At 70.6% G+C, this 57119-nt stretch carries 56 protein-coding genes (2 of these 56 cut by a window edge); 37 read left to right on the top strand and 19 right to left on the bottom strand.

Annotation, left to right across the window (positions count from 1 at the left end; genetic code table 11):
* A protein-coding gene (locus AB0E90_RS35390; RefSeq protein WP_360415690.1) for an aromatic amino acid ammonia-lyase crosses the window boundary here: on the bottom strand, positions 1-218 show its beginning. The gene continues 1183 nt to the left of window position 1, outside the view; the window shows 218 of its 1401 coding nt (coding positions 1-218); it begins with the start codon at positions 216-218; its stop codon lies off the left edge, out of view.
* A gap of 131 nt (positions 219-349) precedes the next feature.
* On the opposite strand from AB0E90_RS35390, the gene AB0E90_RS35385 reads away from it, so the two are divergent.
* The 5 genes from AB0E90_RS35385 (at position 350) to AB0E90_RS35365 (ending at position 5174) form a co-directional block, all read left to right on the top strand.
* A complete protein-coding gene (locus tag AB0E90_RS35385; RefSeq protein WP_360415688.1) occupies positions 350-1321 on the top strand; it encodes an ATP-binding cassette domain-containing protein in 972 nt (323 codons plus the stop codon).
* Positions 1318-1968 (top strand): ABC transporter permease, encoded by a 651-nt coding sequence (locus tag AB0E90_RS35380; protein ID WP_360415686.1) that lies wholly within the window; start codon positions 1318-1320, stop codon positions 1966-1968. Before AB0E90_RS35385 ends, AB0E90_RS35380 begins: the two co-directional genes overlap by 4 nt.
* Positions 1965-2615: an ABC transporter permease gene (locus AB0E90_RS35375; protein WP_360415684.1), complete on the top strand. Its 651-nt coding sequence runs from the start codon at positions 1965-1967 to the stop codon at positions 2613-2615. The genes AB0E90_RS35380 and AB0E90_RS35375 overlap by 4 nt, the downstream gene beginning before the upstream one ends.
* 11 nt (positions 2616-2626) lie before the next feature.
* Positions 2627-3550 (top strand): ABC transporter substrate-binding protein, encoded by a 924-nt coding sequence (locus AB0E90_RS35370; RefSeq protein ID WP_360415682.1) that lies wholly within the window; start codon positions 2627-2629, stop codon positions 3548-3550.
* Between the two features lie 160 nt (positions 3551-3710).
* Complete coding sequence (locus tag AB0E90_RS35365) at positions 3711-5174, top strand: glycosyl hydrolase (RefSeq protein ID WP_360415680.1); 1464 nt, start codon at positions 3711-3713, stop codon at positions 5172-5174.
* A 5-nt stretch (positions 5175-5179) separates the two neighbouring features.
* Here the strand turns inward: AB0E90_RS35365 and AB0E90_RS35360 are convergent, their stop codons facing one another.
* The 6 genes from AB0E90_RS35360 to AB0E90_RS35335 form a co-directional block, all read right to left on the bottom strand.
* Positions 5180-5653: a hypothetical protein gene (locus AB0E90_RS35360; RefSeq protein WP_360415678.1), complete on the bottom strand. Its 474-nt coding sequence runs from the start codon at positions 5651-5653 to the stop codon at positions 5180-5182.
* Positions 5654-5683: 30 nt separating this feature from the next.
* Complete coding sequence (locus AB0E90_RS35355; RefSeq protein WP_360415676.1) at positions 5684-6673, bottom strand: LLM class flavin-dependent oxidoreductase; 990 nt, start codon at positions 6671-6673, stop codon at positions 5684-5686.
* An 18-nt stretch (positions 6674-6691) separates the two neighbouring features.
* A complete protein-coding gene (locus tag AB0E90_RS35350) occupies positions 6692-7201 on the bottom strand; it encodes a hypothetical protein (protein WP_360415674.1) in 510 nt (169 codons plus the stop codon).
* 363 nt (positions 7202-7564) lie between these two features.
* Positions 7565-8338, bottom strand: coding sequence for a hypothetical protein (locus AB0E90_RS35345; protein ID WP_360415672.1), 774 nt, complete (start codon positions 8336-8338; stop codon positions 7565-7567).
* A gap of 117 nt (positions 8339-8455) precedes the next feature.
* On the bottom strand, positions 8456-8608 hold the full coding sequence (locus AB0E90_RS35340) for a hypothetical protein (protein ID WP_360415670.1): 153 nt from the start codon (positions 8606-8608) through the stop codon (positions 8456-8458).
* A 233-nt stretch (positions 8609-8841) separates the two neighbouring features.
* Entirely contained in the window at positions 8842-11763 is a 2922-nt protein-coding gene (locus AB0E90_RS35335; protein ID WP_360415668.1) for a BTAD domain-containing putative transcriptional regulator, read from the bottom strand.
* 222 nt (positions 11764-11985) lie between these two features.
* Between AB0E90_RS35335 and AB0E90_RS35330 the strand changes: the two genes are divergently transcribed.
* From AB0E90_RS35330 to AB0E90_RS35315, 4 genes are all read left to right on the top strand, one after another.
* Positions 11986-12528: a hypothetical protein gene (locus AB0E90_RS35330; RefSeq protein WP_360415666.1), complete on the top strand. Its 543-nt coding sequence runs from the start codon at positions 11986-11988 to the stop codon at positions 12526-12528.
* Positions 12529-12538: 10 nt separating this feature from the next.
* Entirely contained in the window at positions 12539-13249 is a 711-nt protein-coding gene (locus AB0E90_RS35325; protein ID WP_360415664.1) for a hypothetical protein, read from the top strand.
* Positions 13250-13285: 36 nt separating this feature from the next.
* Positions 13286-13981, top strand: coding sequence for an NUDIX domain-containing protein (locus AB0E90_RS35320; protein ID WP_360415662.1), 696 nt, complete (start codon positions 13286-13288; stop codon positions 13979-13981).
* Between the two features lie 145 nt (positions 13982-14126).
* Complete coding sequence (locus tag AB0E90_RS35315; RefSeq protein WP_360415660.1) at positions 14127-15359, top strand: hypothetical protein; 1233 nt, start codon at positions 14127-14129, stop codon at positions 15357-15359.
* Here the strand turns inward: AB0E90_RS35315 and AB0E90_RS35310 are convergent.
* Genes AB0E90_RS35310 through AB0E90_RS35300 form a run of 3 tightly spaced genes read right to left on the bottom strand, consistent with a single transcriptional unit; the run spans position 15356 to position 20874 of the window.
* Positions 15356-18463, bottom strand: a complete 3108-nt coding sequence (locus AB0E90_RS35310; RefSeq protein WP_360415658.1) for a DUF87 domain-containing protein — start codon at positions 18461-18463, stop codon at positions 15356-15358. The genes AB0E90_RS35315 and AB0E90_RS35310 overlap by 4 nt on opposite strands.
* Positions 18460-19122 (bottom strand): hypothetical protein, encoded by a 663-nt coding sequence (locus AB0E90_RS35305; RefSeq protein WP_360415656.1) that lies wholly within the window; start codon positions 19120-19122, stop codon positions 18460-18462. The genes AB0E90_RS35310 and AB0E90_RS35305 overlap by 4 nt, the downstream gene beginning before the upstream one ends.
* A gap of 21 nt (positions 19123-19143) precedes the next feature.
* Positions 19144-20874 carry a hypothetical protein gene (locus AB0E90_RS35300; protein WP_360415654.1) on the bottom strand — a complete coding sequence of 577 codons (1731 nt, stop codon included), beginning with the start codon at positions 20872-20874 and terminating at the stop codon, positions 19144-19146.
* 375 nt (positions 20875-21249) lie between these two features.
* On the opposite strand from AB0E90_RS35300, the gene AB0E90_RS35295 reads away from it, so the two are divergent.
* Positions 21250-21924 (top strand): HAD family hydrolase, encoded by a 675-nt coding sequence (locus AB0E90_RS35295; protein ID WP_360415652.1) that lies wholly within the window; start codon positions 21250-21252, stop codon positions 21922-21924.
* 47 nt (positions 21925-21971) lie between these two features.
* Here the strand turns inward: AB0E90_RS35295 and AB0E90_RS35290 are convergent, their stop codons facing one another.
* Complete coding sequence (locus AB0E90_RS35290) at positions 21972-22181, bottom strand: dodecin (protein WP_360415650.1); 210 nt, start codon at positions 22179-22181, stop codon at positions 21972-21974.
* Positions 22182-22510: 329 nt separating this feature from the next.
* Here AB0E90_RS35290 and AB0E90_RS35285 point away from each other — a divergent pair, with 329 nt between their 5' ends.
* From AB0E90_RS35285 to AB0E90_RS35255, 7 genes are all read left to right on the top strand, one after another.
* Complete coding sequence (locus AB0E90_RS35285; protein WP_360415648.1) at positions 22511-23014, top strand: GAF domain-containing protein; 504 nt, start codon at positions 22511-22513, stop codon at positions 23012-23014.
* Between the two features lie 34 nt (positions 23015-23048).
* Positions 23049-23204 (top strand): hypothetical protein, encoded by a 156-nt coding sequence (locus tag AB0E90_RS35280; protein WP_360415646.1) that lies wholly within the window; start codon positions 23049-23051, stop codon positions 23202-23204.
* On the top strand, positions 23185-23916 hold the full coding sequence (locus tag AB0E90_RS35275) for a GAF and ANTAR domain-containing protein (RefSeq protein WP_360415644.1): 732 nt from the start codon (positions 23185-23187) through the stop codon (positions 23914-23916). Before AB0E90_RS35280 ends, AB0E90_RS35275 begins: the two co-directional genes overlap by 20 nt.
* A 141-nt stretch (positions 23917-24057) precedes the next feature.
* Positions 24058-24807 (top strand): GAF and ANTAR domain-containing protein, encoded by a 750-nt coding sequence (locus tag AB0E90_RS35270; RefSeq protein WP_360415642.1) that lies wholly within the window; start codon positions 24058-24060, stop codon positions 24805-24807.
* Positions 24808-25037: 230 nt separating this feature from the next.
* Positions 25038-25376 (top strand): alpha/beta hydrolase, encoded by a 339-nt coding sequence (locus AB0E90_RS35265; protein ID WP_360415640.1) that lies wholly within the window; start codon positions 25038-25040, stop codon positions 25374-25376.
* Positions 25265-25780, top strand: a complete 516-nt coding sequence (locus AB0E90_RS35260) for an alpha/beta hydrolase (protein WP_360415881.1) — start codon at positions 25265-25267, stop codon at positions 25778-25780. The genes AB0E90_RS35265 and AB0E90_RS35260 overlap by 112 nt, the downstream gene beginning before the upstream one ends.
* Before the next feature lie 141 nt (positions 25781-25921).
* On the top strand, positions 25922-26098 hold the full coding sequence (locus AB0E90_RS35255; RefSeq protein ID WP_360415638.1) for a hypothetical protein: 177 nt from the start codon (positions 25922-25924) through the stop codon (positions 26096-26098).
* An 84-nt stretch (positions 26099-26182) separates the two neighbouring features.
* Here the strand turns inward: AB0E90_RS35255 and AB0E90_RS35250 are convergent, their stop codons facing one another.
* From AB0E90_RS35250 to AB0E90_RS35230, 5 genes are all read right to left on the bottom strand, one after another.
* On the bottom strand, positions 26183-26626 hold the full coding sequence (locus AB0E90_RS35250; protein ID WP_360415636.1) for a hemerythrin domain-containing protein: 444 nt from the start codon (positions 26624-26626) through the stop codon (positions 26183-26185).
* A 145-nt stretch (positions 26627-26771) separates the two neighbouring features.
* Positions 26772-27677, bottom strand: coding sequence for a YhjD/YihY/BrkB family envelope integrity protein (locus AB0E90_RS35245; protein WP_360415634.1), 906 nt, complete (start codon positions 27675-27677; stop codon positions 26772-26774).
* A gap of 72 nt (positions 27678-27749) precedes the next feature.
* Positions 27750-28532 carry an ATP-binding protein gene (locus AB0E90_RS35240; protein WP_360415632.1) on the bottom strand — a complete coding sequence of 261 codons (783 nt, stop codon included), beginning with the start codon at positions 28530-28532 and terminating at the stop codon, positions 27750-27752.
* 191 nt (positions 28533-28723) lie between these two features.
* Positions 28724-30067, bottom strand: a complete 1344-nt coding sequence (locus tag AB0E90_RS35235) for a beta-xylosidase (protein WP_360415630.1) — start codon at positions 30065-30067, stop codon at positions 28724-28726.
* Between the two features lie 116 nt (positions 30068-30183).
* On the bottom strand, positions 30184-32250 hold the full coding sequence (locus AB0E90_RS35230; protein WP_360415628.1) for an ATP-binding protein: 2067 nt from the start codon (positions 32248-32250) through the stop codon (positions 30184-30186).
* A gap of 162 nt (positions 32251-32412) precedes the next feature.
* On the opposite strand from AB0E90_RS35230, the gene AB0E90_RS35225 reads away from it, so the two are divergent.
* From AB0E90_RS35225 to AB0E90_RS35210, 4 genes are read left to right on the top strand one after another with little or no spacing between them, the layout of a single operon-like run.
* Positions 32413-33090 (top strand): amidohydrolase family protein, encoded by a 678-nt coding sequence (locus tag AB0E90_RS35225; RefSeq protein WP_360415626.1) that lies wholly within the window; start codon positions 32413-32415, stop codon positions 33088-33090.
* A 13-nt stretch (positions 33091-33103) separates the two neighbouring features.
* Entirely contained in the window at positions 33104-34087 is a 984-nt protein-coding gene (locus tag AB0E90_RS35220) for a TIM barrel protein (RefSeq protein ID WP_360415624.1), read from the top strand.
* On the top strand, positions 34072-34671 hold the full coding sequence (locus AB0E90_RS35215) for a VOC family protein (protein ID WP_360415622.1): 600 nt from the start codon (positions 34072-34074) through the stop codon (positions 34669-34671). The genes AB0E90_RS35220 and AB0E90_RS35215 overlap by 16 nt, the downstream gene beginning before the upstream one ends.
* Positions 34672-34713: 42 nt before the next feature.
* Positions 34714-35361: an adenylate kinase gene (locus AB0E90_RS35210; RefSeq protein ID WP_360415620.1), complete on the top strand. Its 648-nt coding sequence runs from the start codon at positions 34714-34716 to the stop codon at positions 35359-35361.
* Here the strand turns inward: AB0E90_RS35210 and AB0E90_RS35205 are convergent.
* On the bottom strand, positions 35330-36283 hold the full coding sequence (locus AB0E90_RS35205) for a PHB depolymerase family esterase (protein ID WP_360415618.1): 954 nt from the start codon (positions 36281-36283) through the stop codon (positions 35330-35332). The genes AB0E90_RS35210 and AB0E90_RS35205 overlap by 32 nt on opposite strands.
* A 146-nt stretch (positions 36284-36429) precedes the next feature.
* Here AB0E90_RS35205 and AB0E90_RS35200 point away from each other — a divergent pair, with 146 nt between their 5' ends.
* Complete coding sequence (locus AB0E90_RS35200; protein WP_360415616.1) at positions 36430-37101, top strand: GTP pyrophosphokinase family protein; 672 nt, start codon at positions 36430-36432, stop codon at positions 37099-37101.
* A gap of 1 nt (position 37102) precedes the next feature.
* Here the strand turns inward: AB0E90_RS35200 and AB0E90_RS35195 are convergent, their stop codons facing one another.
* Entirely contained in the window at positions 37103-38272 is a 1170-nt protein-coding gene (locus AB0E90_RS35195) for a helix-turn-helix domain-containing protein (RefSeq protein WP_360415614.1), read from the bottom strand.
* Positions 38273-38361: 89 nt separating this feature from the next.
* On the opposite strand from AB0E90_RS35195, the gene AB0E90_RS35190 reads away from it, so the two are divergent.
* The 12 genes from AB0E90_RS35190 (at position 38362) to AB0E90_RS35135 (ending at position 53550) form a co-directional block, all read left to right on the top strand.
* Entirely contained in the window at positions 38362-39438 is a 1077-nt protein-coding gene (locus tag AB0E90_RS35190) for a ferredoxin reductase (protein WP_360415612.1), read from the top strand.
* A 4-nt stretch (positions 39439-39442) separates the two neighbouring features.
* On the top strand, positions 39443-40627 hold the full coding sequence (locus AB0E90_RS35185; RefSeq protein ID WP_360415610.1) for an acyl-CoA desaturase: 1185 nt from the start codon (positions 39443-39445) through the stop codon (positions 40625-40627).
* Between the two features lie 202 nt (positions 40628-40829).
* Positions 40830-42110: a DUF222 domain-containing protein gene (locus AB0E90_RS35180; RefSeq protein WP_360415608.1), complete on the top strand. Its 1281-nt coding sequence runs from the start codon at positions 40830-40832 to the stop codon at positions 42108-42110.
* Positions 42107-42334: a hypothetical protein gene (locus tag AB0E90_RS35175; RefSeq protein ID WP_360415606.1), complete on the top strand. Its 228-nt coding sequence runs from the start codon at positions 42107-42109 to the stop codon at positions 42332-42334. Before AB0E90_RS35180 ends, AB0E90_RS35175 begins: the two co-directional genes overlap by 4 nt.
* Positions 42335-42574: 240 nt before the next feature.
* Complete coding sequence (locus AB0E90_RS35170) at positions 42575-43711, top strand: endonuclease (protein ID WP_360415604.1); 1137 nt, start codon at positions 42575-42577, stop codon at positions 43709-43711.
* A 74-nt stretch (positions 43712-43785) separates the two neighbouring features.
* Positions 43786-44577 (top strand): DeoR/GlpR family DNA-binding transcription regulator, encoded by a 792-nt coding sequence (locus AB0E90_RS35165; RefSeq protein ID WP_360415602.1) that lies wholly within the window; start codon positions 43786-43788, stop codon positions 44575-44577.
* 325 nt (positions 44578-44902) lie between these two features.
* A complete protein-coding gene (locus AB0E90_RS35160) occupies positions 44903-46474 on the top strand; it encodes a carboxylesterase family protein (RefSeq protein WP_360415600.1) in 1572 nt (523 codons plus the stop codon).
* A gap of 80 nt (positions 46475-46554) precedes the next feature.
* Complete coding sequence (locus AB0E90_RS35155; protein ID WP_360415598.1) at positions 46555-48114, top strand: ABC transporter substrate-binding protein; 1560 nt, start codon at positions 46555-46557, stop codon at positions 48112-48114.
* 63 nt (positions 48115-48177) lie between these two features.
* Complete coding sequence (locus tag AB0E90_RS35150; RefSeq protein ID WP_360415596.1) at positions 48178-49119, top strand: ABC transporter permease; 942 nt, start codon at positions 48178-48180, stop codon at positions 49117-49119.
* Positions 49116-51038, top strand: a complete 1923-nt coding sequence (locus AB0E90_RS35145) for a dipeptide/oligopeptide/nickel ABC transporter permease/ATP-binding protein (RefSeq protein ID WP_360415594.1) — start codon at positions 49116-49118, stop codon at positions 51036-51038. Before AB0E90_RS35150 ends, AB0E90_RS35145 begins: the two co-directional genes overlap by 4 nt.
* Positions 51035-52033: an oligopeptide/dipeptide ABC transporter ATP-binding protein gene (locus tag AB0E90_RS35140; RefSeq protein WP_360415592.1), complete on the top strand. Its 999-nt coding sequence runs from the start codon at positions 51035-51037 to the stop codon at positions 52031-52033. The genes AB0E90_RS35145 and AB0E90_RS35140 overlap by 4 nt, the downstream gene beginning before the upstream one ends.
* An 11-nt stretch (positions 52034-52044) precedes the next feature.
* A complete protein-coding gene (locus AB0E90_RS35135; protein WP_360415590.1) occupies positions 52045-53550 on the top strand; it encodes a mannitol dehydrogenase family protein in 1506 nt (501 codons plus the stop codon).
* On the opposite strand, the gene AB0E90_RS35130 is transcribed toward AB0E90_RS35135, so the two are convergent.
* Positions 53528-54700 carry an MFS transporter gene (locus AB0E90_RS35130; protein ID WP_360415588.1) on the bottom strand — a complete coding sequence of 391 codons (1173 nt, stop codon included), beginning with the start codon at positions 54698-54700 and terminating at the stop codon, positions 53528-53530. The genes AB0E90_RS35135 and AB0E90_RS35130 overlap by 23 nt on opposite strands.
* A gap of 127 nt (positions 54701-54827) precedes the next feature.
* Here AB0E90_RS35130 and AB0E90_RS35125 point away from each other — a divergent pair, with 127 nt between their 5' ends.
* From AB0E90_RS35125 to AB0E90_RS35115, 3 genes are all read left to right on the top strand, one after another.
* A complete protein-coding gene (locus AB0E90_RS35125; RefSeq protein WP_360415586.1) occupies positions 54828-55673 on the top strand; it encodes a helix-turn-helix transcriptional regulator in 846 nt (281 codons plus the stop codon).
* Complete coding sequence (locus AB0E90_RS35120; RefSeq protein WP_360415584.1) at positions 55670-56353, top strand: SDR family NAD(P)-dependent oxidoreductase; 684 nt, start codon at positions 55670-55672, stop codon at positions 56351-56353. Before AB0E90_RS35125 ends, AB0E90_RS35120 begins: the two co-directional genes overlap by 4 nt.
* Before the next feature lie 137 nt (positions 56354-56490).
* On the top strand, positions 56491-57119 hold the 5' portion of the coding sequence (locus AB0E90_RS35115; protein ID WP_360415582.1) for a LacI family DNA-binding transcriptional regulator. The gene runs 367 nt beyond the window's last position; the window shows 629 of its 996 coding nt (coding positions 1-629); the start codon lies at positions 56491-56493; its stop codon lies off the right edge, out of view.

Genomic DNA, 57119 nt, shown 5'->3' with positions numbered 1-57119 from the left:
GCGCAATGGCTGCGCAGCAGCCGCAGCGGATGAGCGCCGTCCGCGCCGCTGCGCTCGTGCCGGTTGGCGCCGACGCCGGTGTTCGCGCCGTAGACCGCGCCGGCCGCCTGCGCCTGCTGGAGCACCGCGTGCCGCTCCCCCACCAGCCGTAGTGCGTCCTCGTCGGCGACCACCGTTGCCCGGCCGTAAGCGACCGCGACGAGGTCTTCCAATCCCAAGGAGTGGCCATCGAGTCGGACATCTGCCTGCATAACGGTGTCACCAAATTTCTGGAGCGTAACGATGGTTTGACACGCTATTCACTACCCCGGAAGTATGAATAACCGTATTCATCAACCCGGGGAGTGCCATGATCACATTTGACGATGTCGTGAAGGTCTACCCCGGCGGAAGCACGGCTGTCGACCATCTCTCCCTGGAGCTTCCCACCGGCAAGACCACCGTGTTCGTGGGTCCGTCCGGCTGTGGCAAGACGACCTCGCTCCGCATGATCAACCGGATGATCAGCCCGACCTCGGGCCGCATCCTCATCGACGGCCAGGACGTCTCCGGCCAGGACGAAGCGCTGCTCCGGCGGGGCATCGGCTACGTCATCCAGCACGCCGGGCTCTTCCCGCACCGCACCGTGCTCGACAACGTCGCCACCGTGCCGATGCTGCTCGGCAAGTCCCGCCGCCAGGCCCGCACCGCCGCGCTGGGGCTGCTCGAGCGGGTCGGCCTCGCCCCCGAGTTCGCCACGCGCTACCCGGCTCAGCTCTCCGGCGGCCAGCAGCAGCGGGTCGGCGTGGCCCGGGCGCTCGCCGCCGACCCGCCGGTCATGCTGATGGACGAGCCGTTCAGCGCCGTCGACCCGGTCGTGCGCGAGGGCCTGCACCGCGAGTTCCTGCGACTGCAGAAAGACCTCGGCAAGACGATCGTGATGGTCACCCACGACATCGACGAGGCGATCAAGCTCGGCGACGTGGTCGTCATCCTCCGCCAGGGCGGTCACCTCGCCCAGGTCGGCACCCCGCAGGAGCTGCTCGACAACCCGGCCGACGAGTTCGTGGCCGAGTTCGTGGGCCGCGACCGCGGGCTGCGCAGCCTGTCCTTCGACAGCGCGGCCGACCTCCCGGTGCGGCCGCTGACCGATCCGGCGGCGGCCGGCCTGGTGATCGACGAGCTCGGCACGTTCACGGTCGACGACTCCCTGCGCCTGGTGACCGACCTCGCGATAACGGGCGGCGGTGCGGTGCGGATCGGCCCGGACGGCACGGCCGACGGCATCGTGACGCACCACGACCTGGTCGACCACCTGGCCGAGCGACGGGGGCGCAAGTGAGCACCTACCTGTCGAACAACTGGGAGACGATCCTCACCGCGCTGCGCCAGCACATCTGGCTCGCGCTGGTGCCGGTCGTGATCGGCTTCGTGGTGTCGCTGCCGATCGGCTACCTCGGCGTCCGTTTCCCCTGGCTCTACCAGCCGCTGATCAACACGTGCGGGGTGCTCTACTCGATCCCGTCGCTCGCGCTGTTCGTCTTCCTGCCGGTCCTGCTCGGCACGAAGATCCTGTCGCCGCTGAACATCGTGGTCGCGCTGACCATCTACACCGTCGCGCTGCTCGCCCGCACCGTCGCCGACGGCCTGCGCTCGGTCGACGACATCATCGTGCAGTCGGCCACCGCGATGGGCTACCGCCGGTTCCGGCGCCTGATCGACGTGCAGCTGCCGGTCGCGCTGCCGGTGATCCTGGCCGGCCTGCGGGTCGCCACGGTCGCCAACATCAGCCTGGTCAGCGTCGGCGCGCTGATCGGCGTGGGCGGCCTCGGGCAGCTGTTCACCCGCGGCTTCCAGCTGTTCTACCTCCAGCCGATCATCGTCGGCATCGTCCTGTCGGTGGCTCTGGCCGGCATCTGCGACCTGGCGATCGTGCTCCTGCAACGCCTGGTCACCCCGTGGACCCGATTCCAGGGGAGCGCAGCGTGAACCTCACCTACCTGTTCGACGGCGCGCACTGGAGCCTCACCGCCGACGGCAGCATCCCGCAGCTGATCCTCTCCCACCTGTGGTACGTGGTGCTCGCCCTGATCATCGGCACGGTCATCGCGCTGCCGATCGGCCTCTACATCGGGCACACCGGGCGCGGCTCGTTCCTGGCCATCAACGCCGGCAACGCCGGCCGCTCACTGCCCACCCTCGGCCTGCTGATGCTGATGGTCACCCTGCTCGGGCTGGGCCTGACACCCGTACTCATCGCGCTGACCGTTCTTGTCATTCCGCCAATTCTGACCTCGGCCTACGCCGGCATGCGCAGTCTCGACCGCCGCGTCGTCGACGCCGCCAAGGGCATGGGCATGCGCCCCGCGCAGGTGCTGTTCCGGGTGGAACTGCCGATGGCCCTGCCGGTGCTGATGAGCGGCTTCCGCAGCGCCGCCCTGCAGGTGGTGGCGACCGCCACGATCGCCGCGGCGGTCGGCCTCAACGGCCTCGGCCGCCTGCTGATCGACGGCCTCGCCGTCAATGACTACTCGCGTGTGCTGGCCGGCGCCATCGTCGTCGCGGTGCTGGCAGTCGTGCTCGACCTGATCCTCGCGCAGATCCAGCGCTGGATCATCTCCCCCGGTCTTCGATAGAAAGGCTCGTAATGCGTACACGAATAGCAGTTGCCGCTTTTGCCCTCCTGTTGTCACTGTCCGCCTGTGGCGCCAATGACGACCCGCTGAGCAAGGACACCACCACCGGCAGCAGCTCCGCGCCGGGCTCGATCACCATCGGGTCGGCCAACTTCGCCGAGAGCGAGCTGCTCGGCGAGATCTACGCCCAGGCGCTCGAGGCCAAGGGCGTCACGGTCAAGCGCCAGTTCAACATCGGCGCCCGGGAGCTCTACCTCAAGGCGCTGCAGGACGGCTCGATCGACCTGCTGCCCGAGTACAACGGCGCCCTGCTCTCCGCGCTGGCCAAGGGCGGCGCCCCGGCCGGCGTCAGCAAGCCCGAGGACGTGCTGACCGAGCTCAAGAAGGTGCTGCCGAGCGGCACCGAGGTGCTCGAGCAGTCGGCCGCGGAGGACAAGGACACGCTGACCGTCACCGCGGCCACCGCCGCGAAGTACAACCTGAAGTCGATCGCGGACCTCACGCCGGTGGCGAGCAAGTTGTCGATCGGCGCCGGCCCCGAATGGCAGGAGCGCTACCAGGGCCTCAAGGGCCTCAAGGAGCTCTACAACATCCAGTTCAAGACCTTCAAGCCGCTCGACGCCGGTGGCCCGCTGACCGTCAACGCCCTGGTCAAGGGCCAGATCGACGTCGGCAACATCTTCTCCACCGACTCGTCGATCGCCACCAACAAGTTCGTCGTCCTGGACGACCCGAAGAACCTCTACCTGGCCGAGAACATCCTCCCGCTGATCCGCACCGCCGCGAACAGCCCGACCGTCAGCGGCGCCCTCAACGCCGTCTCGGCCAAGCTCACCACCGAGAACCTGACCACCTACCTGGCCAAGGTCCAGGTCGACAAGCAGGACACCGCCGCGGTGGCCAAGGCCTTCCTGACCGAGAACGGTCTCGCCTGACCCCTGGTGCCGGCCCGCGTGATTGCGCGGGCCGGCACGAGCCGCGCACCGAATGACCCCTGAGCTGCAACCGACCAGCAATCAGCAGACCTTTTGCGGGCCTTTTCGTGGCCGACAGGAATGGTCGCCTGTCCGACCCAGCCACGAAGGACCGACACACATGCAGATCCCCCGCACGCTCCGCGCCGGTATCGTCCCCGTCCTCGTCTCCGGACTGCTGATGGCAGCCACCGGGCCGGCAACGGCGAAGCCCGGCGTCGCCGTCCGCGCCGCGGCCGTCAGCGCGTCGCGGCTGGCTGTGGTGCAGGCGGCCAAGCAGATCAACTATTACCCGTCGGCGGCCGGGTGGACGAAGATGTGGACGTCGTTCGACGCTGCGACGATCGATGCCGACCTGGCCAAAGCGCAGGGCATGGGCGCGAACAGCGTTCGGGTGATGGTGTTTCCGTCGGTGTTCGGTTACCCGGCGCCCAAGGCGGAGTATGCCGCCAAGCTCGCCCAGTTCGTGACGATGGCGGGCGCGCACGGCATGACCGTGAAGCTCACCCTGTTCGACTGGTGGAACGGTTACTCCGACATCGCCGGCAGCAGCGCCTGGGCGACCGCGATCCTGGCGCCGTACAAGAATGACAGCCGGATCGTCTCGGTCGACCTGCAGAACGAGCTCGACCCGGACAACGCCGCCGCCATGGCGTGGGCCAAGCGCCTGGTGCCGGTGGTCAAGGCGGCGGTGCCGTCGACCCCCGTCACGATCTCGGTGAACACGACCGCGCGCCTGGCGAAACTGAAGTCGGGCATCGCGCTCGACTACTACGACTTCCACCTGTACGGCTACTCGGAGCGCGCGCTGTCGACGATCCGCAAGGCCCAGGCGCTGGTCGCGCCGGCCACGCTGGTGATCGGCGAGACCGGCGTCAGCTCGCTGACCTTCACCGAGGGCGAGCAGGCCGCGTTCCTGGCCCGGGTCTTCCAGGCGGCCAGCGCGGCCGGCATCAAGTCGGTGGCGCCGTGGACGCTCTACGACTTCGCGGCCGGCGCGATCCCCGACTCGGCGGTCGCCCGGACCCCCGCCGAGTACCACTACGGCCTCTACCGCACCGACGGCACCGCCAAGCCCGCAGCGGCCGCGGTGAAATCGGCGTGGACCGGCACCGCGTACCCGTCAAGCCTGATGGATCTTGGTTTTGAGAACACCGCCGCGCAGACGCCGTGGCAGAACTACATGCCCGAGCTGGGCGTGCCGGCCCGCACCCAGTCGGCGGCGCACTCCGGCACGTGGTCGGTGAAGCTGTCCGGCACCGGCAAGGCCGCGGCCGGCCTGCCCGCCTACAAGGTCAACCCGATCACTCCGGTCAAGCCCGGCCAGAAGTGGCACGCCGAGGTGTGGGCGCGCGGCAACGCCGCCACCGGCACCACGCAGATCGCGCTGAGCTGGTTCGACGCCAACGACAAGTGGCTCGGCGGCCAGGGTTCGGCGCTGCTGCGCACCGGCACGACCGGCTGGACGAAGCTCATCGTCGACGGGACCGCCCCGGCCGGCGCCGCGAGCCTCCAGGTCCACCTGAAGTCGGGCGCGAACACCGGCTCCGTCTGGTTCGACGACGTGGCGTTCTCGGCGTCCTAAGAGTTTTACCGGCTCGCTCTCGGCGCGAGGGCAGCGACGGTGCCGTACGTGACCGAGCCGTAGACCAGGTGCGGGATCAGATCGCTGAGCCACTCCCCCGCCGACCACTGCCGCGGATCGGTGACGCGCAGAGCCGTCATCGACGCGTCCGTCGCCACCATCGCGGCGAGCCCGGCGAGAACGGCGCCCACCGGAGCCGGCGGGCGCAGGCCGGCCCGGTGCAGCAGGCCGAACGCTGCCCCGATGCCGATCCCGGTCGCGATCCCGGTCAGGCTGCCGAGGCCGCTGATCCGGTTGCTCCGGGTTTCGCCCTCGCCGGGAACGGAGACCGGCAGCCGGTCCTCGATCGCCTCGACGGTCTGCTCCGGTGTGCTGCTGGTGCCGCGGCCACGCACGGCCATGTCGACGTACGTGGCCGCGTTCAGCGCGGCGGTGCCGGCCGCTCCGGCGACGGCGCCGGCCAAAAATCCTGTTCGCATGGCCAGGTGCGTACCCGTCGGGCCCGCCACTTACTCGCCCAGCTCAGCCCCGATCAGCTCGATCGAGCGGATCCGGTCGTCCGGGTCCGGGGCCTGGTGGGTGGTGATGAGCTCGTCGGCGTGGCAGCTCTCGGCGAACGCCGTGAGGTAGTCGCGCACCTCCGCCGGCGTGCCGGTGGCGGTGTACCGGGTCATCGACGCCAGCTGGGCCCCGTTGGGCGAGGCCAGGAACGCGTCGATCTCGGCGTCGGTGAAGTTCGCGCCGAGCTGGCCCCGGCTGATGAACGACCGGGTCCGCGACCGATAGGCCACTTTCTGCTGCTGCACGGCCTGGTCATGATCTTCAGACACAAAGACATTCACCCCGGCGATGACGTACGGCTTTTCCAGCTGCCCCGACGGACGGAACGTGTCGCGGTAGACCTCGACCGCCTGGTGCAGCAGGTCCGGGGCGAAATGCGAGGCGAACGCGTACGGCAGCCCCAGTTGCGCCGCGAGCCGGGCCCCGAACATCGACGACCCGAGGATGTAGAGCGGCACCACCTCGTCGGCACGCGGTGTCGCCTGCACGCCCGGCACCAGGGTGTGGCCGTTGAGGTAGCCCTGCAGCTCGAGCACGTCGTCGGGGAACGAGTCGGCCGACGACGGGTTGCGCCGCAGGGCGTGCATCGTGTTCTGGTCGCTGCCCGGCGCCCGCCCCAGGCCGAGGTCGATGCGGTCCGGGTGCAGCGTGGCGAGCGTCCCGAACTGTTCGGCGATCACCAGCGGCGAATGGTTGGGCAGCATGATCCCGCCCGACCCGAGCCGGATCGACTCGGTGTGGTCGGCGATGTGCCCGATCAGCACGCTGGTCGCCGACGACGCGATCGTCGGCATGTTGTGATGCTCGGCATACCAGACCCGGCGGAAACCGGAACGCTCGGCCGCGCGGGCCAGCTCCACGGAGGCCGCGAAACTGTCCCGCACCGACCGGCCAGGCTGCACGAACGCGAGATCGAGCAGCGAAAGAGCAAGTGACATGATCGCCACGCTAGCGCGCTACCCGAGGTAGCCGTCCAGCGCCAGGACGTTGAGGTAGCCGGCGTCACCGCGGACCGGAATGGTGGTCGACTGCTCGCGGCTGAGCCGCCCGGCGTCGGTGGTCGATTCGAGCGTACTGAACACCATCGTGAACGCCCGCTTGTCCCTGGCCAGGCTGTAGGTGGCCCCGTCCGGCACACTCGCGCCACCAAGCGCCGGCGGAACCGCGACCTTCGGCGGGGTGCTCTTGCCGGCCGCCGACGCGCTGCTCTTGCTAGGCGCCGACGTACTGCTGGTCCTCTTCGGGCCGCTCCTGGTGCCCCCACCCGCCTTGCCGCCGGTCCCGGGTTTACCGGCCGGCGGCGGCGGATTCGGTGTCGGTGGCGGCGCGGAGCTGGCGGACGGCAACGGCTCCGGACCGTCCGCTTTCGCGTTGGGCCCGTTGCCCGTCAGCAGGCTGAGCAGGACACCGATGAGGATGACGATGAGTGCGATGACGACGGCGGTAAGCGATTGACGGGTTCGCACAGCTACTCCTCGGACGAAGGAACCCTGATATCGCTCGATAAGGGATCCCACCGCCCGCCGCGGATACCGCCGCCCGAGTCACCTTCCCGACTGGCGCCGAGTGCCACTCCGGCGATGAACCTGTCGCCGAGGGCGTCACGCAGTGAGCGAAGGCCCTTGAGGTCGGTTCCGGCACGCGTTCGTTCGCCTTGACCTCGAACGCGAGCACCCGGCCGTCATCGAACTCGATGACGTAGTCGACCTCGTTGCCGTCGTGGGTTGGCCGCTACGGCATCTCGGGTGCCGATGTCGTCGAGATCCAGGACGCGCACCCCGCGGGCCCGGCGCCGGAATGCTGCGGTTCACATAGCGCAACCGGCGGCGCTAGCCGGGGGTGGCGAAGTAGAGGTATGGCAGGAGCATGGCCATTACCTCGGCGGCGTGGTTGGCGGCTGTGGTTTCGTGGCCGCCCTTCGGCTCGTCGGCGGTGTCGGCTATGCCGCGGATGGTCAGCCAGCCGCGGGTGCTGTCGTGGCGGAGGTTCTCGTGGAAGGCGTGCGCGGCGCGGGCCGCGCCGGTCTCCACCGCCAGCACTCGTTCGTGGAACTCGTACAGCCAGCGCCGGATCTCGGCGTTGGCGTCGGTCACGACCGCGTTGCCGGAGCCGATCGGGCCGCAGTGGATGCGGAACGAGCCGTCGGCGGGGCGTAGCTGCTCGTCGGGGACGGTGCGGGTGAACTCCGCGAGGCGATTGGTGAGATCGGCTGAGATCTCCCGGGCCTGGCCGCGCCGGAGCGTGCCCGCCGCGGTCTCCTGCCGGTAGTCGTGCTCGATCACCCGCTTGCCGATGACGACGTCGCCGATCCGCACCCGCCGACCGACGCCGCCGGCCACGCCGACCAGCAGGACGGTGGCCGGGCGGTACTCCTCGATCAGGCACCGGTAGTCCGGCATCGCGGCGACCCGCACGCGCCGGCCGCGGCGGTCGGGCAGCCACGCCTCGAACGCGGATGGGTGGTCGCGTTGCTGGTAGCCGCACATCTGCCGCAGCACCGCCGTGACCGCCTGGGTCTCTGGGCCGGTCGCCGTCAGCACGCCGACCTCGGCCCGCCGGGGCTCGTTGCCGGACTTGTCGGAGCCGATGCTGCCGAAATTCATAGCCGGCCCCCGATGATGGTTGACGATTCCGGCCGCACGGTAGCGACGAAGCCTTCCGAATTTCTGCCGGACGGTGCGCCGGCGACACCGGAGTGTCGCCGGCGCACGTGGTGCGGATCAGACGCAGCGCTTCAGGAAGTCGTCCCAGGTCGTGCTGGCCGGGCAGACGTGGTCGGCCGAGGTGGCCGGCGCCGGAGCGAACTGACCGGTGAGGGCGACCGCGACGGCCGCGATGAGAGTCACGATGAACTGCCGATGACGTGCGCGCATGACCTTTCCTTTCGGGGAAGGTTGCGAGAAATGAGGGTGGAGAGGCACACGCGATCGCCGGGTTCGGCCGAACAACGGCAAGGGGAGGCTGGCCGGCCTCCTCGCGCATGCCAATGCGCGCGATCGACAGCGCGGCCCGCACACCGTTCCGGGTCGTACGCCTCGGTGCGAAGCGCCAGCCTTGCTGTCAGAGTGACACTAAGCCGCGTCGGAGGTTTGTGTCAATGAGACAATTAGAGGCGGTCGCCGGGTGGCACACTCCCCCGGTCGTACAGCTCGGCCACCCGGTTCCGGGCGGCTTTCGCCGCTTGCGCATCACCCAGGCGGTCGTACGCGCCGGCCAGCGCCACCTGCACGCGGACCTCGAGCTTCACCGAGCCGACCGACCGGATCGGCCCCAGCGCCCGCAGCAGCGCCACCACCCGATCGGCCGGCCGGGCGAGCGCCGCCGCGGCCGACAGGCCGACCCGCCCCTCCAGGCCGGCGTCCGCGCCGTCGTGCGCGAGCGCCCCGGCCTCCGCCAGCAGCGACCGGGCGGCGCCGGCGTCACCCCGGGCCAGCGCCAGATCACCAAGACCATGCAGCGCGTACGCGTGGGCCAGCCCGCTGTCCGGCGGAGACATCCGGCGCACCTCGTCGAACGCCGCCGCGGCCGCGTCGAGGTCGTCGCCGGCGAGATAGGCCTGGCCCAGCCAGTACAGCGCCGGCGCGAGCACCCGGGCCTGGCCACCGTCGCGGGCCAGCTTCTCGGCCTCGCGCAGCACCGCGGCCGCCGCCCGCGCGTCGCCGCGGTCGAGGTGGGCCTGGCCGATGAAGCGCAGCGCCTGCTGGCTCCCGACGATGTCGTTGCTCTCCTGGTAATGCGCGAGGGCCTCGGTGAACAGCTCGAGCGGCCGGGCCAGTTCGCCGTTGCGGCGCAGCGCGTTGGCCAGGGTCCGCTGGGCGATGGCGAGCGCGTGCCGTTCGCCGGTCGCGCGCAGCAGCCGCACCGCCCGCTCCAGTTCGGGCACGCCGGACACCCCGGCGCTGCCGCTGGCGACCAGCGGCGGCATGCCGAGCATGGTCAGCACGATCCCTTCGCCGCGCTGGTCGCCGGCCGCCCGGCACGCCTGCAGCGCGACCTCGTGGGTGGCCCGCCAGTCGTCGAAGTAGGCCCCGATGGCGTAGAACTCGTGCGCCGACACGGCCAGGTCCCAGCACAGGCCGGCGTGGCCGAGAGCGGCCGCCTGCTCGACCGCGGCCCGGATGTTGGCCCGCTCCCGCTCGAACCAGGCGCGCGGCTGGGTGGTGGCCGCGGTCAGCTCGGCCGCCGGGACCGGGGCGTCGGCCAGGTCACTGTGCGCGATGTCGAAATCCTCGCCGTAGAACGCGGTGTGCGCGTGCCGGACCAGGGTCAGCAGCGCACGGCAGACCCGCAGCGGGGCGTCGGCGAGACCGTCCGCCCAGGGCGGCCGGGTATCGGCCAGGCCGCGGGCATATTCCCGGGTCAGGTCATGGAAGTGGTAGCGATTCCCGTCCGGCAGCGGGTCGACCAGCCCGATCGCGGCGAGCTGAGCAAGCGAAGAGTCGGAAGAACCGAGCACCGCCGCCGCGGTCCACTCGGCGAACGTCGGCAGGGTCAGCAGGCCGAGACCGAGGAACAGCCGGCGGGCGCGGTCGTCGAGCGGGATCAGCCCGGCGCCGATGGTCCGGGCGAGGCTTTCCGCGCCGTACGCGAAAGCCGTGGTGCCTTGCTCGGTGAGTTGCCGCAGCAGTTCGCCGGTGGAGCGGTGGAACGCCTCGACGCGCAGCAGCGCCGCCATCCGGACGGCGAGGGGCAGCCCGCCGCACAGCCGGATCACGGCGCGGATCGCCTCCTGCTCGCCAGGACGGTCGCCGGCCAGGTCGACGTGCAGGTCGGCGACGATCCGATGGAACAGCTCCCCCGCCGTGTCGTCGTCGAACGCGCCCAGCGGCGCGACGTGGTGGGCGGGCGCGCCGATGTCCGGCAGCCGCCGCCGGGCGGTGATCAGCACGACGCAGTCGCCGCCGCCGGGCAGCAGATCGCGGACCTGGGCCCCGTCGGCGGCGTCGTCCAGCAGCACCAGCACCCGGCGACCGGCCATCGTCGACCGGAACAGCGTCGCGCGTTCGTTGCGGGTCTCCGGCACGCTCGGCACGCCGAGCGCGCGCAGGAACTCCGCCAGCACCTCGGCCGGGTCGGCCGGCTGCTCCTCGGTGCCGCGCAGGTCGGCCCAGAGCTGGCCGTCCGGGTAGGACGTCGCGGCGTCGTGCGCCGCCCGCAGCGCCAGCGCGGTCTTGCCCATGCCGCCCGGCCCGGAGACGGTCAGCACCGGCAGCCGCGGCCGGCGCAGCAGCCAGAGAACCTCGGCGAGCAGGCCGTCGCGGCCCACGAAGTACGGCGGCGGCGGGGGCAGCTGGCGGGGCACCGGCACGATCGGCCCGGTGGCGGCCTCGCCGCTGACCATGCCGTACGCGAGGCGGCGCAGACCCTGGTCGGGCGTCTCGCTCGCCTGTTCGTAGCGGTCCAGCACCCCGATGATCTCGGCGACCTGACCGTCGCGGTGCAGCGCCGTGATCAGCAAACGGCAGAGCTTCGCATCGTCCGGGTACGCCGTGACGAAGCCGGCCAGCTCCTCGATCACCTCGGCGTGCCCGCCGCGCTCGATCTCCAGCTCGAACAGCCGGGTGGCGGCGCGCCGGAGCTGCCGGCGAAGCGCTTCGACCTCGACGGCGAGGGCGTCCAGGCGCATGTTGGACAGCGGGCGGTCGGACCGCCAGAGGGCGAGGGCCTGCCGGAGCGCCGCGATCTCGGCCGTGGAGCCGTCGCGCCGGGCGTCGGCCTGCTGGACCAGCCGCCGGAAGAGCAGGACGTCCAGCTCGTCCTCGTGCGCTTCCACCTCGTACCCGTAACGGTTGTGGGTCTTGACCGAAGGTCCGAGGATCTTGCGAAGCGCCGAGATGGCCTTGTGCAGTTGGGCGGGGCTGACGCCGCGCTCGCCCCACGCGGCGGTGATCAGATCGGCCGCGGCCACCGGGCGGTTGGCCCGCAGCAGCAGCGTGGCCAGCACGGCACGCGCCCGCCCCGGGGGCAGCTCGACCAGCCTGCCATCCGGTTCGTGAACCTCGAGATCACCCAGAATCCCGTACCGCATCGAATTGTCCCTCTTCGCCGCCGCCACAACGTCGAGCCGTCACCGTAGGAGGTGCGCGGGGGCAAACACCATCACCGCGATGGGTAATTGGCACGTGGCGCGCCGCAGTCGCGTCACGCACACCTCGCGCTCGCGTCACGCTCGCGGAAGCAAACCGGTAGCTCGCTGTGGCCGAATCGCGGGTGAGCAGTTGCCCTGGGTCCATCGTGACGGGAGCGCGCCATGCCGCAACGCCTTCGTGGCACATTGGACGGCCTGACCGACGACGAGAGCCGGTCGTTGCGGCCGATCGGCATGAGCGTGCGCGAGGCCGCCGCGCGCACCGGCGAGATCCTGGACCGGCTGGCCGGCACCCCGGGCGTGCGGGTCGACGCCGGGGTGCGGATCGCCAAGCGGGCGCCGAAGATCGGATTCGCCGTCAGCACCGCGTCGCACCTGCTGCTGGTCGAATCGGTGGCCTGGCCGTCCGGGGCGTACACCGTCCTGCCGGAGGGTGGCGTGCTCTGCGACGGCACCTACATCGGCCAGTCGGTGCAGCCGCTGCTCGGCGCGGTGCGGCGGCTGCGGCGCACGGTGCCGCGCCGCCGGATCGGCGCCCTGGTCGTGGTGCACCCCTCCGACGCGGGCGCGCCGTCGCTGCCGGCCTGGTCCCCGGGCGGGCCGGCCTGGCTGCCACCGGCCGAGGTCCGCACGCATGTGGCCCGCCGGCTGCTGCTCCGCCACCGCGAGAATACTTACTGTCTATATGACATGAACTGCTGGTAACCTTGCCCGTGTGCGCATCTGGCAGTCACTCGACCTCGTCGTCACCCTCGTCATCGCGCTCGTCGTGGGCGCCCTAGGCATGCTCGACCTGGCCGGCGCCTCGATCCTGTCCGGCGCCACCCTGGCCACCCTCGGCGTCCTCGCGGCCGGCGCCCTGCACTCCCGGCTGCAGGTGAGCGGCCTGGTCGAGCTCACCCGGCAGCACCTGGTGGAGACCCCGCCCGCGGACCGCCTGCTGCACTCCTCCACCTCGGGCATCGACGCCGACCTGGCCGGCGCCACCGCGATCGACATCGCCGGGGTCACCCTCAACCGGACCGTCCGCAACCACGCCGCCGGGCTGCGCGCGTGCCTGCGCCGCGGTGGCATCGTCCGGGTCGCGCTGATCGACCCGCAGGGCGCGGTGCTCGCCGAGGCGGCCCGGCGCAGCACCACACCGGACGCGGCCGAGATCTTCGCCCACCGGCTGCGGCCCACCCTCGACCTGCTCGACGACCTGGCCGCGGCCCCCGGCGCCGGCCGGCTCGAGGTGCGGCTGCTCGACTTCGTGCCGGCCTTCGGCCTGCTGTCCGCCAACGGCCACCTGCACGTGGACATCTACTCGCACACGTTCGGCGGCACCGAGCCGGCGCTGACCCTGCGCGCCGGCCGCGACCACACGTGGTACCAGCACTTCCGCGGCGAGTTCGACCAGATCTGGGCGGCCGGGCATCCACGATAGTTTGTGTCAATACGACAATTTCAGTACGCTCGCCGGATGATCGATCGGGAGCACACCTACCTCCGGCTCGCCGTCGACCTGGTGATCCTCACCGTGCGGGACGACTCGCTGCAGGTGCTGGTGATCACCCGGGCCAACGATCCGTTCCGCGGCCGGCCCGCCCTGCCCGGCGGCTTCCTGCGCAGCGACGAGGACATTCCCGACGCGGCGGTCCGCGAGCTCGCCGAGGAGACCGGCCTCGACGGACACCAACTGCATTTGGAGCAGCTTCAGGCGTACGGCGAACCCGGGCGCGACCCACGTGGCCGGGTGGTCAGTGTCGCCTTCCTCGCGATCATGCCGGACCTGCCCCTCCCGACCGCCGGGTCGGACGCGAGCAGCGCCGCCTGGGCGCCGGTCGACAAGGTCCGCGGCACGCTGTCCTTCGACCACGACCGGATCCTCGACGACGCCGTCGAGCGGGCCCGCACCCGCCTGGAGTTCACCACCCTGGCCACCACCTTCTGCGGGCCCGCCTTCACCATCGGCGACCTGCGCAAGGTGTACGAGGTGGTCTGGGGCCAGCGGCTCGACCCGCGCAACTTCAGCCGCAAGGTGATCAACACGCCCGGCTTCGTGGAGCAGACCGGCGATCGGCGGATTCCCGAGGTGGGCCGCCCGGCCGCCCTCTACCGGGCCGGCGCGGAGACGGCCCTGAACCCGCCGATCATGCGGGTGGCGGCCGCCGGCTGAGCCGCTTCGCATCGAGCGGCCTCGCATCGAGCGGCCTCGCATCGAGCGGAAGGAATCCGGAAGAACGCCGCGCGAGAATCCCTGGGCCGCCCGCTGGCTGGCGGGCCCGCGGGCGGCCCGGAGATCCGCGCGAGGAGTTCGTCTTTTGAAGAGCGAGACCGACATCCTGATCATCACCGCGATCAAGGAGGAGTACGAGGCCGTTCGGGGGGTGGCCGGCCTGTCGCCGTGGGTGGAGCACGAGACCGGCGGGACGACCCCGTACTCCACCACCGGTCTGCCGACCAGCACCGGCGAGACGCTGACCGTGGCGCTGGCCCGCCCGACCCGGATGGGCGGTCGCAGCACCAGCCCGATCACCGCGATCCTGACCGACCGGCTCCAGCCCGCCTGCCTCGCCATGTGCGGCGTCTGCGCGGGCAACCCCGGCGCCACCGCGCCCGGCGACGTCATCGTGGCCGCCCCGGCCTACGAGTGGGACGAGGGCAAACACACCAGCGAGTCCTTTCGCGCCGAGCCCCAGCAGTTCCCGCTGGAGAGCCGCTGGGTGCGCGCGGTGCAGGACTTCGACCCGTGGGGCCTGCCCAGCTACGGCGTCGCCACCGAACCGGAGGCGGCGGTCTGGTTCCTCGAACGGCTCCACCGGGGCCAGGACCCACGCAAGCATCCGGCCCGCGACCGCTACTTCACCCGGGCCAGCTGGGGTCCACGCCTGGCCAAGCTCACCTCGGACGGTCTCATCGAGGGGGGCGGCGCCGACCCGGTGCTGACCGACGACGGGCGCGACCACATCCAGCGGATTCTGTACGACGATTTCGACGGCCCCGACCGGCTGCCGTTCGCCGTGTTCGCCGGGGCGATGGCCAGCGGCAGCGCGGTGATGGCCGACCCGGAGATCTGGGACCGGCTCGGGCGCCGTCAGCGCGACACCCTGGCCCTCGACATGGAGGCGGCGACCGTCGCCACGATCGCCCACGAGCGGGAGATCCCGCACTGGCTGGTCGCCAAGGGCGTGATGGACCACGCCGACCGGGACAAGGACGACCGGTTCAAGGCGTTCGCCGCCCGGGCCTCCGCCGAGGTGCTCCTCGAACTGCTCGGCCGGCTGCTGACCACGTCACCCGCGCCGGACGGATCCGCCGCCCGGATCCCCGACGGGGTGCTGCACGAGATCGTCCGCCAGCTCACCTACTACTGGCCGGACCTGGCCGACGTCGTCGGGGTGCCCTCGTACGAGATGCGCCGGTTCCGCACCGGCGACGAACCGCACGAACTGTGGACCTGGCTGACGAACCGGCAACGGCTGCCGGAGCTGCCCGGCGCGCTGGACGAGATCGGCCGCTCCGACCTGGCGAGCCTGCTCCGCCCGTACGTCTAGATCCGGGCTTTGGTCATCACCTCCTCGTCGGTCAGTGGGCTGCTCGGGTGGTAGCTGAGGCACATGGGGGTGCTCATCCGGTGCGGCGGCTCGCCTTCGAGGGCGACATAGAACTCGCCGGCCGTCAGGTTGCCGATGTCCGGCACGTCGCCGCCCTTGACCCGGGCCATCGCGCGGGCGGCGTCGATCTGGATCTGCGCGGTCAGCTTGCCGAAGAAATGCGTCGAGGCGTTGCCGGAGACCCGGTTGTGCAGGCCCTTCGGCGCCTGGGTGGCGAAGACCAGCCCCAGGCCGTATTTGCGGGCCTGTGAGGCGAGCGCGAGCGTGCTCTGGGTGCACGCGGTCATCCTCTCCGAGGGTGCGTATTCCTGCGCCTCGTCGATGACCAGCAGGCCCAGCAGCGGACGATACCGCGCCGGATGCCGCTTGATCCAGGCGAACAGACTCATCTCCAATTGGTTGACGAACCCCTGCCGTGCCTCGGGCGAGGGCAGGCCGATGAGGCTGATGACCGAGATCCGTGCCTGCTTGCCCGGCGAGGGGGTCAGCAGCGTGCCGGGATCGGCCGGAGTTCCGTGGCCGCCGAACATCGGGTCGGTGTCCATCGAGGCGGTCAGCGTCTGCGCCAGGCCGGCGGCGATCTTCGCCGCGCCGTCGAGCTCGCTGACGCCGTCCGGCAGGTCGGCGAGCAACGCGATCAGCGCGCGCAGATCGCGGCCGCCCTGCCGGCCGAAGTGCTCGACCGCCCGGCGGAGCACGGCCAGCCCCAGGTGCGCGGTCCGGGTGCGGCCGTCGACCTTGGCGCGTGGCGCGAGTGCGGCCACCGCCGCGCCGACCGCTGCCTCGAACTCGTCAAGATCGTCGCGCACCGTCGCGAAGTCGGGCAGCGGCTGGAAACTCAACGGGCGACCGGACTCTCGCATCGGCGTCCAGGTCACCACCTCGGTCTGCGCCAGGTAGCGGGCCGCCCGTTCGGCGTCGCCGGGCCACCAGCCGGCCGGCGGCTCCGGCCATGGTTCACCGAACCGGGCCAGATCGTTGTTCGAGTCCAGAACGATCGCCGACACGCCTTGCAGCGCGCATTCCTCTACCAGGCGGCGAAGCATCACCGTCTTTCCCGAGCCGGAAGCCGCGAAGATGGCCGCGTGTTTGCGCAGCGACGCCAGCGGCAGTGGAACCGGGGCGTCGATGGTGGCCGGGTCCGGTTTTTCCGGCTCGGGGCGCAGGTCGTCGCCGGTCCACGTGTCGGCGTCGGCCAGTGCCTCCTTGAACAGCGTGATCTGCTCGGTCGGCCGATAGCGGACCAGCCACGCCTGCAGCTGCGCCGGGTTCTCGTCGCTCAGTTCGTGCAGCGCGGCCAGCACCCGCAGGTCCGCCTCGTCGACGGTGAGCGTCGTCCCGCCGTCCTCCTTGAGCTGCCGGATCACCTCCTGGGTCTTGCCCGACTGGCTCCAGTCGCCGTTGCGCAGCAGGAACAGCTTCCGCTTGGCGACCTCCGCGGTCAGGCCGGCCGCGGTCCGTGCTCGGCGGATCCGATGCAGCGCGGCCACCCCGTGGTGGGTGTCGCTGATCGCCCGGAACGACCAGTGCACCTGGTCGTCGGTCGAATCCTCCTCGGCGCGCTCGTCCAGGTCACGGCGGAGGCGGGCATGCAGGTCGGGTTTGGAGCTCGGCGGGGGGTCGATGCTGAACCGCTCGCCACGGTCGCCGCGCTCGACGATCCACGCCCGCAGGCCGGCCGCGAGCAGCGCCGGGAAGGTGGTGTCCTCGGTGTCATGTTCGAGCGGTGAGGTGACGTCGGCATTGCGCCGCAACTCCTCGAAACGCGCCTCGATCCGCATCAGCTCGTGGTCGGAGATCGCCGGCGCGGTCACCACCGGCGCCTTGGGCTCCCGGGCCTCGCTCGGCACGTCGCGCAGGTGGTGCAGCTCGCGGAGCTCCTCGTCGATCAGGCAGGCCCGGATGTGCCGGTCGATGATCATCAGCAGTCGCCGCGGGGTGATGCCCTTGACCTCGTCGAAGGCCGACTCCCGGACGGGCCAGGTCGGATAGGGCGGCATGATGCCGGCGGCGGCGAACCGGGGCGCGAACCGCTTCTCGACCAGCTCCCGGGCGAGCCGCGGCTCCCAGATGCCCTGAAGCGCGGGGCAGGTGCGGAACCGGTCCGAGAAGGACGCCGGCGATCGCTCCTCGATCAGATCCCAGGTCTGCTCGAGAGCGGCGACCACGGTCAGGGTGCGGCGCGTGGTGTCGCGCAGGTCGGTCAGGCCCGCCGCCAGGTCGACGACCATCATCGCGGTCCGCATGTTGCTCTCGGCCGGCGCGATCCTCGACCAGTCCTCCTGCACCGCTGCCTGCGCCATGACCAGGTCGAGCTGGTCGAACGCGATGACCGAGGGACCGGTCGCGGCCAGCAGGCGGGAGATTTCCCGCACCATTTCCTGGGCGGTGCGCTGCCGGTTGCGCATCCCCCACTTCTGCCGCTCCCCTGCGAACGTCTCCTCCATTCCGGCGAAGTAGTCGTCGGCGATGTCCTGATGCTCGTCGTTCGCCGAAGCGCGCAGGGCGAGCGCTCGCAGCGTGTCCCGGCAATCGTGGGCCAGGTGGGGGTCGGACTCCCGCAATCCGCCGACGAAGGTGTCGAGTGCGGCGCGGGTCAGTTCGGTCTCGCCGATCACCGCCCGGCGGTCGTTGCGCGGCGCGCCTATCCGCGAGGCCAGGCGGCGCAGGAGCAGCTGGAGCTGGGTCTCGTCGTCGGCCACCTCTCGGGCCAGGCCGTCCAGCAGGTAGACCAGCAGGCTCTCCCAGAAGTCACGGCCGCCGATCAGTCCGACCAGGAAGAAGTAACCGCCGCGGCTCTGCACCTGCTCCCGGACCCAGCCGAGCAGATGCGTCTTGCCGCTGCCGTTCCTGCCCTCCAGAACCAGCCCGATCGGGCTGGCGTCGACGCTGCCTGCGGCCTCGGCGATGCCGTCGTGCACATCGCGGACGACCGCCTCGTGCAGCCCGTCGACGTGGAACGGCGAGCGTCGCCACACGTCGTCCGGGGCCACCGCCCAGCCGAACCGGAGAGCCGCGAGCGCCGTGCGCTCCTCCGCCTTCATGGCCGGCCGATCGCCAGCTTGTGCCGGTCCTCGCCATCGACGTGGACGGCGGCGGCTCGCTGCGCCGCACCGATTCTGCTCCGGAGCGGGTCCGGCTCCAGCCGCGCCTGGCGGGCCTCGAACATCATCACCAGCGCCTTGTCGAGCACTTCCTTGGACACGTCGCGGAAGTAGGTCCGCAGGGCGACGAGATCGACCCAGGCGCCGTTCGAGCCGGCGAGCTTCAAGTAGGCGCCCCGGATGCGGCCCTCGAGATCGGCAGGATCCTCGGCCACCGGCTCAACTACCGGCTCGGCCACCGGCTCGGCCTTGCTCCCGCCGGCCTGCAGACTCAGGATCAGCTTCTGCTGCGCGACCGTGGACGCCCAGAACAGCTGCTTCTCTCCACGCGAGCGCTTCTCCCCCTCCTCGGCCAGGCTCGCGTCGATCGGCAGCGCACCGGTCAAAGCCTTGCGACCCTTCGCGGTGATCGCGTGCCGATAGGGGCGGCGTTTGGTGTCCGAGGCCACCCACCCGTCCGAGTTCAGCTTCTCGTAGGTCGGGCTCACCAACCTGACCTTGTAGAGCTCGTCCATCTCGGTGTTGGAGAGCTCGCGATCCTCGGCTTGCAAAATGATCAGATAGGCGTATTCGGCGGGAACCGGCGGTTCGGCGATCATCAGGAGGTCCTTTCCACGTACCTACATGAGGGGGTGTCCGTCGGCGTCGAGGCCGAATGCGCGCAGCCCGATCAGGCGCCAGTGGTCGAGGGCGGTGTAGAGGGCGATCAACCGCTCGGCCGCGCCGGTGGTGCCCGCGTTCAGTTCGATCAGCAGGTTCTCCTCGTCGCGGAGCTCGAACAGCAGCGTGCAGAGCTCCATCGCCGCCTCGGCCCGGCCCTCGTCGACCGCCGCCCGCAGCTCGCCGATCTGGTATCTCGCCTGCTCGTGCCGGGCCTGCACGCGGTGCATCTTGGAGAGCCGCAGCTCGGCGGCGCTGTCACCGGCCTCGGCGCGGGCGCGCAGGAGGTCCGTCTCGCCCCAGGCGGCGTACAGGTCGGCGAGGGCCTCCGCGGCGCGGCGTTCGCCCCGGCCGGCGCGGTCGCGGATCTCGCCGAGGCAGCCGCGGTCGACCAGCAGGTCGACGAGGCGTTCGGCGGCGATCGCGCTGCCGGCGTCCGCCTCGCGGCGCAGCTCGTCGCGGACGCCGCCGTCGCACAGGAGGTCGGCGACCGCGGCCGGTATTCCCGGGTCGCGGGAGCGCGCCGGCGGCCGGATCTCGTCCACCCGTTGCCACAGCGTCTGGACGTCGGCCAGCTTCCGGACGGTCACCCGGTCCTTCGGGTCGGCGGTGACCCGGTGCCGGAGGACCTCGACGGCGTGCTCCAGCCGGTCCTGCCGTACCAGCAGATCGGCCAGCTGGACCGCGGCCCGGCTGTCGCCGAACTCCTCGGCCAGCCGGGTGAGCGCGCCCTCGGCATAGACGTAACGGAGCCGCGCGGTGGCGCTGCTCGCGAGCCGCCGCAGATCTTCCGGGCGCCGCAGCTGGGTGACCAGAGCCTGCCAGGACTCGTGCGGCAGGGGCTCGCTGCGCCGCTCACGCCGCACGTGCTGGGCGAGGTAGTCGGCGATCGTGTAACCGGCCAGGGTGCCGGCTCGGCCGTCGTCGACGGGGTAGAGGGGCGACACGTCGCCGTGCACCGGCCGGGTGGCGTGCGGCAGCGCCTGCGACAACCAGTAGGCGGCCGAAGGCACCCGATATTGCGGGCGGAGGTAGCCGAACATGGCGCCGGTCAGCAGCTCGGCGCTCAACGGCGCCTGCACGCCGAGCCGGTGCGCGTCGGCCGCGGCGGTGAGCATCGCTTTCGCGTACGCGTTGGCGGGCTGCTCCCAGCACATCACCAGCCGGGGCCCGCCCGCGAGCACCTGGGTCATGCCGTCGTCGCGCGTCTTGAGAGCGTCCCGGATGCGGTTGTCCTGCTCCGCGATGACCTCCGCGGCCGACCGCTCGATCCGGTCGAGCGACTCCGGGACCGAGATCAGGACGGCGCTCTTCATCAGCTGGTTGACGTCGTCGCGACCGGCGGTCCACTTCGCGTACTGATCCGGCCACAGCGTGCCGACCACCAGGTTGCCGTGCCGCACCAGGGCGCGGACGCACTCGGCGGTCAGCGGTGGGTGGCCGCCCAGGTATTGCTGGAGCTCGTCGAGCCAGAACACGGTCGTGCGCGGCGGCGCGTTGCGCATGCCGAGCAGGTCGGTCGCCTCGGCCGGCTGCACCAGCCACCAGTCGGGCACGAGCTCGTAGATCGCCTCGTACAGCGATCGGGTCTTGCCGGTCGAGGAGCCGCCCACCATGACGACGAAGTTGCCGCGCTCCGGCAGATCGCCGGTCAGCGCGGCGCGCAGTTGGAAATCGAAACTGCGCTCCACATAGGTCGGCAAATCATAATCGCCGCCGGCCACCGGAACAGCACTGTGAATTCCTAATTCCCGGGGAGTGGCCGCGCCGACCCGCGGACGATCCGGAATGCTTTCCAATTTTCGCCCCCACCATCGCCTGCCCCAAGGAGAAAATTGACTCGCTCCGACGATGGACGGAAGGCTACAACACCATCGGAGAAGATCGCCATAAGTGAATTAGAGCAATTCCAAGAAGGCAATTCGATCGATTCTTCCGGGCTGTTCTACCGTTTTCCTACCCGCGCTGGTCGGTCTGCCGGCGGGCGCCCGGCGCTCGATGACATTCCGTCCCGGTCTTGACCTTCCGCGGCCGCGTGGCTTCCCATGACTAAGGGGAGGCGTGCGATGACAATAGGTGATGAGGCGGGATCGATGACGCCCCGGGCGGTGCTGTTCGATCTGGACGGGACATTGCTCGACAGCAATCCGTACTGGCACCGGGCCTGGCTCGCCCTGACCGAACAGCGGGCGGCACACCTGCCGGACGGCGCACTGGACGGTCTGACCGGCCTCGCCACCCCGGTGGCGGTGGCCACCGTCCACCAGCGGCTGAGCTGGCAGGCGGACGTGACCGCGGACGTGGCCTGGCTGGAGGCGAACGTGGGCGCGGCCCTGCGCCGGCACACCACCTGGCTGCCCGGGGCGCTGGAACTGGTGCGGGACGTCCGGGCCGCGGGCCTGACCACCGGCCTGGTGACGAGCAGCAGCCAGGACCTGGTGGACAGTGTCCTGAATGGTCGCCGGCATCTGTTCGACGTGGTGGTCAGCGGGGACGACGTCATCGAGGACGAACGGAAACCGGACCCGGCGCCCTATCTGCTGGCCGCGCGCCGGCTCGGGCTGCGGCCGGCCGACTGCATCGCCGTGGAGGACTCGGCGACCGGCGTGGCCAGCGCGACCGCGGCCGGCTGCCCGGTGGTCCACCTCGGACACACCGGCCCGGACTGCTGCACCGCGGTCCTGCCCGCGCCGGACCTGGCCCGCCTGGACGTCGACACCCTCCGCGGCGCGGTCGCCTGACGGGCCACCTCGTGCGCCCGGTCGCGCGGCCCACCGCCCGCGAAAAGTCAGTCGTCGACGCGGAAGCCGATCTTCAGCCGGACCTGGTAATAGGCAACGTCGCCGTCGACCACCTGGCCACGGATCTCCTGCGTCTCGAACCACTCGATATTGCGTACGCTCTGGGCCGCCTTCTGAATGCCGGTCCGGATCGCATCGTCGACGCTGGTGGGGCTGCTGCCCACGATCTCGCTGAGCCGATAAACATGATTGGTCATGCCGCCTCCTCTGGCTTCGAACGCGTCTCGCACGTTACGCCCTCGCCGGCGGTTGAGGTCTTTTTGCCGGAATAAGCCCGACGGCAGGCACCGATGGTCGGCTGGGGCCGATGAAAGCCTGCTCGCGAGGCCGCCGCCGAGGCGCTCGGCGCGCGCCACATCAAGGTCGCGCCCGACGTCACGTCGAGATCCTCTCCGACACCCATCGGGCGTCCCCGGTCGGGCCGGCGGCCGCGGACGCTTTTCGCACCGCTCGGCGGCAACTGGAGCGCTCTTTTCGGAGTAGCGTCAGCCGCACGTGTGTGACGGGAAGGCACGGCTATGCGGGCATGACAGCGAACGGCGGCGTGGACGGGCACCGGGCCGCGGTCCGGAGTCTGATCGACCGGCAGCCCGATCACCCGGATCTGCTGCGGCGGCTCTGCCTCGCCGCGGTCGATGCGTTCGCCGCCTGCGGGTGCGGCATCAGCGTGATGACCGCCGACGGGACCCAGGGCATCTCCGCCACCTCCGACCCGGTGAGCAAACGCGTGGCCGAACTGCAGTTCTTCCTGGGCGAGGGGCCGTGCATCGAGGCCTACGCCGCCGGCCGGCCGGTGCTCATCGCCGACCTGTCCGACGCGGTGGCCCGCCGATGGCCGGTCTATGCGCCGGCCGCCCGGGGCGACGGTGTCCGCGCCGTCCTCGCGTTTCCGCTGCAGATCGGCGCCGCCCGGCTCGGCGCTGCGCGACATGCAGGAGGACCGGATCACCCGGGAGGGTGCCGGCGCCTCGATCCTCGATCCTCGATCTCGGGCACCGGGCCGAGTTGTCCCAGGCCCAGGGGATGGTAATGGTGCAGCTCCGGTATCCATCGGGGAAGCTTTGGTGCGGATGCGGGCGCACGCCTACGCCGAGAACCGCCGCCTCGAGGACATCGCACGCGACGTCGTCAGCCGCCGCCTCCGCTTGGACGGTAACAATGAGCAATCCGTCGTCATTTTCGGCTACCAGGAGGCAGAGCATGGGCACCGTTTCGGCTGAACGGCTGGCCACGATCTTCGTGGAGGCCGCCGACACCCTGGTCGACGAGTTCGATCTGCTCGAATTCCTGCACATGCTCGCCGACCGGGCCAACAGCCTGGTCGGCGCGGCCGCAACCGGGCTGATGCTCACCGACGAACGGGGGCGACTGCAGTTCATGGCGGGCTCCGACGAGAACGTCCGCCTGGTCGAGCTGTTTCAGCTGCAGAACGACGAGGGACCGTGTCTCGAGGCCTTCCACACCGGCCGGGCGATGATCAACGTCGACCTCGCGTCCGCGACGGACCGGTGGCCTCACTTCGCGCCCCGGGCCGCGCGGGCCGGCTTCCGGTCGGTGCACGCGTTTCCGTTGCGGCTGCGGCAGCGGGTGATCGGTGCGCTCAATGTGTTCGGCGCCACCACGGGCGGGAACTTCGACGACTCGGACGTGAAGATCATGCAGGCTCTCGCCGACGTGGCGACCATCGGCCTGATGCAGGAACGCACGATCCGCCGCGGCGCGGTCCTGACCGAGCAGCTGCAGCTGGCGTTGAACAGCCGGATCATCATCGAGCAGGCCAAGGGCGCAATTGCCCAGGTCCACGGGGTCAGCGTCGATGAGGCGTTCCGCCGGATCCGGGCGTACTCCCGGAACAACAACCGGCGACTCACCGATGTCGCCGAGACGATCGTGACCGATCTGGACGCTCTGCCCGGCCTGATCCGGCCCTGAGACCGGCCGGTGCAACTTGCCATCGCGTGATCCCCGTGAAGACTGACGGAACGACGTGGCTCAGGACCCCGGTCACCCTCATGTGATCGGAGTCCCGATGCGGACGCCTCTGGAGCAGTGCGGTTGCGCGGCAGCGCCGTCATGACCGACGAGCCGGATGAGCCAATCGCCTCGGTGGAGAGCGTCGGCGTGGCATTGCTCTCGCTCGCCGACACACTCGGTGACGACTTTCGTCTCCCCGACTTCCTTCACCAGCTCACCACGTACTCCGTGGATCTGCTCCATGCCACCGGCGCGGGAGTGATGCTCGCCGGCGCCGATGGCGGTCTGCGTCTGATGGCCGCCTCGAGCGAGGAGACCCGGCGGCTCGAGATGATCGAACTGGACAATGACTACGGGCCGTGCGTGGATGCCTATCGTCATGGCCACGTCATCACCCATCACCGCTTCGACCCGGGCGAACCCCGGTGGGCCGACCTGGTGGAGCCGGCGCAGACTGCTGGTTTCGGCAGCTCACACGCCATCACGATGCGCCATGGTGTAAATGTGATCGGGGTGCTCAACCTGTTCTGCCCCACCGACGAGCCGCTGGCCTACGGCGGGCAGCGGCTCGGCCGGATGCTGGCCGACGTCGCCACCGTGGGCCTGCTACAACGCCGGGCGCTGACCAGCCAGCGCGACCAGGCCGGTCGGCTCCAGCATGCGCTCACCTCCCGGGTCATCATCGAGCAGGCCAAGGGTCTGCTCGCCGAGCGGCACGACATCGCACCGGACGAGGCTTTTCGCCGGCTGCGTCAGCACGCCCGGAACACCAACCAAATACTCGCCACGCTGGCCCGGGACGTCGTCGACGGACTGGCCTCCCTGCCTCCGGATCGCCGGCGCCCCTGACGCCCGTTCGGAGCGCTCCTACTGCCGGTGAGGAAATCCGACAGGCGTGTCGCCGGCTCACCAGGCGTACGATCCGCATGTCGCTCGGGACCCCGGTGGCGTAGTGCCCGCTCGTTGCGGAGTCGCTCGCCGGAGGTCGAGCATCCCCCATCCCGGCAGCCGCACCGACCCCTCGCCAGCTCTTGCCCGGAGGCAGGCCGGACGAGGAACTGTGCTCTTGGAACGGCGTCGTGCAGCGCCTGCAGCGGGCCGGCTTCCCGGTCCGGGTGCCGCCCAACCCGCTTCGTGGCCTGGCCGGTGACGCCGCCACCATCGCCGGTTTCCTGTCCACCGTCGACGGGCCGGTCATCCTGGTCGGTCACTCCTACGGCGGCGCCGTCATCACGAACGCCGCCAACGGCAACATCAACGTCAACGCCCTGGTGTACGTGGATGCCTTCGCCCCGGACACCGGCGAATCGGTCTTCCCGCTCAGCGGCGCCGACTCCGCCCTGGCGGTGGATCCGGCCACCGTGTTCGACTTCGTGCCCTACCCGGAGCGCCGGCCGGCGACGTCGACCTCTATCTGAAGCGCAGCACCTTCCTGACCTCGTTCGCCACCGGCGGTGCCGGCCGGCACCGCCGCACTGCTCTACGCCGCGCAACGCCCGCTCGCGCTGAGTGCGGGCACCAGCCGTCCGGCCCGCCCGCCTGGAAGACGATCCCGTCGTGGTACCTGGTCGGCACCCAGGACAAGATCATCACGCCGGCCCAGCAACGGTTCATGGCCCAGCGTGCCGGCGCCCGCACGGTGCAGGTCCGCGCCGGGCACCTCTGTCCCTGGTCTCGCACCCGGACAAGGTCGCCGACCTCATCACTCAGGCCGCACACACCACCGCCTGACCCGGTCACCCGGACGGTCCGTCGTCCAATGACGTCCGGCAGGCGGCCCGGGCCGAGGACGTGCACCGGAGTCAGAGGCAGATCGACATAGTCGCAGCATCCGTCTATCCGCTACCCGTCGACGCGGCCTGAACTGCCGGCGTCATGGCAGGCGTAGAGTCTGAGGTGCCGCTCCGGACTTTGGTGGCCATAGTCCGCGGCCGGCGGGCGATCTCAACAGAGAGAGCGGACCATGATCATTTCAAAGGCTGCCGTGCTTGCCGTTCTTCGGGAGCGTGGCCAGAATGCCCGGGCCGACTTCGTCGACCGGGAACTGCCCGACCAGATCAACACCACCAAGCACGGCGGCTTGCTGACCACTCTCCAGCTGAACCTGGCCGAGTTGACCGACAGCAGCAGCGCTCAGTAACAGCCGACCGGCCCGCACGGCCGTCCCGCGGGCCGGTTCCCCCTGGGACCGACCCACAGGACGAGCCGCACGACCGAGAAAAGATCAGGCGGCGTCCATGACCTGGACGTCGTGCAGCGCTCCGGCCATCATGTGCAGCCGTTGCGCCGGCACGTAGAGGCGCAGCAGCGGGAACTCGTCCAGTTCCTCGCGCGTCATGTGCTCCAGCAGCGCCCGGCACAGAGCGGCGAACCCTCGCTCGAATCCCGGACTTGCGTTACCGAGTTCCTGCAGGCCGCCGAAGGACCGCTCGATGGCGTTCTCCTCGGCCATGCGCGCCAGGCCGATCATGTTGCCGGCGGCACTGCTGTCCCGGGTGGCCGGGTGGACGACAGCTTGTTCGCTGCGCTCGTGCACGCTGACCAGCTGGAACAGCTCGCCGATGCGCCGGGCTTTCTGGTCGCCGCGGGACCGTTCGACGCCGGCACACCGGGACCGCATCTCATCGTGCTGCTCGCGCAGGACGTCGACGACGTCGCGGGAATCCATCACGACTTCCAGTCGGCGGCTTCATGGCCGGCGGCTTCATGGCCGGCGGCTTCATGGCCGGCGGCTTCATGGCCGGCGGCGGTTGAACTGATGCGTTTGGACGATCTCATGATCGGACCTTCGGGGCTCAGCACGGCGCCGGGGTCTAGGGCATCGGCTCGGATGCTACTCCCCCGGGCGGGGAGGCCTCGGCCTCGTGCTGCGGCTCTTCCTCGGCCAGGTCGGCCGGATCACCGGTCGTGCTCGTCGCGGTGAGCGCCGCCGCGAACAGGACCATCTGGTTGATCGCGTTCAGGAAGACGAGCAGTCCGACCGAGCCGGCGACGAGCTGATAGGTCGGGTTGGCCTGGGTGTGCTGCACGTACAGCCGGCCGATCGTCTTGAGCAGTTCCAGCCCCAGTGCCACCAGCACCGCCGGGCCCAGCAGGCGGCGCCAGTGCATCCGCACCCGCGGCAGCCCGGTCAGCGCACCGCAGGCGATGACCGTGTTCACGCCCAGGCCGACCAGAAGCCCGATCGCGCTGAACAACCACCGGGAGAGCGAGCCGTCCGTGTTCGCCGCGACCACGTGGTTGGCGGCCTGGGTGGTCGCGTAGGCCACCGCCAGCGAGGCGGCCAGCAGCAGCCCGAGTCCGGCCAGCACGAGGAGATCCACCAGCACCCGGATGACGAGTTTGCCGGGGTATTCGGGCAGCTGCCAGATCCGGCGGATCGACGAACGCAACGCGTCGACCCAGAACCATCCGGTGATCGGCAGGCCGATGAACGCGACGACGCCGACGGCGCCCCGGGCGTTGCGCAACGCCTGCACATCGAGACGGGGCAGATCCTCGGCGACGTAGCGCTCGACCGAACGCAGAACGGCCGGGTCGTCCAGCACGAAACCGAAGATCGAGACGCCCAGCAGTCCCAGCGCGAACGAGGCGAAGAACGCGTAGTAGGTGACCGCGGCAGCGAGCCGGCCGCCGTCCGCCTGGTCGTAGCGCACCCCCGCCCGGATCAGATGATCCAGCCACCGGACGCGGCGACGCAGCAGCCGCCACGATGCCACGACCCACCGCACTGAACGCCGAGCCGCCACGCATCGAGGGATACCCCCGCGGAGCATTCCGAACCGGCGGGATCAACGCACGGTGGCCCACACGACCTTGCCGTCCGGCGTCGGCATGGCGCCCCAGGCGGCGGCGACCGTGTGCACCAGCCGCAGGCCCCGTCCTCGTTCGGGGAGCGCGGCCGGCGCACTGCTGAGCTCCTGCGGGAACTTGCGGACGCAGTCGTGCACCGCCACGTGCAGTCGATTTCCGCTGTGTGACACGGTGACGATGAGGTCGGTGCGGGCGTGTTCCACCGCGTTGGTGGCCAGCTCGGACACGACCAGCCAGGTGTTGTCCAGCAGCTCCGGCCGTTGCCACGCCTCGCATGCCTGGGTGACCAGGGCGCGGGCGGCCCGGACGGACGCCGCCTGCGGCGCCAGCTGCGCCTGCAGCCGGTCGGCGCGCGACATCCGGTCGGCGATCGCCGTGCGCGCCTCGGGCAGGGTGGCGAAGACACGCGGTTGCGGTCCTTGCCGATGCCGCAGGCGCTGACTCAGCGCGCTCGTGGGGGGCAGGCAGAACATCAGGTGGGCCGGCGGATTGTCCAGCCGGGCCTGCCGCCACAGCGCCAGCCAGAACGACAGGCTGAACCCGTGCGGATCCACCAGTTCGTGCAGATCGATGATGATCGAGGCGGATGGGCCGGCCAGGCACATGCTCAGGGCGGCGGACACTTCCTCGCCCAGTTGCGCCGACCACTGGCCGTGCGGCGCCACCTCGACCACCGCCATGCCGGCGTCGCCGACGACCGCCACTCCGACGCCGGGCCGGCCGATAACTGCGGTGAGCAGGTACGGGGGCTGCACCGCCATGGTCACAGCGAAACACCTGGCCGCACGATCGAAGAATATGTGGCCACAGTCGCTCCCGGGCACCTGGTTGGGATCGGTGCGCCACCGGGGACTGGGGCAGCGGGTCGGGACGAGACACGTCCCGGTGACACCACGGTATCTCAGCCGCCCGGGTGCCGCCCCTTGACAGAGCGGCGCCCGGCCGGTGTGAGTCACGGTGTGAGGGTCACCGCGTACGCATCCTTGGCATTGGTCCAGTTGACCGGGACGGTTATCGCGTTGCTGCTCACCGTGACCCGCCCGTTGGAGACCACGGCCGGGGCGCTCACGTAGGCGTTGGTCGACGGCATCCGTTCCACCAGCACGTTGACCGAGCCGCTGGTGACCAGCCAGGACGGGATGCCGGTGTAGCGGACGTCGATGGCACCCTGCGTGCCCCCGGCCTTCGCGCCGAGGACCGCGATCGACTTACGGGCGGACGAGTCCTGGAACACGGTGCCGTCGTGGCTCGAGCTCTCCGTGATCTTCGTACGCTGGCCGGTCTGGTCGGCGTACCGCTTGTAGACCCACCACTGCCCCATCGGCTGGTTCGCGTTGGCGGTGACCAACCACCCGAACGTGTCGTACAGCGACGGAGTCTGGCCGACCATGCCCCAGTTCGCCCGCGCCCCGTCGCAGTTGCAGCGTTCGAGCCGGGCGATGTACCAGGCCGACGGCCCCGGCTGCTGTTCGTCGCCGTACGCGCCGTACTCGTTGACCGAGGTGCCGCTGATGCTGATGCCGCGGGACGAGAGCATCCCGGACAGGTTGGCCCAGTCGACCGCCGGGTCGCCGGGCAGGTCGTGCCAGCTCATGATGTTCGGGACCACGTTGTTGGCCTTCACGTAGTCGAGGTAGGTCGTCCACCACGAGTTCGACGCGGTCGGCACCCCGGCGTAGCTGGGCCCCTCGATCACCGCGCCCGGGATGGCCGCCCGCACCAGCTGGGTGCCGCGGCGGATCATCTCCAGGTACTGGCTCTGGGTGCGGCCCCAGAAGAAGATGTTCGGCTCGTTCCACATGTCCCAGCGCACGTCGGCGCCGGTCATGCCGTTGGCCTTGGCATCGGCGATCAGCTGGTTGACGAAGGTGGTGTACTCGGTCCAGTTGCCGCTGTCGCCGGGCCAGCGCGGCACGGTGCAGACGCCGTCCGAGCCCCACATGCCGGACAACAGCAGGCTGAACTTCGCCCCCGACGTACGAGCCCGGGCGTAGTAGGCCTTGATGAAGTTCCACCGGGCGGTGTAACCGCCGTTGACGTAACCGCCGTTCGGGCACCCGATCTGCGAGCCGCCGGCCCGCATCACCTTGACCTTGATCTGGCTCTGCAGCGACGACGAGGGGGTCGCGCCGTTCTGCGAGATGCCGTAGATGAAGCCGGACGCCCGGTAGGTGGGCGTGCCGCCGTAGGAGGCCATGTCGACGGTCATGGTCTCCACCGCGGCCAGGGCCGGGGCGGCGGGCTGAACGACGAGAGCGAGGACGATCAACACGGCTGCCGCTATGCGCTTCAGCACGGTCAACTCCCTTCGGGGCCGCCGCGGGAGTGGACCGATCTGATCGGCTCAGCGGAAAACTGTTTCCTAAGCTAGGTATTTATGTTTATAGATGTCAAGAGTGTTACGAAGGCAACTTACGGAAACACGTTTTCCTTCTCCGGCGTGGAGACGCGGGGGACGTGCGCGGCCCGGGGAATCGAGACCGTGAAGACGGCGCCGTGCGGCTGGTTCGGCTCGTACGAGACGTCGAGGCCACCGGCCTGCGCGAGCTGCCGCACGAGATAGAGCCCGAGGCCGGTGCCCGCCGTGGTGGTCGCGACGCCGGACTCGGCGCGGGCGAACCGGTCGAACAGCCGGGGCACGAACTCCGGCGGCACCCCCTCGCCGCGGTCGGCGACCCGGATCGCCACCTGCTCCTCCGCGTTCACCACGGTCACCTCGATCGGCGGCGTGCCGTACTTGGTCGCGTTCGTGAGCAGGTTGCCCAGGACCAGCTGGAGCTGGGCCGGATCGGCGAGCCCGGCGGTCTCGTCCGGGACGATCACCGAGATCGGCGTGCCGGCGCTGATGTGATGGGCAGCGACCGCCTCCCGCGCCGCCTGCGAGATGTCGATGCGCACCGGACGGGCGAGGATCGCGCCCGCGTCCAGCTGCGCCAGCGTCAGGATGTCGGTCACCAGGTCGTTGGCCCGATGCCCGGCGGCGGTCATCCGCTGGATGTAGTTGATCCGGGTGTGCGCGGGAATCTCGCCCCACTCCTCCTGCAGCAAACCCCCCAAACCCACAATCTTGGCAAGCGGCTGCCGTACGTCGTGACTGAGCATCGCCATCACGTCGGCCAGATTGGTGTTGGCGTCCTGCAGTTCCGCCGCCCGCTCGGTGAGCTCCGTCTGGATGCGCTCGCGTTCCCGCTCCAGGGCCCGGCGCTCGGTGGTGTTGATGATCTGGGTGGCGAAGTACTGCGGGCGGTCCTGCTCGTCACGCAGCACCGCGGTCGTGACCGACGCCTCGACGACGTCACCCTCCGGGCGCACGTACCGCTTGTCGAGATCGAACCCGTCGATGTCACCGGCCAGGCAATCGCGCATCGGGCCGGTCGACAGCCCGGCGTCGTCCGGATGACCGAAGTCGGCCAGCAGGTGGCCCAGCACCTCGTCCTCGCCGCGGCCGAGGATCTGGCAGGCCGCCGGGTTGACCCACACGCAGCGGCCCTGCAGGTCGGCGAGCACCATGCCGATCCGGGAACCGTCGAACACCTTGCGGAACCGGCGCTCGCTGACCAGCAGGCCACGGCGGCTGACCCGGACCCGCCCGATGGCCACCACCACGGCCAGTCCGACCAGCGCGGCGCCGCCCAGCGCGGCCCGGCCGGCGATCTCGTTGTCGACCAGCGAGGCGTACAGCTCGCTCTCGCGCACGGCCGCGGACATCCGCCACGGCGTGCCGGGGATGGCCACCGACGAATAGCGCCACCAGGCCCCACCGGCCCGGTAGCGGCCGTCCGAGGCTCGGCCCAGGGCGGTGTTCAGCGGCGCGTCCTCGCTGGCGAGGGTGGGTTCGGCGCTGTCGAAGGTGTCGGTCGCGGCGAGAACGTGACCGCCGGTGTCGGCCAGCCGCACCTCGGCTTTGCTGAGCGACAGCGCGGTGGACAGGTATGCCGACAGCGGACTCGCCTTGATCGAGATGGCGCCCGAGAACACCCGGCGGCCCGACGTCGTCTCGAACGGCACCGCGAACGCGACGACCGAAATCCCCTGCGCGGCGTTGGGGACGACGGACGACACCGCCATCCGGCCCTGCAGAGCGGTGCGCAGGTGCTCGTAGCGCCCGGCCAGATCCTGGCCGATCAGCTTCGAGTCGGCGGGATAGTTCTGGATCACCCGGCCGTCGGAGTCGAGAAGCACGGCGGACGGATAGCCGAAGCCGGCGACGACGAGGTCGAAGTCCCGCGCCGTGACGGTCGGCTCGATGAGCCAGGCCTGGGCCTGGATGCGCTCGCGAACGAGTTGGTCGGCCACCACCGTCGTCATGAAGTCGCCGAGCAGCTGAACGCCGTTGTCGAAGCGCTCCGCCACCGCCTGGCGGCTGTTGTTCTGCTGCCAGAGAAGAACGCCGGTGCCCACGATCACCAGCAGCAGCCAGACCACCAGCGGCACCATGGCCAGGCGCCACGCTTCCCGGACGCCGCGCGGTACCCGCATACCTGTTAATCGGCATGCGGCAACCGAACCTGAGGGGCTACGCCGTGATCGTCTCGCGCTGCCCGGTGCGGATGTCCTGATATTCCACCCGGAAGCGACCGGCCACCTCGGCCGCGAGCCGCCGGGCTGGCCCGGAACGCACCCAGGACCTCAATCTCCTCGATGGTCTGCCGGGCGAGCTCCGGGTACGGGACCGACAGCGCCTGCCTGCTCGACGCGATCGCCACGAGCCGCGGGCGGTTCGCCGGAATGGCAGTCGTGCCCAACGACATCACCCGCGACGATCTCGAGCGCCTGCGGAAGGCCGGCGTCCAGGGCATCACCTTCAACGCGACCGCCCTCGGCACCGATCACTACCGGCAAACCGGGAAACTGCTCGCCGACCTGGCCGGCCTCGGCATGTTCGTCGACATCCAGGGTCAGCACGACCAGCTCGTGCCGCTCACCGCCGCGGTCCGGCCGGCGCAGGCGCGGATCCTCGTCGACCACTGCGGCCGCCCCGACCCGCGCGCCGGCTTCGGCCAGCCCGGCTTCCGCGCCGTCCTGGCCCTGGCCGGCACCGGACGGGCGTACGTCAAGCTCTCCGGCCTCCTGAAGTTCTCGCACGAGCCGTACCCGCATCGCGACACCTGGCCGTACGTGCACGCGCTGCTGGACACCTTCGGGCCGGACGCCTGCGTGTGGGGTTCCGATTGGCCGTTCCTGCGCGCCGGGCAGCGGGTCGACTACGGACCCCTGCTGCGTCTCGTCGAGCGGCTGGTCCCGGACCCGGTCAACCGGCGCAAGGTTCTCTGGGAGACACCCCGGGCATTGTTCGGCTTCGGCACCACCGACACCTAGGAGAGGTACGGCGATGAGCCAAGATCTGCGCCGGGCGATGGCGACCGTGTGCGTCTCGGGCGCGCTGGACGAGAAGATCGCCGCGGCCGCCGCAGCCGGGTTCGACGGCATCGAGCTGTTCGAGAACGACCTGCTGGTGTCGCCCTTCTCGCCGGCCGAGATCCGGGCCCGGTGCGCCGACCTCGGTCTCACGATCGATCTCTACCAGCCGTTCCGGGACTTCGAAGGGGTGAAGCCGGAGCAACTGGCGGCCAACCTGGCCCGGGCCGAGCACAAGTTCGACGTGATGGCCGAGCTCGGCACCGACCTCGTGCTGGTCTGCTCGTCGGTCTCGCCGGCCACGATCGACGACGACGATCTCGCCGCCGAGCAGCTCGCCCTGCTGGCCGATCGGGCCCAGGCCCGCGGGATGCGCATCGCGTACGAGGCGCTGGCCTGGGGGCAGAACGTGTCCACCTGGGACCACTCGTGGCGCATCGTCCAGCAGGCCGATCATCCGGCGCTCGGCCTGTGCCTGGATTCCTTCCACGTGCTGTCGCGCGAGGTCAGCCCGGATGGCATCAGCGGCATCACCGACGGCAAGATCTTCTTCCTGCAACTGGCCGACGCGCCCCGGCTGAGCATGGACGTGCTGCAGTGGAGCCGGCACCACCGGCTGTTCCCGGGCCAGGGCTCCTTCGACCTGACCGGCTTCGTACGCCGGGTGCTCGACGCCGGCTACCGCGGCCCGCTGTCGCTGGAGGTGTTCAACGACGTCTTCCGGCAGGCCGATCCGGTTCGGACCGCAGTCGACGCGATGCGCTCGCTGATCGCCCTCGAGGACGGCCTCGGGATGCGCCACCTGCCCGCCGCTCCGGTCCTGGCGATGCACGCCTTCACCGAGTTCGCGGTGGACGGCCGCTCCGGCCCCGACCTGCAGGAGGCGCTGCGCGGGCTCGGCTTCGCACACACCGGCCAGCACCGCTCCAAGCCGGTGCAGCTGTGGGTCCCGACCTGACCGACGGCGCCGGCCTGGTGCGCACCGACCATCTCGGCCTCGCCCAGCCGTTCGACAACTTCGACGAGGCCGGCCTCTTCTACCACTCCGTGCTCGGGCTCACCCACTCCAGCAGCGGGGAGTTCGCCGCGCCGTTCGGTCTCATGCGGTCGCGGGCGTTCGCCACGCCCGACCGCGGCATCCGGCTCGCGCTGACCGTGGCCCTGGTGCGCCGCGGCGGCTGGGCGCCGGCCGTGGCCGACCCGCAGCACGTCGCCTTCGCCACCGACGACATCTTCGCCACCGCCCAGGCCATCGACCGGCTCGGCGGCGCCACCGTGCAGGTGTCGGACAACTACTACGACGACCTGGTGGCCCGCTTCGTGCTGCTCGGCGACGAGGTGGCGCGGTTACGCCGGCACGGCATCCTCTACGACCGCGACCCGAGCGGCGGCGAGCTGCTGCACATGTACACGCCGGTCTACGGCGGCCGCGTCTTCTTCGAGATCCTGCAGCGCCGCGGCGGGCACGACGGCTTCGGCGAGCTGAATGCTCCGGTACGCATGGCCGCCCACCGCCACCTGCGGCTATCCGCCACCGGTTGAGATAAGCTCGCCGGGGCCTAGATCGGGGCGAGGGGAACTTCCGTGCGGATACTGCTCATCGCCCCGCCGGGCGCCGGCAAGGGCACCCAGGGTGCGCTGATCGCCACCCACTTCGGCATCCCGCACGTCGCGACCGGCGACCTGCTGCGTGACCACGTCGCGCGTGGCTCCGAGCTCGGCCGGGCCGTCAAGCAGCACCTCGACGACGGCGGGCTGGCGCCCGACGAGGTCGTGCTGGCCATGGTCGAGCAGGAGTTCCTCGCCGCCAAGAAGGCGGGCAGCGGCTGGGTGCTCGACGGCGTGCCCCGCAACATGGCGCAGGCCCGTGCCCTGTACGAGATCGCCCGCAAGCTCGAGATGACCGCCGATGTCGCCCTGCACCTCAAGGCGGACGACGACGTGGTGCTGCGCCGCCTGCTCGCCCGGGCCGCGCTCGAGCACCGCTCGGACGACACCGAGGAGATCATCGGCCGCCGGCTCGCGCTCTACCACCAGGTGACCGCGCCGATCATCGACTGGTACGCGGAGCGCGGCATCCTGGTGTCGGTCGACGCCATGCGCCCGGTCGAGCAGGTCGGCCGCGAGGTGCTCACCGCGCTGGAGGTGCTGCGCCCGCTGGTCGCCCACATCCCCGAGGGTGTCCGGCGGCCGATCGACCTCACCGGCCTGGGCGCCGCCTTCGGATCCTGAGGCGGCCCGCCTTCCCGCCCGCTCTCCGGCCCGCTCTTCGGCCGGCGAAGAAGTCCCACATCGCGGCGCTCGCCGACGGGCCGTCCGGATCGCTGAACGAGCCACCGGCGGCCCCGCCCGACCAGGCGTGCGCGAGGCCGTCCACCAGCCAATGCTCAAGCTGCGGCCAGCGGGTGACGACGCAGGACCGCCCGCCGGCGGTACGCCGCACCTCCTCGCCGGGCCGGGTCTCCCCCGCGTACGCCAGCCACTGCTCGGTGATCCGCCGGCCGCTGGCCGGCCGCACGGTCGTGTCCGCGGCGCCCTGGAACACGATGACCGGCGCCATCGCGCGGCCGCCGTCGGCCGGCCGGCGTGGCGGCGGCACGGCCCGTCCGGCCATCGCGGCCGCCGCGCCGAGGCCGTTCGCCGCCGACCGGTAGGCCGGTGCGGAGTGAACGCCGGCCGCGGCGTACACGTCCGGGTAGGTCGCGGCCAGAATCAGCGCCATGCCACCGCCGGCGGACAGGCCGGCGACATAGACCTTGCGGGGGTCGATCCGCCAGCGAGCCGTCTCACCGGCCACCGCCGCGGTGATCTGGGCGAGGATCGCCGGCTCACCGGCGCCGCGCCGCTGATGACCCGACTCGTACCACCGCCAGCAGCCCTGCTGATGGCTCCAGGTGCTCTGCTGCGGGTAGACCACCACGAACCGGTGAAGATCGGCGAGCGCGTTGAAGCCGGTGGCGGCGGCGAACTCGGTGGCCGTCTGCTTGCAGCCGTGCAGCAGGACCACCAGCGGCACCCGGGACCGCGAAGCGAGTCCGGCCGGAACATAGACCAGGTAGGACCGCGTGCCGGCCGGGCCGTCGACGCTCCCCGGCACCCAGCCGCCGGCCGCCCGGGGGCGGAAAATAGCCCCGATGACCCGGTTCGACCTCATGATCATCCCCTGCCGGCCGTGGCGCTCACCATATGCGCGCGTGGTCCAGGTACCCCCATGCCTGATAATCGAACGGAACACGTGCGTGGACCGCATACGGTGATGTCGCGCATCGAATCACGCAGGAGCACGCCGGGAGACAACAAGTGACCACCGACCGGTCCTCGCTGGCGCGGGTGCCCGCCGCCGAGGCCCAGCCGTTTCGGTGGCCGGCCGACGAGCTGAGCCACTTCATGCTGGTCTACAAGTTCGGGCTGGCCGAAATCGGCACCAAGATCACGATCCTGGCCGAGGAGCTGGCCCACCGCGGCCGCGGCAACCCGATCGAGCACGTCAACACCCGGCTCAAGACCGTGGAGAGTCTCACCGCCAAGGCGAAGCGGATCAACTGCCCGATGGCGCTGGATCTGGTGCGCGCCCGCATCCGGGACATCGCCGGGGTGCGCATCGTGTGCAGTTTCGTGTCGGACGTCTACACGGTCGCCGACATGCTGACCGGCCAGCAGGACGTCACGCTGCTGCAGACCAAGGACTACATCGCCGAGCCCAAGGCCAACGGCTACCGCAGCCTGCACCTGATCGTCGAGATCCCGGTCTTCCTCTCCGACCGGGTGGTCACGGTCCCGGTCGAGGTGCAGATGCGCACCGTGGCGATGGATTTCTGGGCCAGCCTCGAGCACAAGATCCATTACAAGTACGAGGAGGACGTGCCGGCCGCGCTGCGCGACGAGCTGACCGCCGCCGCCCACGAGTCCGCCCGCCTCGACGAGCGCATGGAGCGCCTGCACGCCCAGATCCACGGCCCGCGCCACCGGTGAGCTAGCACAGGGCGATCATCAAGGACGTGATCCATTCCGGGTCGCGCAGGCGGTCGCCGTACAGCTCGCGCAGTCTGGTCATCCGGTAGCGGACGGTCTGCGGGTGGACGAAGAGCTCGGCGGCCACGTCCTCACGCCGGCCCTGGTGCCGCAGCCAGCTGCGGAGCGTCTCCTCCAGCTTGGCCGCCGACATGTCGCGGGTGGCCGACAGCGGCGCCAGCACCTTGGTGCGCAGGTCGGCCAGCGCCTGCGGGTCGGCGCTCAGCACCAGCGTGGCCAGGTGGTCCTCGGTGTCGGCGACCTTGCCGGCGGGCAGGCCGGGGATCCCGCGGGTGCGCACGGCCCGGTCGTACGACTCCTTGACCCGCAGCCAGGGGCGCGCCGGCCCGGCCACCGCGGTCTGGCCGCGCAGCAGGCCGAGCATCGCCGCCCGCTTCCCGCCGCCGGCGTCCGGCACCAGCAGCACCGAGAAGTCCGGGTCGGCCTCGCTCAGCCGCAGCGTGCGGCGGCCGAGCAGGTCGACCAGCGAGTGCGCGGCGTGCTCGGGCACCAGGACCGCGGTCAGCGTCGCCGGCAGCGGCCAGTCGGCACGCTGAGCGGCCGCGACGATCGTGTGCTCGGTCTCGCCGGCCAGCAGGGCCTGGGCGAGTTGCTCCAGGTGACGGTCCCGGTCACGGCCGGAGGAGGCCAGCGAGTCGGCATGCCCGGCGACGCTGGCCGCGGAGAGCTCGTCGATGTAGGCGAAGACCAGCTCGGCGAAGTGCGCGATGATCGCGGCCGGCTGCCCGGTGGCGACGCTGATCGCGGCCAGCTCGTGCCACGAGACACGGGCGCCCACCCGGTACGCCCCGAGCAACGCGTCGAGGCTGCGGCCGCTGCGGGCCTCACCGCGCCCGAGCGCGTACGCCGCCGCGAGCGCCGGGGCCAGCGGGGACTGCGGGTCGGGACCGTGCGGGCGGGACACCAGCCCGAGGAACGCGCCCAGGGCGGTGCGGACCGCGCGCTCGATCTTCTCGCCCAGGTCACCCGCGAACGCCTCCGCATAGGCCGGCACCTCGGCCATGATGGCGTCGATCGTCTGGGTGGCGACGTGCGGCAGGCGCTCCTGTAGTGGCGCGACCACTTCCGGCGACAACCGGAAGGCTTTCACGTCCGGAAAAGAGTTTGCCACTCCTCTCTTGTACCAGACGAACAAAAGACACGACCCGATTCACTTCGTACGGTCAGGCATCTACCCCGCATGCGCAGGAAGCTTGTTACGTGGCCGTTATCCGCAATCTGCGCACCGGCGCCTGGCGTGTGGTCGAACTGATCACGACACCGGTGGTGCCCGCCGACTACCTCGACGTGATCGCTCCGCTGCGCAACGCGCAGGTGCTGCGCGCCAAGGTCGAGGCGGTGCGCCCGGAGACCGCGAACAGCGCCACCCTGGTGCTGCGGCCGGGCCGGGGCTGGGTGCGGCACGAGCCCGGGCAGTACGTCCGGGTCGGGGTGGACGTCAACGGCGTACGGCTGTGGCGCTCCTACTCGATCACCAGCTCGCCCGATCGGGCCGACGGCCGGATCACCATCACGGTCAACGCGGTCGCCGGCGGCGCGGTCAGCACCGAGCTGGTGCGCCACGCCAAGCGCGGGATGATCCTGCACCTCGACCCGCCCACCGGCGAGTTCCTGCTGCATGACCCGAGGCCGGCGAAGGTCCTGTTCATCACCGCGGGCAGCGGCATCACCCCGGTCATGGGCATGCTCCGCAGCGCGCTGCACGAACTGGCCGACGTCGTCGTGGTGCACTCGGCCCGCACCCGCGAGGACGCCGTCTTCGGACCGGAGCTGCGCGCCCTCGCCGCCGACGGCCGGATCCGGCTGATCGAGCGGCACACCCGGTCGTCCGTTTCCGGCCGGCTCAAACCGGCGGAGATCGCCGAGCTCGTCCCCGACCTGTTCGAACGGCAGGCCTGGGCCTGCGGCCCGAACGAGATGCTCGACGACCTGGAAACCCACTGGTCCGACGGCGACGCCGCCCACCTGCTGCGCACCGAACGCTTCCGCCCGACGCTGATCAGCGGCGGCGGGGGCGGCACCGTCACGTTCACCGAGTCCGGCGCCACCGTCGAGACCGACGGCTCGGAGCCACTGCTCGACTCCGGCGAGGCCGCCGGGGTGCTGATGCCCTCCGGCTGCCGGATGGGCATCTGTTTCAGCTGCGTGCTGCCGCTGCGGGAGGGCGCCGTGCGCGACCTGCGCGACGGTCAGCTCACCATCGCCGAACCCGGCGACCGCATCCTCGTCCAGACCTGCATCTCGGCCGCCGCCGGCCCCTGCACAATCGAAGGCTGACCACATGACGACTGTCCAGCGCAAGAAGACCAGCCCGATCGCCCACCTCACGCCCGAGGACATCGAGCAGATCGGCATCGAGCTCGACGCCATCCGCGACGAGGTCATGGCGAGCCGGGGCGACAAGGACGCCGCGTACATCCGGCGGGTGATCGCCTGGCAGCGCGGGTTGGAGCTGGGCAGTCGCGGGGTGCTGTTGTTCTCGCTGTTCCCGCCGGCCTGGCTGATCGGCACGGCCGGCCTGTCAGTCGCCAAGATCCTGGAGAACATGGAGGTCGGCCACAACATCCTGCACGGCCAGTGGGACTGGATGCGCGACCCGAAGATCCACTCGTCCAAGTGGGAGTGGGACCACGTCACTCCCGCCGACCAGTGGAAGCACTCGCACAACGAGCTGCACCACACCTACACCAACGTGATCGGCAAGGACAACGACCTCGGCTACGGCATCATGCGGGTCGACGAGGACCAGAAGTGGCACCCGATGCACCTGGGCCAGCCGTTCTACAACATGGTCAACGCGCTGTTCTTCGAGTACGGCATCGCCGCTTACGACCTCGAGCTGGGCCGCAACCTGCAGACCAAGGAACGCCGCCGCGACCCGAAGTTCCGCGCCGCGCTCAAGGGCGTCCGCAAGAAGATCGGCAAGCAGGTCCTCAAGGACTACATCGTGTTCCCGGCGCTGTCCGGCCCGTTCTTCCTGCACACGATCGCGGCCAACTTCACCGCCAACATCGTCCGCAACCTGTGGAGCCACTCGGTCATCATGTGCGGCCACTTCCCGAACGGCGTCGAGACGTTCGAGAAGACCTCCATCGAGGGCGAGACCCGCGGCGAGTGGTACCTGCGCCAGATGCTCGGCTCGGCCAACATCAGCGGCAGCAAGGCCATGCACATCATGACCGGCAACCTGTCCCACCAGATCGAGCACCACCTGTTCCCGGACATGCCGAGCAACCGCTACCGCCAGATCGCCCCCAAGATCCAAGACCTTTTCCAGCGGTACGGCCTGCCCTACACCTCCGGCCCACTGCCGAAGCAGGTCGCGTCGGCCTGGTTCAAGGTCTTCCGCCTGGCCCTGCCCAACCGAGGCGAGGCCGCCATCCGCCGCCCGGTGGAAAAGAAGGCCCCCGCCCCCGCCACCCGCTGGCGCCGCACCCCGGCCTCCGCGGCCACTCCCACCGACTGACCACGCAGAATGCCCCGACCGACTGCCGGCCAGCCAGCCTGCCTGCCTGCATGCCTGCCAGCCTGCCTGATGCCTGCCCCGACCGACTGCTCAGACCCGGTGATCTTGGCGTCGGTCGGCTGGGTTTCAGATGGCGAATGTGGATCTCCTCCTGGCGCCCGCGGTCCCACAAATGTCGTACAGGTGTTCGAATATGGGTCCCATGTTGGCGGACCTGCAGCAGATCGGAGAGGCCACGGCGAAACTCGCCGCGGCCCCGCTCTGGCCGCTGTCCGACCATGACCTGCTCGAGACGCTTCGGGCGGCAGACCGGGCGCAACAGGCCGCAGCGGCCCTACGAGCACGGTTGGTCCAGCAGGCCGGCGCCCGAGGCCTGCCCGCAGCACAGGGCTACCGCAGCACGGCCCGGTGGCTGAGTGACCTGCTGCTGATCGATCCGTCACCGGCCCGCGAGATCGCCGGCCACGCCTCAGCGCTCGGCCGCCGCCCGGCCGTGGAGCAGGCGGTCCTGGACGGCCGACTCGATCTGCGGCAGGCCGAAGTGATCGTCACCGCGGTCGAGGCCATCCCGGCTGATTTGAGCGAGTTCACCGAGCTGTCCTCGGCCGACCCCACACAACTCGCCGAGCAAGCCGAAACAGTCCTGATCGGCATGGCCGCCCGGCTGCCGGCCCACCACCTGCGCCAGGCCGGGGCCCGGATCCTCGCCCACGTCGCTCCGGAGGTGGCCGACCGGGCCGAGGAAGCCGCCCTCAACCGGCAGCAGGCCCGCGCCCACCAGCGCCGCGGTTTCACCCTGTCACTACCGGCCGACGGCACCGTGCGACTGTCGGGCCTGCTCGACATCGAGGACGCCGCCACCGTGCAGGCGGCCCTGCACCCGCTGTGCGGCCCGGCCACCGACGACGACCGCAGTCCGGCGCAACGCCGCGCCGACGCCCTGCTGGAAGTCTGCCGACTGGCGCTACGCACCGGCGAGCTGCCCGAGGATGGCGGCGAACCGGTCCAGCTGTCCGTCACCGTCGCCTACCACCCGCTGACCCACGCCCTCGGCGCGGCGGCCACCGACACCGGTCAGCGACTGCCGGCCACGACCGTGCGGCGGCTGGCCTGCGATGCCCGGATCCTGCCGCTGGTTCTGGGTGGCGCCGGGCAGATCCTCGACGCCGGCCGGTCCCGCCGCCTGGCCACCGGGCCGCTACGACGAGCGTTGCACGTGCGCGACGGCGGTTGTGCTTTCCCCGACTGCGACCGCCCACCACGCTGGACCGACGCCCATCACATCATCGCCTGGACAGCCGGCGGCCCCACCACCCTGGACAATCTGGTCCTTCTCTGCCGCCGTCATCACCGACTCATCCACCATCCGACCGCCGGCTGGCAGATCCGCCTGAACTCCGACGGCCTACCCGAGTTCCTCCCACCACCGGCCATCGACCCCCTCCAACATCCCCGCCGCAACCTCTACCACCCACGCCAATGATCGACCCACACCGCCCGCGCAGCACAGCGCCGGCAACGATCCGTGCGTCTCGCTCCGCAGGCGGCCAGCAACAACGCCGCCAACAACACGCCGCCAATAACAACGCCGCCAATAACAACGCCGCCAGCAACGACGCCGCGAGTAACAACGCCGCCGCCGGCAGCAACCCCGAGGCGGCGCGGCTGGTGACGCCCGACGCCCGCGCGCTCGGAGCGAACCCATGACCGCTGCCTCGGGGTGACGGCTGCCTCGGGGTGACGGCTGCCTCGGGGTGACGGCTGCCTCGGGGTGACAACAAAATCCGGGCCCTTACCCTCGACCGGGTATGACAAACCTGATATGGCCGGGCTTCGGTCTCCGCTCCCTATGATGACCGTCATCTATATGCTGGCGATCGGAGCGCTATGTCCGGGCAGACCCGCCATCGACGCAGGGCGGCAATAGCCACGCCCGCCCTGCTCGCTGTGCTGGCCCTTGTGGTCACCTTCATTCGAACGCCCCCCGCGACTGCGGCGACCACCCTGACGGTCGCGCAGGCGATCGCCAGCCAGAGCGGCACCGGGACGGTGACCGGCTACGTCGTCGGCGAGCCGACCGCCACCGACACGGTGCGCACCAGCAGCTTCACCGGGGACACCGCGCTGGCGATGGCCGACAGCAGTACCCAGACCAGCACCGGCTCGATGCTGTACGTGCAGATCACCAGCTCGTACCGGTCGGCGTTCGGGCTGCTCAGCAACCCGAGCCTGCTGCGCACGAAGATCACCGTGACCGGGACGCTGACCGCGTACTTCTCGCATGCGGGTCTCAAATCGCCGACCGCGATGACGTCCGGTGGCACCAGCCCGACCACCTCGCCGACGGGCGGGACGACGACCTCGCCGACCGTGTCGCCGACCAGCTCGAGCAGCACCGACACGTACTACGCGAACGCGCTCGGCAAGTCCGGCGCCAGCCTGAAGACCGCGCTGCACACGATCATCTCGAGCGGCGTGACCAAGCTGTCGTACGACGGGGTCTGGAACGCTCTCAAGGTCACCGACCAGGACCCGTCGAACTCGTCGAACGTGATCCTGCTCTACTCGGGTATCAGCCGGTCCAAGACGCTCAACGGCGGTGACTCCGGCGACTGGAACCGGGAGCACGTCTACGCCAAGTCGCACGGCGACTTCGGCACCACCGCCGGCCCCGGCACCGACCTGCACCACCTGCGCCCGGAGGACGTCGCGGTCAACTCGCTGCGGGACAACAAGGACTTCGACAGCGGCGGCAGCGCGGCCACCGGCGCTCCCGGCAACTACACCGACTCGGACTCGTGGGAGCCCCGCGACGCCGTCAAGGGCGACGTGGCCCGCATGATCTTCTACATGGCGGTGCGGTACTCGGGCGACGACGGGTTCGCCGACCTCGAGGTCAACGACTCCGTCTCCAACGGCAGCAACCCGTACATCGGCAAGCTCTCCAAGCTGCGGACCTGGAGCGCGCAGGACCCGCCGGACTCCTTCGAGAAGAACCGCAACCAGGTCATCTACTCGACCTATCAGCACAACCGCAACCCGTTCATCGACCACCCCGAGTGGGTTTCGTCGATCTTCGGCTAGGCAGGGCGGTGGCCTCGCGCGGTTCGTCGCGCGAGGCCACCGATTCATGTTCCTTGATCACGTAGCCTCGGATCATGGCTAGTTCGTCAGCCGAGAAGGTCGCGACCTCGGGATACAACCGCCGCTACGAACTGCTGCAACGACTGCGCACCGACGGCCGGCTGGACGTCTCGGCGATCGCCGAGGAGGTCGGCATCTCGCGCGAGACGCTGCGCCGGGACCTCCGCAAGCTCGAGAGCCAGGGGTTGCTGCGACGCAGTTACGGGGTCGCCTATCCGGTCGAGAGCGGGGCGTTCGAGAGCGAGCTCTCCGCCCGGGTGGAGAGCAACGTCGAGGAGAAGCTGCGGATCGCGACGACGGCGATCGCCCATCTCGGCGGCGCCCAGAACGTCTTCATCGACGAGGGCTTCACGACTCAGCTGATCGCCCAGCACCTGCCGCAGGACGAGCAGATCACGGTGATCACGCCCTCGCTGCCGATCGCCTCGCTGCTGGCCCCGCGGCCGCACACGCAGGTCATCATGCTCGGCGGCCGGGTCCGGGGAAAGACGCTCGGCGTCGTCGACACGTGGGCCACCGAGCTGCTCGGCCGGCTGACCATCGACCTGGCCCTGATCGGCGCGAACGGGGTCTCCATGGACCGGGGGCTCACCACGCCCGATCCCGCCGTCGCGGTGGTCAAGAGCGCCGCGATCCGGTCGGCGATCCGCCGGATCTTCATCGGCACGCACTCCAAGTTCGGCCGGGCCACGTTCGTCCGGTTCGCCGAGGCCACCGACTTCGAGCTGATGATCACCGGCCGCGAGCTCGCCCCGGCCATGGCCCGGACCTTCACCAACGCCGACATCCGGCTGCTGCGGGTCTGACGGCTCTGCGGGTCTGACCCGGCTGCGATGTCCGTCACGTCCTTTTCGCGACCGACATCACATCTCCGCTCCGAAACAACGGTCAGTGACCGGGCGACTACTTTTGCCTGAACGGTCACTCAGGACGGCCCGATGCCGCGCGGCAAACGGAGCCAGCGGATCGATTTGACCGTTTCGCACGCTGGGCACGCGCTGCCCGAACCGGTCACCAACCGGTCATGCCCGATGTGAACAACGGGCTTTCTGCAATGTTGCCGGGCTGTTTCTAATGGTCATACCGATCCGGTGCTCGATGCGGACGGTGACCGAAGGAGACGTCGAACCGATGACCATTCAGGCATCGCCCCCCATATCGGCGAGGACCATTACCGCCACCACTACCGAGGGTCCCGTCCGTGGACTTGCGCACGAGGGCTACCGCACGTTCTTCGCCGTCCCCTACGCCGCGGCCCCGATCGGCGACCTGCGCTTCGCCCCGCCCCAGCCGGCCGTCGCCCGCGACGGCGAGCTGGACGCCACCGTGATGGGCGCGGTCTGCGAGCAGGACCTGGACCCGCTGCCCTTCAACGTCCCGCCGACCCAGCACAACTTCTTCCACCCGGCGGCCACGCCGTCCGAGGACAGCCTGACGCTCAACATCTGGACCCCGGACGTCGAGGGCACCGCCCCCGTCCTGTTCTGGATCCACGGCGGCGCCTTCCTCTACGGCTCCGGCACCGGCAGCTGGACCGACGGCGCCCGGCACGCCCGGGAGCACGGCGTCGTGGTGGTGTCGATCAACTACCGGCTGGGCATCCTCGGCGGGCTCTACCTCGCCGACAAGCGCGACGGGTGGGCCAACGTCGCGCTGCAGGACCAGATCCAGGCGCTGCGCTGGGTGCGGGAGAACATCGCCTCGTTCGGCGGCGACCCGGCCGGCGTGACCATCGCCGGCCAGTCCGCCGGCGCCATGTCGGCGGCCGGGATCCTCGTCTCGCCGGCCGCCGAGGGCCTGTTCCGGCGGGCCATCGTGCAGAGCGGCCACCTCGGCGTCACGACCAGCATCGACAGCGCGATCGCGCACCGCGACACCGTGCTGCGCCAGTTCGGCATCGACCCCGCCGCCGAGGACGCGATCGAGCAGCTGCAGCAGGTGAACATCCTGCGCGTGCTCGCCGTGCAGCGGTCGCACGGGGTCACGCTCGGCACGTTCCCGCTGGTCCGCGACGGCCAGGTGATCGCCACCGACCCCCTCGAGCTGCTGCGCTCCGGCGCCCGCCGCGACATCGACGTGCTGATCGGCACGAACGCCGAGGAGGACCGGCTGTTCAGCCTCACCGGCTGGGTGGACGACGACACCTCGCTGGCCGACGACCTCGCGAACGTGCTGAGCGACCCGGCCGACGTCGAGCGCGCCCTGGCGATCTACGGGTCGATCGCCGAGACCGACGACCGCGGCCGCCGGTTCCTGTTCGCCACCGACCACGGGTGGCGGGTGCCGGCGCTGGAGACCGCGCTCGCCTGCGCCCAGGGCGGCGGCCGCGTCTTCACCTACGAGTTCGCCTGGAAGAGCACGGCGATGGACGGCCGCGTCGGCGCGGCCCATCTGGTCGAGCTGCCGTTCACGTTCGGCGTCATCGACGCGCCCGGAGTGGGCTCGCTGATCGGCGAGCGATCGGTGACCGACCCCGACGTTCAGGCGTTCGCCCGCGCTGTCGCCATCGCCTGGACGAACTTCATCCGTGGCGGTGACCCGGCCGGATCTCCTCTGGGTGACTGGACCCCGTTCACGGCCGGGAAGCCCTCGACCATGGTGATCGACTTGTACCCGGAGCTGGTCACGGATCGGAACTCGGTGCGCCTGGACTTCGTTCGGTCGGCCGCCTCCAAGCCGCCGCTGACCACGATCGCCGACTAAGCAGCACCACACCCCCCTCGCACTCAACCGTCCTCGCCTGGCGGGGACGGCCATGCCCCCTTTCCCGGAATGGATGCGAAATGTCCATAATGTCCCGCCGAGGGCTGCTCGCCGGCGCCCTCGCACTGTCCACCGCACTGGCCGTCGCGGCCTGCGGCGGTGGCAGTTCCTCGAGCAGTAGCTCCGCCAAGCTGACCACGCTCACCCTGGCCGCACCGAACGGGCCGAACAACCTCGACCCGGCGCTGAACGGCAACGGCACTCCCCTGGTCTGGTTCACCCAGCTCGACTACGAGCCGCTGATCCGCCGGTCGCCGGACGGCACCGCCCAGCCGGCCCTCGCCACCAAGTGGGAGTACTCGGCCGACCGGCTGAAGTTCGTGATGCAGCTGCGCGACGGCGTGAAGTTCTCCAACGGCGAGGCGCTGACCGCCGACGCGGTGGTGAAGTCGCTCGAGTACGTCAAGAAGAACACGCTGTTCCAGTTCCTGGTCAACGTGAAGAGCTTCGTCGCGACCGGGCCGCTCGAGGTCACCTTCAACCTCTCCACCCCGGACCCGCTGCTGCCGTTCAGCCTCGACCAGGAGGGCCAGGTCGGCGACATCATCGCGCCGGCCGGTGTGGCCAACCCGAAGCAGCTGCAGACCGAGAGCTTCGGCGCCGGGCCGTACGTCCTGGACTCGAAGACCACGATCGCGAACTCGCAGTACGTCTACGTGAAGAACCCGAACTACTACGACCCGTCGAAGCAGAACTTCGAGAAGGTCGTCATCAAGGTCATCGCCGACGACAACGCCACCCTCGCGGCGTTGCGCTCGGGTCAGGTACAGGCCGCGCAGGTCAACAACAACACCGCCACGGTCGGCCAGTCCTTCGGTCTCAACCTGACCAAGGCCCGCTCGGCGATGGTCGGCTTCTACCTCTTCGACCTGGCCGGCAAGGTGCAGCCGGCGCTGGCCAAGAAAGAGGTGCGGCAGGCGATGCAGTACGCCATCGACCGCGCCGGCGTCACCAAGGCGATCTACGGCGTCTCCGCCGCCCCGACCGAGCAGTATTCCGCCGAGGGCACGGCCGGTTACCTCGCCGGGCTCGACAGTCGCTATCCGTACGACCCGGCGAAGGCCAAGGAGCTGCTCGCGCAGGCCGGTTACCCGAACGGCTTCAGCATGGACCTGCTGGTCCAGCCGGGCGCGCTCAACCAGAACCTGCTCGCGCAGGCGGTGGCCGAGCAGTGGAAGGCGATCGGGATCAACGTGAAGCTCACCGCCCCGGCCGTCTTCACCGACTACGTCAAGGAGATCGGCTCCGGCAAGTACCCGATCGGCACGTTCAACTTCTACTACGGAACGCACCTGCTGATCATGCAGGGGCTGTTCACCAAGCCGGCGCTCTACAACTTCTTCGGCTACGACGACAAGCAGTCCAACGTGTACGCCACCGAGGAGCGCAAGTACGACCCGGACTCGCCGGAGAGCAACAAGGTCGCCGAGGAGTTCCAGACGTACGTCGTGGAGCAGGCCTTCGCCGTCCCGGTGGCCACCGCGGACACCCTGATGCTGTCCACCAAGTCGATCACCGGCCTGGAGTTCACCAACAAGTTCCCGATCCCGGACCCGGTCAACTGGAAGCCCGCGAGCTGACCTGCCGATGCCTGGTCGCGGGTCCGCCCGCGGCCAGGCTCCCCCTCAATGCCTGGAGGCATCGTGTTCCGCACATGGGGAACTCGCATCCTGGGGTCGCTAGCCCTGATCGTGATCGTCCCGAGCATCACCTTCCTGCTGCAGTCGCTCACCCCCGTCGACATCGGCCGGTCGATCCTGGGACTGGGCGCGAGCCAGGACCAGGTGGACGCCTACAACCATCAGCTCGGCCTCGACCGGCCGTTCCTGACCCGCTACTGGGACTGGCTGACCGGCTTCGCGCACGGCGACCTCGGCACGTCCTACACCAGCGGCGAAGCGGTGACGACCATGCTCGGCGCCCGGCTCCCGGTGAGCCTCGCCCTGATCATCGGCTCGCTGCTGATCTTCACCGTGGTCGGGCTGCTGCTGGGCGTGCTCTCGGCCGGCGGCGGCCGGATCGTCGGCCGGGTCGTCGACGTGGTCTCCTCGGCCGGCATCGCGATCCCGAACTTCTGGCTCGGCGTGATCCTGGTGTCGCTGTTCGCGGTGAAGACGACCATCCTGCCCGCGACCGGCTACGTGCCGTTCGCGGCCGGCCCGGGTGACTGGTTCCGCAGCCTGGTGCTGCCGGTGGTGGCGCTGTCGTTCGCCGGGATCACCGCGGTCGCCAAGCAGACCCGCGACCAGATGATGGTCGCGCTGACCGGGCCGTACATCCGGTCGTTGCGTGCCAACGGCGTACCGGAACGGTCTCTGGTTTATCGCCACGCCCTGCGCAACGCGTCCGGGCCGACCGTGACCGTGCTGGGTTTGATCTTCGTCGGCGCCCTGTCCGGCTCGGTGGTGGTGGAGAACATCTTCGTGCTGCCGGGCCTCGGCTCGCAGGCGGTGACCTCGGCCGGCCAGCACGACCTGCCGGTGATCCAGGGCATCGCGGTCTATTTCACGACCATCGTCGTGGTCGTGAACGTCGTGGTCGACCTGGCGATCCCGTTCCTGAACCCGAAGGCGAGGGCGCGATGAGCGTCGTGACCGAGACGCCGGCAACCGAGACCGGCCGGCCCGCTCCGGCCGGCGACCGCCAGCGGTGGCGGACGCTGCGCGAGTTCGCCCGCCGGCCGCTCGGCCTGGCCGCGGCCGTCTTCCTGATCCTGATCAGCGCCGCGGTCGCGGCCGCCTCCTGGCTGGCCCCCTACGACCCGCTCGCCCAGGACCTCGGGCACACCCTCTCCGGCCCTACCGGCCAGCACTGGCTCGGCTCCGACCAGCTCGGTCGCGACGTGCTCAGCCGGCTGCTGTTCGGCGGCCAGGTGACGCTGATCGGGGTGGTCGAGGCGCTCGCGGTGGCGTTCGTCATCGGGCTGCCGCTCGGCCTCGCGGCCGGTTTCCTGGGCGGCTGGGTGGACGCGGTCGTCTCCCGGGTCACCGAGGTGGTGATGGCGATCCCGGCGATCGTCGTGCTGCTGATGGCGTACTCGGTCTTCGACAACAACGCCCACGCCGGCATGCTCACGCTGGGCCTGCTCTCCGCGCCGACGCTGCTGCGGGTCTCCCGCGGGGCGGCCCGCGGCGTACGGGCCGAGACCTTCATCGTCGCCTCCGAGGTGGTCGGCACCGGGCGCGCCCGGATCGTGCTGCGGCACGTGCTGCCGAACATCTGGGGCCCGATCCTGGTCAACACGGCGATGCTGGCGGCGATCAACCTCGGCGTGCAGGCCGGCCTCAACTACCTCAACCTCGGCGTCAAGCCACCCGCGCCCAGCTGGGGCGGGCTGGTCGCGGAGGCGCAGATCAACCTGCAGCTCCAGCCGTGGCTGGTGATCCCGAGCGGCCTGACCATCGCGCTCACCATCGTCGCGTTCATCCTGCTCGCCGACGGCCTGCGCGACGCCACCAGCTCGCGCACCAGCCGGGCGGCGCGTTCGGTCACGCCCGCGACCGATCGGGTGCGGCCGGTCGACGAGGTCGAGCCCGCGGCCGGCGTGCTCGAGGTCCGGCACCTGGACGTGCACTTCGGCGCGCTGCGGGTGGTCCAGGACGTCAGCTTCAGCCTGCAGGAGCGGGAGATCCTCGGCATCGTCGGCGAGTCCGGCTGCGGCAAGTCCGTGACGGTCAGCGCGGTGCTGGACAGCCTCGGGCCCACCGGGCGCACCACCGGGAGCATCAAGTTCGACGGCACCGACCTGCTGACCGCGCCGGCCAGCACCCGGGCGGCGACCCGGGGCCGCATCGCCTACGTGTCGCAGGACCCGATGGTCTCGCTCGATCCGAGCTTCACCATCGGCGCGCAGCTCGGCGAGATCGTGCGCACCCACGACCGGAGCAGCCGGGCGGCGGCCCAGGCCCGGGTGCTCGAGCTGCTCACCGATGTCGGGCTGCCCGATCCGCCGGCGCTGATGAAGAAGTATCCGCACCAGATCTCCGGCGGTCAGGCCCAGCGGGTGTCGATCGCGTGCGCGCTGGCCGGCCGGCCGCGGGTGCTGGTCGCCGACGAGCCGACCACGGCGCTCGACGTCACCGTGCAGGGCGAGATCCTCAGCCTGCTGCGCCGGCTGCGCGACCAGAACGGGATGGCGATCATCCTGATCACCCACGACCTCGGTGTGATCGCCGACCTCTGCGACCGGGTCGCGGTGATGTACGCGGGCCAGATCGTCGAGACGGCCCCGGCCGGCACGCTGTTCGGGCACCCGTCACACCCGTACACCAAGGCCTTGATCCAGGCCAACCCGATCGTTGCCGAGCGTGGGCAGCTGCTGCCCTCGATCCCCGGCGTCGTGCCGGCCCCGGCCGACTGGCCGGTCGGCTGCCACTTCTACGACCGCTGCGCGTTCCGCACGCCCGCATGCGCCGGCCAACCGATTCCGCTGGTGCCCGCGGGCGGGGCCGACCAGGCGGCCCGCTGCATCCACCTCGACGCCGTCCTCGGAGCGACATCATGACCGAAACCCCGCTTCTGCAGGTCGAGGACCTCACGGTCACCTACCGCACCGGCTTCCGGAAACCGCCGTTCACCGCCGTACGCGGGGTCTCCTTCACCGTCCGGCGGGGCGAGACGGTCTCGATCGTCGGCGAGTCCGGATCGGGCAAGTCCACCATCGGCGGCGCGGTCCTCGGCATCCGCACCATCACCGGCGGTTCGGTCAAACTCAACGGCGAGGACATCACGCGTACGTCGACCCGGCGCCGCCGTGAGTTGTCGGCCCACCTGCAGGCGGTGTTCCAGGACCCGTTCAGCTCGCTGGACCCGACGATGACGGTCGGCGACTCGGTGGCCGAACCGCTGCACGTCGCCGCGGGTGTCGGCGCCGCCGAGCAGTACCGCCGCACGGTGGAAGCGCTCGGCCGGGTCGGCGTCGCGGCGAGCGCCACCGGGAAGTACCCGGCCGAGTTCTCCGGCGGCCAGCGGCAGCGGATCTCCATCGCCCGGTCCATCGTCCGGGCGCCGGAGCTGGTGATCTGCGACGAGGCGGTCAGCGCGCTGGACGTCTCGGTGCAGGCGCACGTGCTGAACCTGCTGGCCGGGCTGAAGGAGCGCTACTCGACCAGTTACCTGTTCATCTCGCACAACATGGCGGTGGTCCGGCACGTCTCCGACCGGGTGGTGGTGCTCTACCAGGGCCGGGTCATGGAGGAGGGACCGGCCGAGGCAGTCTGCGACGACCCGGCCCACCCGTACACCCGGTCGTTGCTGGCTGCCGTGCCGGTGCCGGACGTCGCCCGCCAGGAGCAGCGCCGCCAGGCCCGCAGCGCCGCCACCGTCGCCACCGGGCTGAGCGGGGCGGGCTGCCCCTTCGCCCCGCGCTGCCCGTTCGCGACCACCGAATGCACCACCACTACCCCGCCACTGACGGAAGTCAGCCCCGGCCGTACCGCGGCCTGCCTGCGCCTCGACGAGGTCACCGCGACCGCGCCGCCGCTGGCGCTGGCCGAATAAGGAGCCCCCCAATGACAAGCATTCTCGGCCTCTCGCTCACGTCGGCGAACCTGCCCGCGATCGCGGCCGCCGGGCAGGTCGCCGTCCCGGACTACGACCGGGATGACCTGGTCGCCGGCATCGTGCACCTCGGGGTCGGCGCCTTCCACCGGGCCCACCAGGCGGTGGCCGTCGACCGGCTGCTGTCCGCCGGTCTCGGCCGTGACTTCGCCATCTGCGGCATCGGCATCCTGCCGTCGGACAAGCGGATGGCCGGCGTGCTGGCCGACCAGGACGGGCTGTACACCCTGGTGATCAAGCACGCCGACGGCAGCCGCGAGCCGCGGGTGATCGGCAGCATCGTCGACTACGTGTTCGCGCCGGACGACCCGGCGGCGGCGATCGAGCGGATGGCCCGGCCCGAGGTCCGGATCGTCTCGATGACGGTGACCGAGGGCGGCTACAACTACGACCAGGTGACCGGCGAGTTCGTCGCGGACGACCCGGGGATCCGGCACGACCTGGCCAACCCGCACGCGCCGACGACGATCTTCGGTTACCTGGTGGCGGCCCTGAAGCTTCGGCGGGACCGCGGGATCGCGCCGTTCACGGTCATGTCCTGCGACAACATCCAGGGCAACGGGCACGTCACCCGGCGAATGCTGGTCGCCTACGCCCGGCTCGACTCGGCCGAGTTCGCGGCCTGGCTGGATTCCGCGGTGCACTTCCCCAACTCGATGGTCGACCGGATCACGCCGGTCACCACCGACGCCGACCGGGCCGAGGTGACCGGCCGGTTCGGCGTCGAGGACGCCTGGCCGGTGGTGGCCGAGCCGTTCTTCCAGTGGGTGCTGGAGGACGACTTCGGCACCGGCCGGCCGCCGTGGGAGGAGGCCGGGGTGCAGGTGGTGAGCGAGGTCGAGCCGTACGAGCTGATGAAGTTGCGGCTGTTGAACGCGAGCCACCAGGCGATGGCCTACTTCGGTTACCTGGCCGGGCACCGGTACGCGCACGAGGCCGCGCAGGATCCGGCGATCGCCTCGCTGCTCACCCGCTACATGGCGGAGGAGGCGACGCCGACGCTGCGCCCGGTGCCCGGCGTCGACCTGGCCGGCTACCAGCGCACGCTGATCGAGCGGTTCTCCAACCCGGAGGTCCGCGACACCCTGGCCCGGCTGTGCGCGGAGACCAGCGACCGGATCCCGAAGTGGCTGCTGCCGGTGGTGCGGGAGAACCTGGCCGCCGGCCGTCCGGTCACGCTCTCCGCCGCGGTGTGCGCGAGCTGGGCGCGCTATGCCGAGGGCGTCGACGAGCAGGGCGCGCCGGTCGAGGTGGTCGACCGGCTGGCCGGCCGGGTCACCGCGGCGGCCCGCCGCTACGCCGACGACCCGATCGCCTTCCTGCGCGACCCTCAGCTGTTCGGGCAGCTCGCCGACGAACCCGCGTTCCGGACGCCCTACCTGGCCACCCTCGACTCGCTGCACCAGCGCGGATCGGCCGCGACCCTGGCCGAGCTCACCGGGCTCTGCGGGCGGTGAGGAGCCCCGCACCGGCGATCGCCACGATGCCGCCGACCAGGAGCGGCACGTCCGCCCCGGCGTGGTCGACGAGGACCCCGCCGACGATCGCGCCGGTGGCGATCGCGACGTTGCAGATCGTCACGATCAACCCGCCGATCTGCTCGAGGCGGGCCGGCTCGGTGCGGGCGCCCCAGCTCAGCACCGTGGTCGGCACGCCGCCCATCCCGAAGCCCCACAGCGCGGTGGCGAAGAACAGCCCGGCGATCGAGCCCCCGATGAGGTGCATGACGACCATTCCTGCCCCGAGCACGGCGGGGAACAGAAATACGCCGGTACGCGGTGAGCGGTCGGCCAAGGGTCCGGCGAGTGCCGTGCCGAGGAAGGCGGCGAGACCGAAGACGAGGAGCAGCACCGTGAAGCCGTCGGCGTCGATCCCGGACATGCTCTCCGCGGCGGGCCGGATGTAGGTGAATCCGCTGAAGTGGCCGCCGAAGATCAGCAGGACCGCGAACAGGCCGGCCAGGACGACGCCGGAGCGCAGCACCGATCCGAGCGCCCGCAGGCCGCTCGCCCCGGTGGGCGTGACCGACGGCAACGTCGCCGCCTGCACGGTCAGGGCGACCAGCGCGACACCCGTGCCGAGCACGAACACCCAGCGCCACCCCCACACCTCGCCCAGCCAGGCGCCGAGCGGGACGGCCGCGACGGTGGCGAGCGCGACGCCGGAGTTGATCACGGTCAGCGCGCGGCCGAGGTGATGGGCCGGCACCAGGTGCGCGGCCATCGCGGTGGCCATCGCCCAGAAGCCACCGAGGGCGACACCGAGCAGGAGCCGCGCGGCCAGGAGCACGAAGAGGTTCGGCGCCACCGCGACGATCAGGTTGGAGACGACGGCGAGCAGGGTGAGGCCGATCTTCACGCGCCGACGGTCGGCCCGGGGCAGGACCACCGCGATGAACAGCGCCGAGACGGCGGCGGCGAACGCGGTCACGCTGACCGCCTGGCCGGCCGCGCCGGCCGACACATCGAAGTCGTCGGCGATGCGCGGCAGCAGGCTGGCGGGCAGGAACTCGGACATGACGATGGCGAAGATTCCCAGGCTCAGGGAGACGACTCCGGCCCAGGAAGCCGAGCGATCGGTCGAGCGATCTGTCATCGTGCTGGTCAAGATTCCACCTTCGGGTTGTAGTCGATCAGGACGCTAGGCACGGCCGGACGGCCGCCCCAGAGCCCTGCGCAGCCGGGGGTACGCCAGGGCCCCCGCTGACCGCCCCGGCCGTCCATACGATGGATTCGTGAGCGAGAAATCGAACGAACTGGGCGAGTTTCTGCGGGCTCGGCGGGCGCTGGTGACACCGCAGCAGGCCGGCATCCCCGATGTGGGTGTGCGGCGCGTGCCGGGCCTGCGGCGCGAGGAGGTGGCGATGCTGGCCGGCCTCAGCGCGGACTACTACCTGCGCCTGGAGCGGGGCCGCGACCGCAACCCGTCGGTGCAGGTGCTCGAGTCCATCGCCCGCGTCCTGCAGCTCGACGAGGAGCACCTGTCCTACCTGCTGACGCTGGTCGCGGCCGGTCAGCGCAAGCGCCGGCGCCGGCCGCGCAAGGAGGTCGTTCCGCCCGGTGCGCGCAAGCTGCTGGACTCCCTGGTCCAGCCCGCCTTCATCGAGGGCCGGTACTTCGACATCCTGGCCGCGAACAGCCTCGCCCACGCCCTCTCGCCGGGCATCGCCGTGGGCGGTAACCAACTCCGGGCGCTGTTCCTGGACCCGGCCGAGCAGGCGCTGTTCCCGGAGTGGGAACACATGGGTGACTGCTTCATCGCGAACCTGCGGCAGGCCGTGGGCACCGACATCGACGACCCGCGCTTCATCGAGCTCACCGGCGAGCTGTCGCTGGCGAGCGACCTGTTCCGCCGGCTCTGGGGCCGCCATGAGGTGCGTGCGCAGACCGGGACGCCGATTCGGTTCCAGCACCCGCAGGTCGGTGAGCTCGTCCTCAACCGGGAACGGCTGAGCATCGGCGGCGGCGACGGCCAGATGCTCGTCATTTATCACCCCGATGCCGGCTCCAGCAACGCCGAGAAGCTGGCCATGCTGGCCTCCGCGCACCAACCCACCGACGTAAGGACAGCAGTGAAATGACCGTCACACTGATCACCGGGGCCAACAAGGGCATCGGCTTCGAGACCGCCAGGCAGCTTCGCGAGCTCGGGCACGAGGTCTACATCGGCGCCCGCGACGCCGAGCGGGGCGCGAAGGCCGCGGCCGAGCTCGGCGTGCGATTCGTCCAGCTCGACGTGACCGACGACGACTCGGTGCGCGGCGCGCTGGCCACGATCGACGCGGCCGAGGGCCGGCTCGACGTCCTGGTGCACAACGCGGGCATCCTGGAGACCGGGCTCGACGGCCCGGCCGCGCTGCGCTCCTTCGACACGAACGCGGTGGGCATCGTGCGAGTCACCGAGGCGGCGCTGCCCCTGCTGCGCAAGTCGGCGAACCCCACCGTCGTCACCGTCTCCAGCAGCGCCGGGTCGTTCTGGGCGGTGAACAATCCGGAGCGGGTCGAGTTCGGCCTGCCCCTCGCGCTGTACTCGGCGTCCAAGGCCGCGGCCACGATGCTGACGGTGCAGTACGCCAAGGCCCAGCCGGGCATCAAGTTCAACGCCCTCGAGCCGGGCCCCACCGCCACCGACATGACCGCCGCCTTCGGCATCGGACGCTCGGCCGCGGAGAGCGCCCGCCAGGTCGTCCGCCTGGCTACCCTCGACTCGTCCGGCCCGACCGGCACCTTCTCGGACGAGGCCGGCGAACTGCCCTGGTGAGTCGCCCCGGCTAGCTGATAATACGAATTAGTTCCGTGCTAATACCTATTAGTCCTTGACTCCCGCCGACCCGTCACCCCACGATGTGATCCGCGCGTAACTAATGCGTATCACTGCTGCAAACAAGGGGTCGAACGGTGTCCAGACGCGTCACCCAGCAGGACATCGCCCGGATGACCGGAGTCAGCCAGGCCACGGTGTCGCTGGTGCTCAACGGGCGGGACGACGGTGACGTGCGGATCGCTCCCGAGACCCGCGAGCGGGTGTTGGAGGCGATCCGCAGCACCGGTTACGTGGCCGACCCGATCGCCCGCCGGCTCGCCGCCCGGCACAACCGGATCCTGGGAGTCTTCACCTACGAGTCGGTGTTCCCGGCCGGGATGGGCGACTTCTACCACCCGTTCCTGGTCGGCATCGAGGAGTGCGCCGAGCGGATCGGCTGCGACCTGCTGCTGTTCACCAGCGCGCCGGTCGTCGACGGCCGGCGCCGCATCTTCCACCAGGACAACCGGCTGCGGCTGGCCGACGGCTGCATCCTGCTCGGCCAGTGGCTCGACCCGGCCGAGCTGGCCCGGCTGCTCGACGAGGGGCAGCCGTTCGTCAGCGTCGGCCGGCGCGACGACGCCGGTGGCCCGGTGCCCTATGTGGGCGCCGACTATCCGGGCGCGACCGCCGCCCAGGTCCGTGCGGCGATCGACCGTGGACACCGGCGGTTGGTCTACGTGGGTGAGGGCGACACCGGCCCGGAATCGCACGCCGACCGGTG

This window comes from Actinoplanes sp. NPDC026619 (genome assembly GCF_040638295.1).
Taxonomy (GTDB): Bacteria; Actinomycetota; Actinomycetes; order Mycobacteriales; family Micromonosporaceae; genus Actinoplanes.
This window is presented reverse-complemented; position numbering and strand designations above follow the sequence as displayed.

Bases quoted from the DNA above. Each gene is read 5' to 3' on its own strand.
- AB0E90_RS35385 (WP_360415688.1), top strand. From the start codon at position 350: ATGATCACATTTGACGATGTCGTGAAGGTCTACCCCGGCGGAAGCACG.
- AB0E90_RS35370 (WP_360415682.1), top strand. From the start codon at position 2,627: ATGCGTACACGAATAGCAGTTGCCGCTTTTGCCCTCCTGTTGTCACTG.
- AB0E90_RS35365 (WP_360415680.1), top strand. From the start codon at position 3,711: ATGCAGATCCCCCGCACGCTCCGCGCCGGTATCGTCCCCGTCCTCGTC.
- AB0E90_RS35360 (WP_360415678.1), bottom strand. From the start codon at position 5,653: ATGCGAACAGGATTTTTGGCCGGCGCCGTCGCCGGAGCGGCCGGCACC.
- AB0E90_RS35355 (WP_360415676.1), bottom strand. From the start codon at position 6,673: ATGTCACTTGCTCTTTCGCTGCTCGATCTCGCGTTCGTGCAGCCTGGC.
- AB0E90_RS35345 (WP_360415672.1), bottom strand. From the start codon at position 8,338: ATGAATTTCGGCAGCATCGGCTCCGACAAGTCCGGCAACGAGCCCCGG.
- AB0E90_RS35340 (WP_360415670.1), bottom strand. From the start codon at position 8,608: ATGCGCGCACGTCATCGGCAGTTCATCGTGACTCTCATCGCGGCCGTC.
- AB0E90_RS35335 (WP_360415668.1), bottom strand. From the start codon at position 11,763: ATGCGGTACGGGATTCTGGGTGATCTCGAGGTTCACGAACCGGATGGC.
- AB0E90_RS35330 (WP_360415666.1), top strand. From the start codon at position 11,986: ATGCCGCAACGCCTTCGTGGCACATTGGACGGCCTGACCGACGACGAG.
- AB0E90_RS35320 (WP_360415662.1), top strand. From the start codon at position 13,286: ATGATCGATCGGGAGCACACCTACCTCCGGCTCGCCGTCGACCTGGTG.
- AB0E90_RS35310 (WP_360415658.1), bottom strand. From the start codon at position 18,463: ATGAAGGCGGAGGAGCGCACGGCGCTCGCGGCTCTCCGGTTCGGCTGG.
- AB0E90_RS35305 (WP_360415656.1), bottom strand. From the start codon at position 19,122: ATGATCGCCGAACCGCCGGTTCCCGCCGAATACGCCTATCTGATCATT.
- AB0E90_RS35295 (WP_360415652.1), top strand. From the start codon at position 21,250: ATGACAATAGGTGATGAGGCGGGATCGATGACGCCCCGGGCGGTGCTG.
- AB0E90_RS35290 (WP_360415650.1), bottom strand. From the start codon at position 22,181: ATGACCAATCATGTTTATCGGCTCAGCGAGATCGTGGGCAGCAGCCCC.
- AB0E90_RS35285 (WP_360415648.1), top strand. From the start codon at position 22,511: ATGACAGCGAACGGCGGCGTGGACGGGCACCGGGCCGCGGTCCGGAGT.
- AB0E90_RS35275 (WP_360415644.1), top strand. From the start codon at position 23,185: ATGGGCACCGTTTCGGCTGAACGGCTGGCCACGATCTTCGTGGAGGCC.
- AB0E90_RS35270 (WP_360415642.1), top strand. From the start codon at position 24,058: ATGACCGACGAGCCGGATGAGCCAATCGCCTCGGTGGAGAGCGTCGGC.
- AB0E90_RS35255 (WP_360415638.1), top strand. From the start codon at position 25,922: ATGATCATTTCAAAGGCTGCCGTGCTTGCCGTTCTTCGGGAGCGTGGC.
- AB0E90_RS35250 (WP_360415636.1), bottom strand. From the start codon at position 26,626: ATGGATTCCCGCGACGTCGTCGACGTCCTGCGCGAGCAGCACGATGAG.
- AB0E90_RS35240 (WP_360415632.1), bottom strand. From the start codon at position 28,532: ATGGCGGTGCAGCCCCCGTACCTGCTCACCGCAGTTATCGGCCGGCCC.
- AB0E90_RS35230 (WP_360415628.1), bottom strand. From the start codon at position 32,250: ATGCGGGTACCGCGCGGCGTCCGGGAAGCGTGGCGCCTGGCCATGGTG.
- AB0E90_RS35225 (WP_360415626.1), top strand. From the start codon at position 32,413: ATGGTCTGCCGGGCGAGCTCCGGGTACGGGACCGACAGCGCCTGCCTG.
- AB0E90_RS35220 (WP_360415624.1), top strand. From the start codon at position 33,104: ATGAGCCAAGATCTGCGCCGGGCGATGGCGACCGTGTGCGTCTCGGGC.
- AB0E90_RS35205 (WP_360415618.1), bottom strand. From the start codon at position 36,283: ATGAGGTCGAACCGGGTCATCGGGGCTATTTTCCGCCCCCGGGCGGCC.
- AB0E90_RS35185 (WP_360415610.1), top strand. From the start codon at position 39,443: ATGACGACTGTCCAGCGCAAGAAGACCAGCCCGATCGCCCACCTCACG.
- AB0E90_RS35180 (WP_360415608.1), top strand. From the start codon at position 40,830: ATGTTGGCGGACCTGCAGCAGATCGGAGAGGCCACGGCGAAACTCGCC.
- AB0E90_RS35175 (WP_360415606.1), top strand. From the start codon at position 42,107: ATGATCGACCCACACCGCCCGCGCAGCACAGCGCCGGCAACGATCCGT.
- AB0E90_RS35165 (WP_360415602.1), top strand. From the start codon at position 43,786: ATGGCTAGTTCGTCAGCCGAGAAGGTCGCGACCTCGGGATACAACCGC.
- AB0E90_RS35160 (WP_360415600.1), top strand. From the start codon at position 44,903: ATGACCATTCAGGCATCGCCCCCCATATCGGCGAGGACCATTACCGCC.
- AB0E90_RS35155 (WP_360415598.1), top strand. From the start codon at position 46,555: ATGTCCATAATGTCCCGCCGAGGGCTGCTCGCCGGCGCCCTCGCACTG.
- AB0E90_RS35145 (WP_360415594.1), top strand. From the start codon at position 49,116: ATGAGCGTCGTGACCGAGACGCCGGCAACCGAGACCGGCCGGCCCGCT.
- AB0E90_RS35140 (WP_360415592.1), top strand. From the start codon at position 51,035: ATGACCGAAACCCCGCTTCTGCAGGTCGAGGACCTCACGGTCACCTAC.
- AB0E90_RS35135 (WP_360415590.1), top strand. From the start codon at position 52,045: ATGACAAGCATTCTCGGCCTCTCGCTCACGTCGGCGAACCTGCCCGCG.
- AB0E90_RS35120 (WP_360415584.1), top strand. From the start codon at position 55,670: ATGACCGTCACACTGATCACCGGGGCCAACAAGGGCATCGGCTTCGAG.